This window comes from Streptosporangium sp. NPDC051022 (assembly GCF_040683035.1).
Taxonomy (GTDB): domain Bacteria; phylum Actinomycetota; class Actinomycetes; order Streptosporangiales; family Streptosporangiaceae; genus Streptosporangium.
Genome location: NZ_JBFBCF010000015.1, coordinates 1 through 42,156, shown reverse-complemented (window position 1 = coordinate 42,156; position 42,156 = coordinate 1). Strand labels below are relative to the sequence as shown.

The window sequence follows — 42,156 nt, the reverse complement described above, 5'->3', positions numbered from 1 at the left end:
GGGAGCCGTTGAGCGGAAACGCCCAGGGCACGGGGCGGCTCGGGACGACTCCCTGGGCTGTCCGAGGGACGGGGCGGGAGCCGTTGAGCGGAGATGTCCGGGGTGCGGGCCGCCAGGGCGGGGAAGCCTGGGCCGGTGGTCACGTGGCCGTCCGGGGAGAAGGTGAGGGCGGGTTCGGCCTCGACCAGGCCTGAGGGGCGACGGGTCATCATGCAGATCTCGGCCACCCGGCGGCGTCCGTCGCCGTGATCGCGGACGAGGTGGATGACGACGTCGAGCGCGGCTGCGATCTGGCTGTGGACCGCCTCCCGGCTGAGACCCGCGGCACAGGCCAGGGCCTCCAGGCGAGGCGGAACATCGGCCGCGGTGTTGGCGTGCAGGGTGCCACAGCCGCCCTCGTGGCCGGTGTTGAGTGCGGCCAGGAGGTCCACGACCTCGGAGCCCCTGACCTCGCCGACGGCGAGACGGTCGGGACGCATGCGCAGAGCCTGGCGCACGAGGTCGCGCAGGCAGACGCCACCGGCTCCTTCGAGATTGGCGGGACGGGCCTCCAGCCGCACCACGTGCGGGTGCAGCGGTCTCAGCTCGGCCGAGTCCTCGACGAGCAGCAGCCGGTCGCCGGGATCGGCCAGGGACAGCAGGGCCGACAACAGGGTGGTCTTACCTGTGCCCGTGCCGCCGGTGACGAGGAAGGCGAGTCTTGACCGGACCACCGCGGTGAGCACGGGGACGGTGTCGGCCCTGATCGTGCCCGCCTGGACAAGGTCGGGGAGGGTGAAGGTGCGGCGCGGCGGGAGCCGTAGGGACAGGCAGGTGCCACCGGAGGCGACGGGCGGCAGGATGGCGTGAAGGCGCACGCCTCCCGCGAGACGGGCGTCGACGTAGGGACACGCGTCGTCGAGGCGCCTGCCGGCGGCCGCGGCCAGGCGCTGGGCGAGCCGCCGGACCACGTCCTCCCCGGGAAAGACGATCGGGGTGCGGCGCAGACCACGGCCGTCGTCGACCCACACCTCGCCGGGGCCGTTCACGAGCACGTCGGTGACCTCGGCCTCGGCCAGTAGCGGCTCCAGCGGTCCGGCGCCGATCAGATCCGCACACAGCGCACGGGCCACCGCCAGGATCTCCGCGTCGCCGAGCACCGCGCGCTCCGCCCTGAGCGCGACCGCGACATGGGCGGCGCTGGGCTCGACCCCGGCTCGGGCCAGACGTATCCGGACCGCTTCCACCAACTCGGGTGAGACCGCCGTGGCGGCGGAGGAGGACTGCTTCACGTCTCGGCTCCGGCGAGTGAGTGCAGGAACGACACGCAGAAACGGCCGAGAGAGGTCCGTCCGCTGAGCGGAGGGACATCTCCGCGGTTGAGGGCGGCGGCGAGCCTGGGCTGGTCAGGGAGGCTGCCCGCGTACGGCACGCGGAGCGAGGCCGTGACGACATCGTCGTCCAGAACGCCTCCACGCACGACGGCCTGCACCTCACCGGTGTGCTCGCGTAACCGGGCGAGCACCTGGGCCGCCGCGAGCACCCCTCGGACATCGGCGGTGACCACCAGCAGGGTGGTCGTGGCCCTGCCGAGCGCCTCCACGGCGGCCTGGTCGCAGTGCCGGGGCAGGTCGACGACCACCAGGTCGAAGCCGCGCCTGCCGGCTTCGAGGACCGAGCGCATCGCCTCCGCGGGAATGGCCTCGACCTCGCCCCTGTGGAAGGAGAGCAGCGTGAGCTCCGCGAAGGTCGGGAGAGCGGCCTGTAGGGCCGAGAAACTTTCCTAGGAGTACCTTCGAGGCATGACAACGACGCTCCCTCTCACCGAAAAGCTCCTGCTCACCGGCCGTGAGTACCTCCGAGTGTCCAAGGACCGGTCCGGCCGGATGAAGTCGGTTGCCCAGCAGCACGACGACAACGCCCGGTCGGCCGACCGGCACGGCATCACGCTCTTGGAGCCGTACGCCGAAGCTGAGGCCGTGTCCGCGTCCCGCTACGCGCGCAAGGCGCGAGACGAGTTCGCCGTCCTCATGGCTGATCTGGGGGCCGGTCGTTTCGGCGCCGATGTGCTCGTTCTGTGGGAGTCCTCTCGTGGCTCGCGCCGCGTCGGAGAGTGGGCAACCATGCTCGACCTCTTGGAGGACCATGGAAAGCTGGTCCATGTGACCTCGCATGGCCGGACCTACGATCCCGCCAACCCCCGCGATCGGCGGTCCTTGATCGACGATGCAAACGATGCGGAGTACGAATCCGGGAAGTCTGCGCTTCGTGTCCGGCGCGACATGGCCGCGAACGCGGCCGAAGGCCGCCCGCATGGGATATGCCCGTACGGCCTTCGCCCGATGCACGACACACGTACTGGCCGCCTGATCACTTGGGAGGCCGACCCTGAGAAAGCGCCCGTGATCGTCGAACTGTTCACCCGGCTTCGTCAGGGGCACAGCTTCAGGGCATTGGCGAGGGATTTCGAGGCGCGTGGAATCGTCCGTCGCGACGGGCGCCCGTTCCCTGCGGTACAGCTCCGTGACATGGCGACGAAGGCTGTCTACGCCGGGTATCGCCTGTACAAGGGCGAGCTGATCGAAGGCATCTGGGAACCGATCGTTGACCGCGCGCTGTACTGGGACGTGCAGCGGATCCTGTCGGGACCCAACCACCAGGCTCGCGCACAGCGGCCGGGGAGCGTGCGTTACGAGTACACGACGACCATCCGGTGTGATGTGTGCGGGGGGCCGATCACCGTAAGCCACAAACTGAAGGGAGGCCAGTATCTATGCGAGAACAAGGGGTGCGTCAAGATCGTCAAGCCCAAGGTCGACGAGATCCTCGAAGGCGTCATTCTCGGCTATCTGGCACGCCCCGACGTCTACGAAGAACTCGTCAGTCGCAATGACTCGGCAGAGGTCGCCGAGGTCATGGCTGAACTGGCGAAGCTTCGGACGGAGTTGCAAAACGCGGAGGGACGGAACCCGACGACCGTCGCCGAAGCTCTGATGTTCGCCCGACTGATCGAAGACCTGACGCCTAAGGTCGCTGACGCCGAGGCGCGCCTTCGTGGGTTGACCACGCCCGGGGACCTGGTCGCGCTCATGGAGCCGGGGGCCGACGTCGTCGAGCGCTGGAAGTCTGCGCCGGTCTCGGCTCGCCGGAAGGTCGCCGCGATCCTGCTCACGCCTGAGCGTCTGGGTGAGGTCCGGATCGCTCGCACGCTGGCGCGCGGTCCTCGCGTTCCTGTTGCCGAACGGCTGGTGTGGCGACGCGCCGAATGATCGTTTGGTGAGTGCGAAGGGTCACGCCGACGACGGAAGGCGTGACCCTTTCTGCTGTCTGAACCATGCGGAGGTAGGGGAAACGACCGAAGATCACCAGAAGATGGCAAAGGATTTCGGCCTACGCAGCATGGCTATCCCGACTTAGCCATAATCGATCTACGGCCTTCCGGTCCCGTGGTTCGCGCGGAGGCGAAGGCAACAACGGTGTCCACCGTTTCACGGCTCCCCCGCCGTTGACAGAGGTGGCCTGCCCTGAGGGACACAGGGAGCGGGCCACAACCGGCGGCCGCCATCTCTCGGGAGGAGAGACCCGGGTCGCCGTCCGGAGAGTTCCGGGGGGACTCTGTGGAATCCGCACCGTCATGGACCAATGCCCGTGCCCGACTGGCCCGCGCTACACAACTCGGCGATCAAGAGGCCGAAGAGCGCGCCCGCTGTGACCTGAAGGCCGCACGTGCCGAGGACTACATCCGGCGCTTGGTGGAGACCGCGCCGCCGCTCCGGCCGGAGGACATCGAACGACTCCGCGCGCTTCTCTTCTCACCCGGGGCGAGTCAGGACCACGAGGACGCGCCCGATGCCGCCTGACGGAGAGAAAGGCCGCCCCCGGGCAGAGGCGGCCTTCCAAGTCGAGAGCGGCGACTTCGACACCACCACGCTACGGTACGGCCCTGACGTGCGGGAGCAGCTCACCCGGCGCCGGGCCGCGTCGCGGAGGTTGCCTCCGCTGGCCGACGGGCGCCGTGATCCGCTCGACCCGCCGGACCGCCCCGGGCCGTGCTCGTTCGGTCTGTCCCGCGCCGAGCTGGTCGCCGAGGTGCGCCGTTGCCGGTCGCGGGGATGGGGCGATTGGGAGTTGCGGACGGTGTTCGTCAACCCGTCGGAGATGGCCGCATGAGCCGGGGGCCGTGGCTGTTCGTCACGGTGGATGAGGCTCACGGCCTGGCGCTCGTGCGGGGCGAGGAAGCGGGGCGGGTCGCGCTGCTGGTCTCGCCGGACACGCCCCGCTGGTCGCGCCGTGGCCGGGGATGGGTGATCGCTGCGTCTCGCATGGCCGACGTGCTCGCCTACGCCCAGACGCGCCATGAGTTCGTGGTGATCTCGCACCGCGACCGGCGGGGCGATGCGGCATGAGCTGGACGCGCTATGACGACCTGTTCACCGAGCGTCCCGACTGGGACGGGGTGTCCTACCCGGCGCGCTGGCACTACCTGGCGATGGTTCAGGCGTGCTCACGTCAGCGCAGATGGGACGGCCGGATGCCGCTCACCCGGGCGCGCCGGGCTTCCGACGTAGACGACCCTGACGGATGCCTGGCCGAACTCACCGGGGCGGGATGGGTGCGCCCAGAGGGTGACGTTGTGATCTTGCCGTTGATCGCCGAGCACATCCCCGCCCCATCTATCCGGGACAACGCCGAGAAGTCCAAGATCCGGATGCAACGGATGCGAGCGCACCGCAACGGCGATCACTCCCTGTGCGATCCCGACCGATGCGCCCAAGCCGCGAGTCTGCGCACCGTTACGCCCCCTGTTACGCGTAACACCGGGACGGGACGGGACGGGACAGGACAGGACCTCAGCGAGGCGAGAGCGAATAGCACTCCAGCCGACGACGTCACCGACGACCCATGGCCGCCGGTCGCCCAGATCAAGCCATGAGCAGACAGCACCGAGAGGAACGAACGATGACCACCACCGCACCGGCCGTCATCTCGCCCGGCATCGCGGCGATCCTGGACGCCCTGACCGACGACACCGGCCGTCTGGTCGGCCAGGCCCGCGCGCTCGCCGACCGGCTCGCCGACGACCTCGCCGACCTTCACGAGGACCAGGCCAACGTCGAGGGAGACAGCCCGCTGTCGGATGCCGCCGATACGGCCACCGAACTGGCGAGCGTGCTCGACGACCTCGCCGAGCGTCTGCATAGGCCGTCTCTGCGCCAGGCCGAGACGTTGCTGTGAGGGGGGCCGATCGTTTCCTGTCTGTGGTCGGCGGGGGACCCTCACGCCCAGTCTCCCTTTCTCTCTCCCCGGGGACCCCGTACCCGGGGCAACGCATCCGCCACCTGGCCGACGGGACGGGGGTTCAAAGGTCGCCGAGATCTTCTGAACCCGTACGGAAGAGAAACCACGGGGGCGCGGGTCAGGAGTCGGGCCGTCCCGGTACGTGCCGGGGCCGCCCCCCCTGCCCGTCCGAAGGGGAGCACACCGATCGTGATCAGTCTGGCTATCCTGGTAGTGACGCCCGATGCGGCTCGACCGCCCGGCCACCGACGCGCCCCGTCACCGGCCCGGCATTCGCGCCGCTGGCGTTCGGACGCTTGCCGGAGCGCAGATACGCGCCACCACAGGTCGCCGTCATCCGTGACGACCTCTGCTGTTGGTGGCTGCTGTGAATGATCATCTGATTCGCGCGTTCCGCGCGGCTGATCTGTCCATCGCCGGAGACGGCCGGACCGTGACCGGTGTTGCCGTGCCGTTCGGTGTCGCGACCGTGGTGGACGACGGCGCCGGGCCGTACCGGGAGGAGTTCCGGCGGGGCGCGTTCACTCGCACGATCGCCGAGCGCGGTCCGGCCAGGGTGAAGGTACTTGCCCAGCACGATCACCGAGCGTTTCCGATCGGCCGGGCGACCCTGCTGAGGGAGGATCCGGCCGGGCTGTACGCCGAGCTGAGGATCTCGGCTACGCGCGCCGGGGATGAAGCGCTGGAACTGATCCGGGACGGCGCCTTGGATGGCCTGTCGGTGGGGTTCCGGGGGATCGGGCACGACCGCGCCCAGGACGGCACCGTGCTCCGGACCGAGGTCCGGCTGAACGAGATCAGCCTTGTTGCCTTCCCCGCTTATGAGGGCGCCGTGATCACCGGGGTTCGCGGCCAGCTCACCGGCGAGTTCGTCACGCCGTATCTGTCGGTGGCCCGCGCCCGCCTGGCGCTGTTGGAGGCCGCCACGCCTAGAAAGGGTGACCCGCGATGAGTCGCGAACTCATTTTTCCCGCGCTGGAAGACCAGCACCGCAAGATTGCCGACCTGACCGCCGAGCGTGAGCGCACGCTGACCAGCGCCCGCGCCATGCTGGACGCGGTCGAGCAGGAACGGCGCGACCTGACCGAGACCGAGCGGACCGAGCATGGCGACCTGCTCACCCGCATCGAAGCACAGGGCGCCGAGATCGACCGGGAGACCGCCCGGCTCGGCGAGCTCGAACGATTGATGACCCTCGTTCGTAGTGGGCGCGTGTCGTATGAGCGTGGCACCGGGTACGGCGAGCCCGTCGTCCACGGCCGGTTGCCGGGTGCGTCCCGGCGTGACCCGGGTGAGCCGGTGTGGATCCGCACCGACGACCGGCGCCCGGCCGCGCTGGCGAGTGGCGAGCGTTTCGCCGATCACGACGTCGTCCGGGAGCAGATCCAGCGCCAAGAGGGCAGCGAGCGGGCCGTGATCGAAACTCACGGCGATCTCGGCAACCTGGTCAGGGCGATCACCACGAGTTCGGGGAGCGCCGTGGTGCCGACCGTGTGGGCAGGGAACATCATTGACCGGGCGCGCAACCTGGCCGCCGTGCTCCAGGCCGGGGCAACGATCGTGCCGATGCCCGCCCGGCAGGTTCAGGTGGGCCGGTTGACCGGCGACCCGGCCGCAGCGTTCCGCACCGAGGGTTCCACGATCACCGCATCCGACCCGACGTTCGACAACGTCACGCTCGATTCCAAGACCATGAGCGCGCTCGTGGTCGGCAGCATGGAGTGGTTCCAGGACGCCAACAACGTGGACGACGTGGTGACTCAGGCCATCGCCTCTGCCGTCGCGCTCCAGCTCGACCTCGTGGCGCTGTATGGGTCGATCACCAGCGGCGCCGGATCCATCAGCCTGGCGACCCCACCGAACCCGCGCGGCGTGCTCGGCACGCTCAACGCCGTGGCGTCCACGAGCGTGCTCGGTGGCCAGACCAACGGCACCGCCCAGACGGCCGGGGCGTACTGGAACGAGGTCATCGACACGATCTTCACCGCGCGCGACTTCAACGAGGAACCGACCGGGCTCATCTGGAACAGCAAGGCCGCCCGGCAGTACGCCCGCGCCTACGACTCCAACGGTCAGCCGCTGGCGGTGCCGTCGGCCGTGGCCGAGGTGCCGCGCTACGTCTCCAACCAGATCCCGTCTTACACACAGGGCACCATGGCCGGCCGGGCGACCGACCTGTTCGCCGGCGACTGGCGGCAGCTTCTCATCGGCCAGCGGCTGAACTTCACGATCCAGACCCTGACCGAGCGCTACGCCGAGAACGGCCAGATCGGCATCGTCGCTCACTGGCGAGGGGATGTGCAGGTGGCCCGGCCGCGAGCCTTCGCCGTCTACCGTGCCCTTCAGGGAGCGTGACGCCATGGCGCACCTGGACGACCCGGACGCGGCGGCAGCACAGGCCAGCGTGGACCGCGTCGCGTTCGAGCGAGCCGCGCCCGCGCCCGTCCGATCCGCTGAGCTGGCGACCGGCTACATCCGGGCCGAACGGCCGGAGGACGGAACACCGGTCACCTTCGTGCCTGGCGAGCGGCTTCCCGCGTGGGTCGCCGAGCGGCTGCGCACCGGCCAGGCCACCTACGACCCGGACAGTGGAGCGTGGACCCTGATCACGCCACCGGCTGAGCCGTCCGAACGACCCGAACGGCGTAAGCGAACAGGAACATCACGTGCTCAGGAAGTATGAGGTCAACGGGATCACCGTGCTTGGCTACGGCGTGGACTGTCAGGCGCTGGCCCGTGGTGAAGACCCGTTCGAGTCAGAGGCCGAACACTATGAGCTCGACGGACAACCACCCGTGGCCAAGCCCGGCAACTGGCACGCGCCTTACACCGGGACCTGATCCCGGGCGAAGGGGGGCGCCCCGGCCACGTGATCACGACAGGGATCACCTGACCCGTGCCCCCCTGATTTTTTTCCGAGGTACCACCGCCCCGGCTTTGCCCCGGGCCGGGGCGAGGGGGCGCCCCCGGCACGCCGGAGCGAGCAGGGATCCTGACCCGCGCCCCCTCGATTTCACGCGACCGCGAAACTCCGAAATCCGCATCTCGCCCGGCGGCCGGATCCCGACTTTCGACGGCGTGCGAGATTGAGGGGGCGCGGGTCAGGGGTTCGGGGGTGTTCCGGCGTGTCGAGGGCGCCCCCGGGGCGTCCCGGCGGGTGACGGTGATTTGCGGGAAATCACAGTGGGCAGCTTCTGCCCAGACGCAGCGTGCTCCCGCTGCTCAGAAGCTGAGCAGCGGGAGCGTTAGAAACTAAAGCCGGTCGCGTCGGTGAGTGGGGACCACTCGAACGGCGAGCGGTCCCGGGGCTGGCCGGTCAGGATCTAACCGCCGTTGAGCAGTGCGCGGATCTCACCTTCCTTGAATCGTCGATGCCCGCCCAAGGTGCGGATGCTGGCGAGCCTGCCCTCCTTCGCCCACCGGGTGACGGTCTTGGGATCGACTCGGAACAGGCGCGCGACTTCGCTGGGAGTCAGCAGCGGTTCCGGGGCGGGAACGATGGTCGCGGTGCCGTCGGGAACAGTGATCGTGGTGCCTTCCACAAGGGATCTCCTGCTGTCAGAGGTGAGGAAAGATCCGGACGACTCGCGGAGCATGGTCGGCACGAGTCGTCCGGGGTCTACTGCTGGCGGACGCGGTCGAGGATCTCGACGTGTCGGCCGATTGCGGCGGCCAGACGTTCCGGGGTGGTGCGGCCGATGGAGTTGCGCGCCCCGGCCGCGTGCTGGGCAGCAGTGATCGGCCGGTAGCGGTGTGCCCACCACCGAGCCACGCCCGGGGCATCGGCCACCTGGTAGCGCCAGTTGGGATACATGCCGCCCAGTAGGGCGATCACCTCAAGGTCGTGTTCGGTCAAGGTCGGCTCTCATGCCAGGTAGTGAACGTGGAAGGTGCCCGGCCGGGGCGAGATCCGGCCGGGCACCGGGCGCCAGTTGCGGGAGACCGGCGCGCGAGCGGTTCCCCTTCCCCGATCTACGGGAACCGCGTGGGTGTGCGACCCGAGCCCCCTCCTCCCGGGCCGCACGAAGGAGGCGCGACGGCGGGGACGGCACTCGCCCGCCGTCGCGCCGGTCTATGCCGCGTCCCGGTAAGGACGGCGGGAGGGGAGCGGCGCGACGGCGGACGCCTGGGAGTGGACACCGTCGCGCCTGTCCGGGGGCGGGGACGCGGGAAACGCCCGCCATGCGATGTCCGCCTCTGTCTGGAGCATCCGCTCTTGCAGCCCTTCGGCCGTGTCATCGGAGATGATCAGCGGTTCGGAGACCGACCACTCGGCGATGGCGTAGAACCGGCGCTCGCCGAGGCTGTAGAGCACGCTCCACCCCTGCCACGTCCGGTCGAGGTGTTCCGCTTCGGAACGCGCCGGGCCGTCCCACAGTCGCCGGTACACGTTCGTGGGCGCCTGGCCGTTGCGGTGCCGTCCCATCCGGGATCGACGGCGCCCGATCACGGGGCCACCTGTCCGGCTACCCTCTCCTGGCGCTCGACCTCGCCCGCCAACTCGTCAAGGGTGTCGGCATCGACTGTGCGCGTCGCACCGACGCCCATCTCGGGCTCGGTGAACGGGACGATCCGCGAGGCCCACAGACGGCCCTTGTCACTGAGGATCACTCGCCAGCCCGGAATGGTCGGTGTGGGCACGGTGGCCCTAGCATCTTCCATGGATCGCACCTCCATGCGATCAAGGAACCCCGTATGGCCTGTCCGCCTGCGGGGTTCCGCTTTACGTGACGCTTACTGGTGCCATAGTTGAAGCCACGTGTTGCGCAGGACAAGACACGACGTGTTACAGACAGAGCGTGTAAGCCGTGTAACAGGCCAGGGCGAGGGCGATGGGCGCAGAATCGCAGGAGTGGCAGGAGTTCAGCCGCGCGATAAGAAAATGGCGAGAACAGCGGCAGATGACACAACGGCAGCTCGGTGAGCTGATCAGTTGGGCCTACTCAATGGTGAGCCGATGGGAGTCCGGCGGCCAACGCCCGCCGGTCGAGGCGATTGAGGCGATGGATGCCGCTCTCGGCGCCGAAGGAAAGCTGATCTCCCTGGGATTCCACGCCGCCATGGCCGATAGCAACCGGCTAAGAAAGGGTACCGTCGAGGCAAAAGCCTCAAAGCGGGATGAGGACGAAGACATGGAGCGCAGACGACTCATGCGAGACGCCGCAACCGTCGCTTTCGGCGGTGCGGTGGCGCCCGTGCTGGCCACCCTGACTGACGCCTGGCAGACCTACGGCCCGCGCATCTCCGGGGCGAGCGTCTCACAGGAGATGATCGACGACTGGGAGGACGCCGCCGACGCACACAACGAACGGTCTTACTATGACCCGCCCGCCGTCGTGCTTGCGGCTCTCGCCGTGGACTACGCCGATCTTGCTCCCCACCTTAATCGCGCCCAGCCGGAAGCCGTTGAGCGGGATCTTGCCCATGCCGCCGCACGCTACAGCGCCTTGATCGCCGGAGCATGGTACGACCTGGGCAACAAGCGGGAAGCGTGGCGGTGGTGGAAGCGCACTCGCACTCTGGCCGATGCTTCTCAGGACATCGCGCAAGCGTCCGTGCTGCGAAGCTGGGAAGCGGCAATTCGGCGCTATGACGGCGATGACGTTCTGCCACTGCTTCAGGAAGCCCGCCGTCTGGCAGGTGAGCGACCAAGCCTGACGCTGTTCTCTGCGCTCCGTGTGGAAGCCCAGGTGCTCGCGATGAAAGGCCGTCTCAGCGAAGCGATCATCGCTCTCAACCAGGCTGAGAGCGTGCTGGAGCGCCTGCCTGCGCAGACCCCAGGCGTCATCCGGCCTGATTGGTACAGCCGTAGCCTGGTCTACACCCTCGCAGGCGACGATAGGCAAGCTGGTGAGGCACAAGATGCCGCCAGAGCGGCATACGACTCCGGACACATCATGTCGGCCGTGGTCGAGCTACACCGCGCGGCCACGCAAGCGCGCACAGATCCGGAGCAAGGCGTTCAGTATGCCCTACGGACCCTTGGCGGGCTTTCTGCCGAACGGCGAGATAGTCATAGCTTGTCAGCCGCTCGGCTCACGCTGGCCACACTTCCAGAGAAGGCCCACGCCTTACCCGCCGTCCGGGAGTTGCGCGCTCTGACGGCCAACCGGTCGGCCTGAGCTGACACGGCGACGCCCCGCCGGTCACTGACCGACGGGGCGGGCCGAACAGGTGGGCCACCTGTTCGCTCTATAACCGATTCGCCACAGCCTTGTATCGAAAGGGTCTATCTAAGAAAGTTTCTCGGCGGTGAAGCTGATCCTTCCCTCACGGGCGACCAGGTCGGCCCAGCGGGCTCCCCCCGCCTCCTCCTGCCCGAGAAGCACGTCTAGGCCTCCACCGAGCGGGTCGGCGTCGACCAGGAGGGTGCGCAGGCGCCGCCGGGAGGCGCTCAGCGCCAGTGAGGCGGCCAGGACGCTGGCTCCGGCTCCGCCGCGGCCGCCCGCGACACACACCACGGCCCCCGCCCTCGACACCGGCTCCACGACGTCGGCGAACTCGTCGACCAGTTGCCGCTCGGCGGAGGGCAGTTCCAGAACGGCCTGAGCGCCGACCGCCACGCACTTGCGCCACGTGTCGGGGTCGCCGGGCGTGCGGGTGACCAGGATGACGCGGTGTCTGGGTGGTGGGCCCGTGGCGGCCAGGGCGTCGGCCATGTCGCCGCCGACCACGACCAGCGGGGCCCGGTTCCAGTGGGGCCGGGCATGTGCCGGCGCATGGGCGACGTCGAGCTCGGCTCCTGCGGCGGCGGCGACGCGGAGGAGATCGTCGAGCAGATCAAGATCCTCGGTGATGACCAGAGGGCGGTCCATGGGTGCCTCCCTGAAGTGCGGGAGACCCACTTTCGGAGAGAAGCCACCTCCTCGGAGCCCTCGAACACCGTGCTGTGGACAACCAGGGCACGTTCGGCACAGCCTGTGGACAACTCAGCCCCGCGGAACGGCTGGAGCTTCGGGGAGACACACCGGGGACGGCCAGCGCTGTGACCGGGAACGTTCACCGGGACGGACACCGCTCATTGGCGCCGATCCGCTCCGCTCCACCACTCGCCATACCGGCGCCGGCGGACGGTCACGAACACGGTGACTCGGACGGTCACGGACACGGTGGAGGTCACGAACACGGTGGAGGTAGGCGGTCGCCGCACTAGCGGCCACAAGGGAAACAGCCGACACCACGGGGGGAACGGCTGATGCCACGAGAGACGACTGGCGCCTCGGGGAGACACGCCGGGGACAGCTAACGCCATCGGGGACGGCCGACGCTGTGACCGGGAACGTTCACCGGGACGGACACCGCTCATTGGCGCCGATCCGCTCCGCTCCACCGCTCGCCGTACCGGCGCCGGACGGTCACGAACACGGTGGAGGTCACGAACACGGCGGCTCGGACGGTCACGGGCACGGTGGAGGTCACGGACACGGTGGAGGTAGGCGGTCGCCGCACTAGCGGCCACAAGGGGGCAGCCGGCACCGCGGGGAGACGACTGGAGCTTCGGGGGGACAGTTGGTGCCGCGAGAGGCAGTCGGCGCCGCGAGAGACGACTGATGCTTCGGGGGGACGACTGGTCTTCGGGGACGGGTGGGCGCTTCGGGGGGCGGGTGTTCCGGGGAGGCGTGCGGTTCCGAGAAAGGCCGGGAGAAAAGTGGCGACCCCCGCCGGGGGGGAGAGCGGGGGTCGCCAACCGGTCCGGCTCTGGGGGGGTAGAGCCGGTCCCGTTTCAGAAAAAAGCCTTCAACGGTTGATCAGGGCATGGCAAGGGGATTGCCTGGTTGCCCCGTGCGCAGTCACTCCCGTTTGAGGAGATACCACCTCATGCTGCCCGATCCACTTGAGTTTCGTCGAGGAGCAATCTCGAGTTTCCGCTAGTTTTTTTCAAGGTAACGATTGTGTATCCACAGATCTGCCAATCAGGCACGTCCCTAATAGGCCCGTTTTTGATCACTCAGAGTGACCATGATCGGCGTCCCGATACGAGAAGTTGATCACCCATGCAGAGATATGGGGTGCATGGGCGTTTTGTCCACGAATGTCCATCGATCTGTAAAGGACTTGGCGTCAGGGGTTCCCATCAGCCTGGATCCGTCGTACAAAGGGTGAACGGACCACTTGTCCGGGCACGACCGCCGGGTACCCACGTGCCGCCGAGCCGCGGGAGGCATGTTCGGGATGGGCTTTGATCCATCTCGACGATTATCAGGTGCACGCTTGGTAACCCGGTGGCGCCGTGCTGGCGACGGCGCCCCATCCCAGGGGCGCCGTCCGCTGTGTCAAGGACATGTCCGTAATCAGCCGTCCCTCATGGGACCACCCGAGGTCTCGCGATCCGACGCGGCACCCGCGTGGTCACGGTACGCCTCTCGGCCGCTCACCGAGCGTTTCACGCGCGACCGCCGTACGAACTCCGCCCGAATCCTCGGCCCCGTGTCGGTGAACATCCGTCAGGTCGCACACCGGCCGTCGGCGCCGATCAGGACCGCGATCCCCGCTCACCGCACCGGCCCCCGGAGCGCCCCTCCACGGCCGCGCACGGCGGAAACGGAACATGGCGCGAGCGTGTGCCTCCCGCCTGGCGACCACGCGCCCCGCACTCCCACACGAGCGCCGTGACCAGGACGTTCGTCGCCCTTCAAGCCGGTCGTCGGCGCCGGGTCAGGAGCATGACTGCACGCGCCGCACCGGCGTCCCGTGCTCTCCCGGACGGGCGGAAGCCGCGAAATGCCGCCGGCGCAAGCCAACGCGGCCACGGTGAACATCCCGAACATGGCCGTGGAGGTCTCGAACACGATGGAAGGCGGTGACGATGTGTGACCCTGTCTTGGCCTGAAGCAACCTCGTATTACACCACATGTTCCGTGTGACATCACACGGCTCGGGAGTCTCAGATCGGTCGCGCGATCCCGCGCCGCCCCACGCCGTTCCGCCACCCGCTCGCCCGGTGCCCCCCTCACGCCTTTCGCCCCGCACCGGATCACCCCCACATCACCCGCTCTCACGCCGTTCGCCCGCACGCCGCCCACCTCACGAGGGCCCGGGATCCCGCCGGCGCGGGCTTCGCGCTCAGCCGCGTTGCATGGCCTCGCAGATCGCCGTGGCCTCCCGTACGCCGAGGACGACCGCCGAGGTGCAGTGCCGCACCCACGTCGTCACCCCGTCGGGAGTGCCGCTCAGGTAGGCCTTCAGGCTCTCCGCGTAGGCGGGACCGAGTTCGAGGTGGCCGAGCTCCACGGCCGCGAGGGACTTCGGGTCCAGGCCGAACTCGACCAGCGTCAGCCGTTCCGCCGCCCTCGCGACCACTCCGTCCGCCGTCCCGAACGGCCGCAGCACGGCCAGTTCGGCGTGCACGATGGCGGCCAGCACCAGCGTGGGCGCCTTCGACGGCTTCGTGACGAGGTCGACCAGCCCGTCGACCCTGGCCACGGTCTCCTCGGGGCCGGGGGCCTCGCCCAGGCCGAGAGGGTCGGGAGCGGTCGCCGAGGTCCTGGGACGGCCGAGGTCGTCGGTCTGCCCGGCGGCGGCGAGGGTGTGCAGCCTGGCCAGCACCTGACGCGGGGCGGTACGCCAGGTCGGGCCGAGCCGTCCCAGCTCCGCCGAGACGCGCAGCGCTCCCTGGACGACGGGGTCGGTGGCCTCGGGAATGGCCTCGAGCGGGACGTCCACGCCCTCCAGTGCGGCGGACGCGCGGGCTCCGCGCAGGGCCGACCTGGCCGACACCTCCGGGCTCTTGCGCCGTAGCACACGGTGCCTGTAGAGCCGGTCCACGGCTTCACGGGCTTCGGCTACGGCCTCCGGCACTCCGGGCATTTCAGCGATGACAGCCAATGGGTCGCTCACGCTCCCCGACCATACCGGCCGGTAGAAGGGACCTCGCGGGCACCTCGGCCCCATGTGGCGTCACAGCAGGAGCGCGGCCGGTTCGTCCAGCAGGACCGTCACACGGCGCGCCTGGGACGGGTCCGCGACGGCACGGTCGATGACGTCGTCGACACGGCGGCCGCCGCGGCGGGTGATCGCCCGCAGGGCGTGCTCGGTGACCCGCACGCGGGTGCGCCGTCCGTCACCCGGGTCGGCGACGGTCTCGACCAGTCCGCGCTCCCTGAGCCGGGACACCGAGGCGGACACGTGGCTCTGGGCGAACCCCGTGCGCCGCTGGATGTCCGTGACGGAGCCGTCAGGGTGCTTGATCGCGTCTTCGAGCACCGCCGTCTCCCCCGGTGTCAGGACCAGGTCACCCGCCTCGCCGGTCGCCGCCGCGGACAGCTCGATCAGGTGCTTCCCGAGCCGGTGCATCGGAGCCGAGTCCGGAGCCGGTGGCCGGATCACGATCAGGGCCGGGGGCCGGGCCGAAGACTGGGGCGGGGCCGGCACCGGCGCCTCGGGAGCGCCCGCGTCACCCGGCGCCGTACCGCGCTGCGAGCGCACGCCCCTGCCCGTCGTCCTGCGCGGAGACTGGGCGGGCGGTCCTGCGCGGAGACTGGGCGGGCGAGCCGCTCGAGGCCGGATTCGACCGCACGCCGCCTACGGCACCTGCGACGCCTACGGCATCGGCGGCGTCCTCGTCGTCAGCGCTGCGTGACCACGCCCCACCCGCGCCGGGGGCCCAAAACGATCGTCGATTTCCGGCCCGAGGGGGCGCGCGCCGCGCTCGGGACGTCCGCCGAAGACATATCGCCACCCGGGTCTGCCACCCCACCAAAGCACCCGGAATAGCATCGTCTACATTCTTATGATGACAAAAGAGCAACGTTTCCGCGCCGGATGTTATCCGGCGTTAAGACGATTGTGAAGCATATGGCCCGCTATCACCGATTGGTACAGACCAGTCTAGACCTCTTGTCGCAGGCGCCTCTGGCCTGGTGAAGTGGGAGCCGACGAGTCAGACCAGTAGTTACATAAGGAGTGTGTAGTGGCCCCGGAGACCCCTGGTTCCGAGTCGCGTGAGACCCAGGAGACGCTGTCGAACCTGTTGCACGAGACCCGGCGGTTCGCCCCTCCTGCGGACCTGGCCGCGGCCGCGAACGTGACCGCCGACGCCTACGCCGAGGCCCAGCAGGACCGTCTGGCGTTCTGGGAGAAGCAGGCCGACCGGCTGACCTGGTCCAAGCGCTGGGACACCACCCTTGAGTGGAACCCGCCCTTCGCCAAGTGGTTCGTCGGCGGAGAGCTGAACATCGCCTACAACTGTGTCGACCGCCACGTCGAAGCCGGTCGTGGCGACAAGGTCGCCTACCACTGGGAGGGCGAGCCCGAGGGCGACAGCCGTACCATCACCTACGCCGACCTGCAGCGCGAGGTCTCCAAGGCGGCCAACGCCCTGCAGGAGCTGGGTGTCGGCAAGGGTGACCGGGTCGCCGTCTACCTGCCGATGATCCCCGAGCTGCCGATCACGATGCTCGCCTGCGCCCGCATCGGCGCGATCCACTCCGTGGTGTTCGGCGGGTTCTCCGCCAGCGCCCTCAGCGGCAGGATCAAGGACGCGGACGCCAAGGTCGTGGTCACCGCCGACGGCGGTTACCGCCGCGGCGCGCCCAGCGCGCTCAAGCCGACCGTGGACGAGGCCGTCGAGGAGTGCCCCGGCATCGAGCACGTCCTGGTCGTCAGGAGGACCGGCCAGGAGGTCGCCCAGACGGACAAGGACATCTGGTGGCACGACCTCGTCGACCGGCAGTCCGAGACCCACGAGGCGCAGCCGCACGACGCCGAGCACCCGCTGTACATCCTTTACACCAGCGGCACGACCGGCAGGCCCAAGGGCATCCTGCACACCACGGGCGGTTACCTGACCCAGGCCGCCTACACCCACCACGCGGTGTTCGACCTGAAGCCGGAGACCGACGTCTACTGGTGCACCGCCGACATCGGCTGGGTGACCGGTCACTCCTACATCGTGTACGGCCCGCTCGCCAACGGCGCCACCAGCGTCATCTACGAGGGCACCCCGGACACCCCGCACCGCGGCCGGTTCTGGGAGGTCGTGCAGAAGTACGGTGTCACGATCCTCTACACCGCGCCGACGGCGATCCGCACCTTCATGAAGTGGGGCGACGACATCCCCGCCAAGTACGACATGTCGTCCCTGCGCGTCCTGGGCAGCGTCGGTGAGCCGATCAACCCCGAGGCGTACGTCTGGTACCGCGAGCACATCGGCGGCAACCGCACCCCGGTCGTGGACACCTGGTGGCAGACGGAGACCGGCGCCATCATGATCAGCCCGCTGCCCGGCGTGACGAGCGCCAAGCCGGGCGCGGCCATGCGTCCCCTGCCCGGCATCACCGCCGACGTGGTCGACGACCAGGGCAACAGCGTCGGCAACGGCGGAGGCGGCTACCTCGCGATCCGCGACCCGTGGCCCTCCATGCTCCGCACGATCTGGGGCGACGACCAGCGTTACATCGACACCTACTGGTCCCGCTTCGAGGGCATGTACTTCGCGGGCGACGGCGCCAAGAGGGACGACGACGGCGACATCTGGCTGCTCGGCCGGGTGGACGACGTCATGCTCGTCTCCGGCCACAACATCTCCACCACCGAGGTCGAGTCGGCCCTGGTCTCGCACCCGAAGGTCGCCGAGGCCGCCGTCGTCGGCGCGACCGACCCGGTCACCGGCCAGGCGATCGTCTCGTTCGTGATCCTGCGCGGCAACGCGGAGGAGAGCGACGACATCGCGGCCGAGCTGCGCAACCACGTGGCCAAGACGCTGGGCCCGATCGCCAAGCCCCGCCAGATCCTGGTCGTCCCCGAGCTGCCGAAGACCCGCTCCGGCAAGATCATGCGGCGTCTGCTGCGTGACGTGGCGGAGAACCGCAGCGTCGGCGACGTCACCACGCTGGCCGACAGCACGGTGATGAACCTCATCTCCGAGAAGCTGCCCAGCGCCAAGAACGAGGACTAGGCCTGACCCCAGGCTCGGGGCGGACGGCCCACAAGGCACGAGCCCGCGGAAACACAGACCTTCGAGCCCGGCCCGGCCCACCAGAGCCCGGCCGGCCGGGGCAAGGCCATGATCAAGACTCGGCACGGCACGACCGCCCACCGGCGGGAGAGGCGCGGATCCCCACGGAGATCCGCGCCTTTTCGTGATGAAGGGTACTGTAAATCCCTTTTGCGGGCCTATGTAGGCTGGTGATCAGGTGTGCCGGGAAGTCTGGTCGGCCAGGGAGGGAACCGGCCTTCTCTGTAATCCCGGAGGTCGCATGCGCCGCGTCGTCGAGATCTGGCCCTTCAGGCCCACTGTCCGCTACTCCCGCGAGCTCGCGGAGGCCCTCAGGACCGAGACTGTCGGCGGCGTCATCATGCTGCTCGCCACGGTCGTCGCGCTGGTCTGGGCCAACGTCTCCGGCGGCTCCTACGAGGCGCTGCGCAACGCGACGTTCGGTCCCGCCTTCCTCCACCTGGACTTCGAGCTCTACAAATGGGTCCAGAACGGCCTGCTCACGATCTTCTTCTTCGTGGCGGGGATCGAGGTCAAGGAGGAGTTCGTCCACGGCGAGCTGTCCAACCTCCGCAAGGCCGCGCTGCCCATCATCGCCGCGATCGCCGGAATGATCGTTCCGGCGCTGATCTATCTGGCGGTGAGCTGGGGAGCGCCGGGCGCCAGACAGGGCTGGGCCATCCCCACCGCGACCGACATCGCCTTCGCGCTGGCGGTGCTGGCCGTCACAGCCAGCGCGATGCCCGCCGCGCTCCGCGCCTTCCTGCTGACCAGCGCCGTGGTCGACGACCTCGGCGCGATCAGCGTCATCGCCGTCTTCTTCACCCGGCACCTGAACGTCCTGGCCCTCGTGGCCGGGATCGCGGTCATCGCCCTGTACGGCCTGCTGCAGGCCAGGCGGGTCCGCGGCCTGTGGACATACCTGCCGCTCGCCCTCCTCGCCTGGTATCTCATCGAGATCAGCGGCGTCCACGCGACCGTCGCGGGCGTGGCGCTCGGCCTGATGACCCGCGTGCACAGCGACCCCGGCGAGGACAGGTCCCCCGCCGAACTGGCCGACCACTACCTGCGGCCCCTGTCCGCGGGCTTCGCGGTGCCCGTGTTCGCGTTCATGTCCGCCGGGGTCACGCTCAGCTCCGAGAGCCTGGGCGCGATCTTCACCGACCGGGTGGTGCTCGGCGTGGTCGTCGGCCTGGTGGTCGGCAAGTTCCTCGGGGTCTTCGGCGGGGCATGGCTGGCCGTACGGCTCGGCTTGGCGAAACTGTCGGAGGAGTTGCACTGGCGAGACATGGCGGCCGTCTCGATACTGGCCGGAATCGGGTTCACCGTGTCCCTGCTCATCGCCGGCCTGGCCTACAGCGACGATCCGGGACGGGTGAACGCGGTGACCACCGGCGTGCTCGCGGCGAGCGTCGTGTCCTCGCTACTGGCCGCGATCCTGCTCCGGGTGCGCGTGCGTAACCGCGTCAACGCACAGGATGATGTTTGAGACCTGCGCTCGATAGGAGATCGTCATGACACACAATCCGTCCGCGGAACCGCTGGCCGCGGAACCGCAGGAAGAGTCGCTGGGCGCGCTGGTCGCCAACGCGACCGACCACATCTCCACCCTGGTGCGCGCCGAGATCGAGCTGGCCAAGGCCGAGCTCAGGTTCGACGCCAAACGCGTGGGCACGGCCGCCGGGCTCTTCGGCGCCGCCGCGTTCATCGCCCACCTGTGCCTGATCCTGGCGTCGTTCGCCATCGCCTACGGGCTGGTCGCGCTGGGGGTGTGGACGTGGCTGGCCTTCGCGGTCGTCACGGCGTTCTACCTGGTCGTGGCCGCCCTGCTGGTCCTGCTCGGAGTCCGGCGGCTCAAGGGCCTGGCCGGGATGAAGCGGACCGTGCGCTCGCTCAAGAACCTCAAGAGCGGGGAGACCGAGGTCACCGGCACGACCGCCGCGGTCGCCCCGCCGACCGCGGGCCAGGTCGGCACCCATCGCGAACCGGTGAGACCGGCCCGGTGAGCGATCCCGACGAGTCCCTGGTCAGGCTTGAGGGCCCGTGGACCCACCGTTCCGTCCACGCGGGCGGCACCAGGTTCCACGTGGTCGAGGCCGGTGAGGGCCCGCTCGTGCTGTTGCTGCACGGCTTTCCCCAGTTCTGGTGGACCTGGCGTCACCAGCTCGTCTCGCTTCCCGCCGCGGGCTACCGCGCCGTCGCCGTCGACCTGCGGGGGTACGGCGCCAGCGACAAGCCACCGCGCGGCTACGACCTGCCGACGCTGGCGGGCGACGCGGCCGGGCTGGTCCGGGCGCTGGGCGAGAGCGTCGCGACCGTCGTCGGCCACGACTGGGGAGGGCTGCTGGCCTGGACCATGGCCGTGCGGGACCCGAAGGCGGTCCTGCGGCTGGTCCCGGTGTCGGCCCCGCACCCGCTCAGGCTCCGCTCCTCGCTGCTGTCCGACCCGTTCGGCCAGCTCAGGGCGAGCGCGTACGCCCTGGGCTTCCAGCTGCCCTTTCTGCCCGAGTGGCGCCTGACCACCAAGGAGGGCGCGCTGGTCGGGCGGATACTCGACGAGTGGTCCGGCCCCGGCTGGCCGGAGGAGGACGTCGCGAAGACCTACCGCGACGTGTTCCGCATTCCCACCGTCGCCCACTGCGCGCTGGAGTATCACCGCTGGTTCGCCCGCTCCCAGCTCCGCCCGGACGGGCTCCGTTACGCCAGGATGATGCGGAGCGGGATCGGCTCGCCCACGCTGCAGATCCACGGCGCGCTCGACGGGCACGCGCTGCCCCGCACCGCCCAGGGCTCCGGCCGCTACGTGACCGCCCCCTACCGGTGGCGGCTGATCGAGGGCGCGGGCCACTTCCCGCACGAGGAGCGGCCCGAGGAGTTCGACGCCGAGCTCATCTCCTGGCTGGGCGATCCGGAGCCCGACCGGTGACCCCGCCGGGCACCCGGCCGGCGGTGCGGAACGACGCCGGGCCGGCGGTACGGCACCGCACCCGGCCCGCGGCGCGGAGGCACGCGACGGACACGGCGGACGCGACGGACGCGACGGACGCGACGGACGCGACGGACGCGACGGACAGGGCGGACGCGACGGGAGACGGCCGATGATCTCGCGAGACCGCGACCCGGAGGGCAGACCCCGCAGCGGGCGGCCCCGCGACGCCCTCGGGCGCCCGCTGCCCCGCGGAGCCCAGGGGGTCGAGCGCGTCCCCGACGACTACGCGCCCAGCGCGCGGGAGGCGCTCTCCGAGGCGTACAGGCTGCTCGGCGAGGAGCGTCCCTTCCACGCCCACGAGGTCCTTGAGGGCCGGTGGAAGAACTCTCCCGAGCGGGAGCGCGAGCTGTGGCAGGGGCTGGCGCAGATCTGTGTCGGGCTCACCCATCTCCAGCGGGGGAACCGGCGCGGGGCCTCGGCGCTGTTCGCGCGGGGCGCGGACAGGATCTCCTCGTACGGCACGCCGTACGAGGAGATCGCCCGGACGGCGCGTGAACTGGGGGCCATGGACGACCCGGAGCCCGGAGCGGCCATCGCCAGGATCAGGGACCTGCTCCGCTGACGCCCGGACGGACCCCGGCGAGGGCCCGCGGCCACCGCGTCAGCCGTTCTGGTCGCACTCCTGGGTGCTCACCCGGTTGAACAGCTTGGAGCCGTCCTCGGCGTCCGGTGAGACCTCGGCCGCGGTCAGCACGAAACCGGTCTCCCGCTGGTCGAGGGCCGCGGCGAAGACCACCCCGTAGACCCGGCCGTCCGTGGTCAGCAGGGGCCCGCCCGAGTTGCCCTGCCTGACCAGGCCGCGGATGGCGTACACGTCGCGGACGACGGTCTTGCGCTCGTAGATGTCGGGGCCCTTGGCCCGCTGCTGCACCCGGATGCGGGCCTCGTTCGTGGTGAAGCCCTGGCCGTGCGGGAAGCCCGCGATGATCGCGTTGTCGCCCTTCTTGGCCGTGCCGTCGAAGCGCAGGACCGGCATGTTCAGGCCGGGGACGTAGAGGATCGCGATGTCCCTGTCGGGGTTGTAGAGGACGACCTTGGCCTGGTGGGAGTTGTTGAGGTAGTCGGTGACCTGGAGATCCCGATCGACTCCCGCGACCACGTGGGCGTTCGTCATGATCTTGTTCTGCGCGTAGACGAAGCCGGTGCCCTCGATGTGCCTGCGGCAGCTCGTGGCGACGCCCTGGACCTTGACGATGCCCCTGCGGGCCCGCGCGAGCTGCGGGCCCTTCAGCACGCTCCGGTCGGGGGGCGCCACGTCGACGAGCTGGCTGCCGCCGATGGCGTCGAACACCTTGGGGAAGCCCGAGGTGTCGATGAAGTCCTTGAACGGTTTCTGGAACTCCTTGGCCGCGCTCGGCAGCGCCTGGTCGACGGTGCTGATCAGCAGTGACTTGTTGACCTGCTCGCTCAGCAGCGTGAACTGCGACGAGGCGATCAGCGAACCGATCAGCCAGGCGATGACCAGCACGGAGAACGCGCTGGCGAAGGTGCCGCCGACCGCGTCGACCACCGCGGCGGGCTCCCAGGTGACGTGGCTGCGGACCACGGCGCCGATCGTCGAGGAGGCGAACTGCCCGATCGTGGCGGTGAGGAAGACGATGACGATGGCGAGCAGCGCCCGCTCGGTGTCGCCCTCCACCACGGCCTCGGCGATCGGGGGGGCGATGAAGATGCCCAGCAGCGCGCCGCCGATGAATCCGACGAAGCTCAGGGCACCGATGATGAACCCCTGGCGGTACCCCGACACCGCGAAGGCCACCATCAGGGCGATCAGGATGAGGTCGAGGAGATCACCGCTCACCCCTTTACGGTATCCAGCGACCGGCCCGCGCGTGCACCCCTTGTCGGAGGTCCCTACGGTTATCGTGGCCGTATGGCAACGATCGGGGGGTCGCCGGCCGTGGAAGCTCTCATCGAGACGGCACTGCGTGACCGGGACCAGGACGGCACGACCCGCTGGAACGCGATCGCCATGCTGCACGAACGCGGCGATCTGGAGACCTTCACCGCGGCCAGGCGGCTGTGCGCGGGAGAGACGGCCGCCGAGCGGATGCTCGGGGTGGACATCATCGGCAGGCTTCCGTTCGTCGACCGGAGCCTGCCCGTGCTGCGGTTCCTGGCGGCCAGCGAGGACGACTGCATGGTGCTCTACTCGGTGCTGATCGCCTTCGGCCACCTCAGGGACCGCCGCGCGCTGCCCTCGGTGATCGCCCTGGGCGAGCACCTCGACCCCAGGATCAGGTACGGCGCCGCCTACGCCCTGCCGAACATCATCGGCAACCCGCCCGACCCGGCGGGGCTGGTCGCGCTGGAGCGGCTGACCGAGGACACCGACGACGACGTGGCCGAGTGGGCCCGTCTCGGCCTGGCCCTGGCGACGGGCCGCAGGGTCGAGGACATCGGCTAGCGCCTTGCCCGTGCCGGGCTCGCCCTCCCGGCGGGGACGAGGCCGACGTCTCTCAGACGTCTCTCAGTGGGATGTCTCTCAGTGGGACGTCTCTCAGCGGGAGGCGAGGTTGACGACGTCCGGGGGCAGGTCCTCGACCCGCGACGGGTCCCAGGGGAGCGCGAAGCCCGAGTGCGTGAGCAGGCCGTCGAGCACTCCCGCGGTGAAACCCCACACCAGCAGCCCGCGCACCCGGAATGCGGGCCCGGTCAGGCCGCTGGGGTGGCGCAGGCTGAGGCGGTTGACCGGGTCGGCGAGCTCGGAGATCGGAACGCGCTCGACCGACTCGACCTCGTCCGGTGAGGCGGCGTGCACGACGGAGGGCGTGTGCCACCAGCCCAGGACCGGGGTGACCCGGTTGTCGCTGCGCCAGATGTACAGCTCGGGCATGGTGCCGACCACGTGGACGCCCGCCGGGTCGACGCCGGTCTCCTCCCGCGCCTCGCGCAGCGCGGCGGCGACCGGGCCGCCGTCCTCCGGGTCGACGCCGCCGCCGGGGAAGGCGGGCTGCCCGGCGTGCCTGCGCCCCCGGGAGCTGCGCTGGATCAGGAGCACGTCCGGGCCGTGCGGCCCCTCACCGAACAACATGAGCACCGCCGCCGGGCGGCCTCCGGCCTCGGGCGGGCGCAACGCCAGGGGCACCTGTGCCCGCGCGCCCTTCTCGGCCAGCGTCTCCAACCATTCGGGCACTTCCACGGGCACACCTCCGGTCTCTGCAACACGACACCCCCGGCTCGTGCTTCCCAGGCACGGAGGTCTTCTCGGACACGGCCGGCGCCCCGGACGGGACGGGCCCGCCGGTACGGCCGGGCGGGCGCGCGGGTCACCGCGCCGGTACCGCGAAGCCGCCGGTCGAGGGGCTCCCCGTCCGCGGGAGACCCCGGTCACGTCACGAGAAGGGGCCGGGACGCACCAGCTTGGCGGCCTGGGCGGGGTCGGTGGGACCGGTGCCGAAGGCGGGACAGAGCGCGGCGAGGGGACACGCGCCGCAGGCGGGTTTGCGGGCGTGGCAGATGCGGCGGCCGTGCCAGATCAGCCGGTGGGAGGCCATCGTCCAGTCACGCTTGGCGATCAGTACGGCGACGATGTGCTCGATCTTGACCGGGTCGGTCTCCGTGGTCCAGCCGAACCGGTTGACGAGACGCTGGAAGTGGGTGTCCACGGTGATGCCCGGCACGCCGAAGGCGTTGCCCAGCACCACGTTGGCGGTCTTGCGGCCGACGCCGGGGAGCTTGACCAGGTCTTCGAGCCTGCCGGGGACCTCCCCGCCGTAGCGCTCGCACAGGACCTGCGCCATGCCGATGATGCTGTTGGCCTTCGCCCGGTAGAAGCCGGTCGACCGGATGATCTCCTCCAGCTCCGCGCGGTCGGCCCCGGCGTAGTCCTCCGCCGTTGGATATTTCGCGAAAAGTGAGGGGGTGACCATGTTGACCCGCTTGTCCGTGCACTGCGCGGACAGGATCGTGGCGACCAGCAGCTCAAGAGGGTCGGTGAAGTCGAGTTCGCAGTGCGCGTCGGGGTAGGTCTCGGTGAGGATCCGGTCCATCTGCCGCGCCCGCCGTACGAGTCCCAGCTGGGTCTCCGGCTTCCTCCGACGTCGCGGCTGCGGCGTCGCGGTGTTCGTGCTCGCCATGCCGCAAGCGTAGGGCCTCGGCGGGCCTCGTGAGCGATGTCCGGCGCCTCTCCGGCCCACCGTGCACACCCACAGCGCACACCCACCGTGCACGCCCACAGTGCACGCCCGCCGCGCACACCCCCGTGGCGTCCGGCACGGACGGGCACGAGGACGGGCACGGGCACGAGGGCGGGCACGAGGGCGGGCGCGGAGGCGGACTCGGTGGACGGGCGCGGCGGGGCCGTACGGTCACCCCCTCAGGAGCGTCCGAGCAGGTCGAGGAGCCGGGAGACGGGCAGGCCCGGGGAGCGGCGGCCGCCACGGCCGATCATGGTGTCGGCGGCGCAGAGGGCGTTGAGCACGGCCTCCTCAACGGCCTGGACGACGGCCTCGAAGAAGTCGTCCATCCTGCTCCAGGGAACGAAGCGCAACTGTTCGTAGCCGGGCTCGCCGTCGGGGAAGTCGGCGGTCAGCGCCCCGGGGTTGCCGGTCGAGAAGGCCAGGAAGATGTCGCCGGAGAAGTGCGATCCGGTGGTGCCGGTACGGGCGAGGCCGAGCGGCACCCGGCGGGCCAGCGCGGTGCACTGCAGCGGCAGCAGCGGCGCGTCGGTGGCGATGACGGCGATGACCGACCCCGACCCCGCCGGTGTCCTCCGGCCGTCCTCCATGGGGTTGTCGTCGGCGAGCGCCTGGCCGACGGGCACGCCGCAGACGGTGAGCTCCTTGCGGGAGCCGAAGTTGGCCTGGACGAACGCCCCGACCGTGTAGGTGTCGGGCCCGTACTCGACCAGCCGCGAGGAGGTGCCGCTGCCGCCCTTGAAGGCGTAGCAGTTCATTCCGGTGCCGCCGCCGACCGAACCCTCGGCGACCGGTCCCGGGCGGGCGGCGTCGATGGCCGCCATGGCGTGCTCGGGCCGGACGTGGGGTCCGTTGATGTCGTTGAGGTAGCCGTCCCAGGTCTCGGCGACCACCGGGAGCAGCCACTGGTCGGCGACCGCGGGCTTCTCCCGGGCGACCCAGTCGATCACCCCGCGGTGGCAGGTGCCCACGGCGTGGGTGTTGGTGATGAGCACGGGAAGCCGGAGGGAGCCGGTCTCGCTGAGCCAGGACGTGCCCGTCATCTCGCCGTTGCCGTTGAGGGAGAACCATCCGGCCGCGCACGGCACGTCGAAGTCCCCGCGCCCTCGCGGCAGGATCGCGGTGACGCCGGTGCGGACCGCCTCGCCCTCGACGAGGGTGGTGTAGCCGACCTCCACCCCCGGCACGTCGGTGATGGCGTTGTCGGGCCCGGTACGGCCCGGCAGCGGCAGGCCGAGTTCGCGGGCGCGTGCGCGTGTCATCGTTCGTCAGGTCCTTCCAGGTTCTCCAGGTCGCAGCCGGTCACGTCGGCCGCGTACGCCAGCAGGAGGTGCTCGGCCTGCCGGGTGTCGAGGGTGGGCACCGCCTGGGTGACGTGGAGGCCCAGGCCGTCCTCGAGCATGACGAGGTTGCGTGCGAGGGTGATGGCGTCGCGGGTCAGCGTGAACACCCCGCTCGCCGCTCCCGCCTCGAGGATGGCCGCGTACAGGGCGACCTGCCGCTCGCACAGGCGGATGTGCTGGGCCGAGTAGGCGGGGTCCCTGCGGGCGTAGGTGCCGAGTTCGTAGAGCAGGACGCACAGTTCGTCGTCGCTGCCGGCGGGCAGGCCCGCGCGGATCATCCCGAGCAGCCGGCGCCTGGGGTCGGGCTCCTCCCGGGCGGCCTTCTCCCGGTCGACGCAGAAGCGCTCGACCGCCTCCCGCTGCACCTCGCGCAGCAGGTCGGTCAGCGTGGGGAAGTAGTAGAGGACCGACCCCGTCGACATGTTCGCCTGCTCGGCCACGTCCCGCAGGCGCAGGTCGATGACGCCGCGCCGCAGGAGCGCCTCGCGGGCCGCGGTGACGAGCTCGGCGCGTCTCACATGGGCCTGGCTAGGTCGTGCCATGCCGGTGATTCTCTAGACATCGGTCAGGAAACGCAACCCATCACCCCGAAACACATCCTTTACCGGCAGGTCTATTGACTTGGATCCAGCACAGTTCTTTGATGCAACATCAAAGAACCATGCCTGAGGAGTCCCTGTGGCCGCTCCTGACACGACCCCCTCCGAGTCCGTTCCGGCGGCGAACGCCGCCCATCCCCACCTGCACCGAGGGCTGAAGCTCCTCGGCACCCTGTTCATCACCCTGTCGGCGATCTCACCCGCCTCGTCGGTCTTCATCATCGCGCCGGGCGTCATCGGCCAGGCCGGCACCGGCGCATTCCTGGCCTTCCTGCTCGCGGGCGTGGTGGGCGTCTTCATGGCGTTCGTCTACGCCGAACTCGGCTCGGCCTACCCGCTCAGCGGCGGCGAGTACGCGATCGTGGCCCGCACCTTCGGCCGCCTGCCCGGCTTCGTCGTCCTCGGCCTGTTCATGATCACCCAGCTGCTCATCGTCGCGGTGATCGCGCTCGGCGTCGGCACCTATCTGGCGGTGCTCTTCCCCGGCCTCCACGTCCCGACCGTCGCGGCCGTGACGACCGTCGTCGCGACCGTGATGGCCGTCTTCGACATCAAGCTCAACGCCTGGGTGACCGGCGTCTTCCTGGCCATCGAGATGATCGCCCTGGTCGTGGTGAGCGCGCTGGGCTTCCTGCGTCCCGAGCGCTCCCTCGCCGACCTCGTGCTGCACCCGGTGGCGGCCGGGCAGAACGGCACGGTCGTCGCGGCCTCCGTCGGGGTGATCGGGGCCGCGACCGCCGTCGCGATCTTCTCCTACAACGGGTACGGCGCCGCGGTGTATCTCGGCGAGGAGACCCAGGACGCCCACCGCGGCATCGCCAAGACCATCCTCTGGGCCCTGGGCATCACCGTCGCCTCCGAGCTGATCCCGGTCACCGCGGTGCTCATGGGATCGCCCTCGCTCCCCGACCTCTTCGGCGCGGGCAACATGATGGAGTACTTCATCACCGCCCGCGCCGGATCGACGCTGAACGACGTCGTCAGCCTCATCATCGCGGTGGCCATCCTCAACGCCGTCCTCGCCATCATCCTCGTCACCGCCCGCATGATCTTCAGCACCGGCCGCGACGCCACCTGGCCGGAACCGGTCAGCCGGGCCCTCGCCTCGATCCACCCCCGCTACGGCAGCCCGTGGATCGCCACCATCGGCGTCGGGCTCATCGGCGCCGGGTTCTGCTACGCCGACGAGCAGTTCCTGCTGGTCGTCACCGCCACCACGATCATCGCCGTCTACGCCGCCCTCTGCGTCTCGGCCATCGCCGGCCGCCGCAACGGCTCGACCGCGCACGCCGCCTACCGCATGCCGTGGTTCCCCGTCGCGCCGATCCTGGCCCTGGCCGCCATCGGCTACGTCGTCTACCGCAACTTCCTCGATCCCGCGGTGGGACGGCCCAGCCTCTACATCACCGCCGGCATCGCCGTCGTCTTCGCCGCCTACTACCTGCTTGTCCTGCGCCGCCGGGGCGTCTGGGAACTCCGCGGCGCGGCCGACGAGTGACGGTCCCGGCCGGGGCACGCGCGGGGCCGGGGCCCGCGCCCGCGCCCCGGCCGGGCCGTGCGCGCCTAGGGCGCCGCCCCGCCGGACCCGCGGTGTATGTCCGGCCAGGTTTCGGCAAGAATGCAATTAATCCCCCATAGCGGAGGATCACCACAACATGCGACTCACCAGCTGGATCGACGGTACGGAGCGCCCCGGAGGGCCACGCGTGCGGCCCCCCTGAGAGCGGCTCGGTGGGATGGGTCACAATAACTGCGTGAGCCGTGAAACAGGAGGCACTGTGAACACCGACGACGTGCTGGGCAAGGCGCCTCTGTTCTCGGCGCTCGACCGCGAGGGCGCCGCCGCGCTACGCACGAGTGTCTCGGAGGTCGAGCTGTCCAAGGGACAGACGCTGTTCAGCGAGAACGAGACCGGAGACCGCCTCTACGTAGTGCTCGAAGGCAAGATCAAGCTGTCCAGGACCGCTCCCGACGGCCGGGAGAACCTCCTCAGCGTTCTCGGTCCCGGCGAGATGTTCGGCGAGCTCTCGCTGTTCGACCCCCGCCCGCGTACGGCCTCCGCCACCGCGCTGACCGACGTCCGCCTGGCCGGACTCGGCCACGACGACCTCCGGCCCTGGCTGACCGGCCGCCCCGAGGTCGCCCTGCACCTGCTGCGCGCCCTGGCCCAGCGGCTGCGCCGTACCAACGACGTGCTGGCCGACCTGGTCTTCACCGACGTCCCCGGCCGGGTCGCCAAGGCCCTGCTCGACCTGGCCGAGCGCTTCGGCCAGCGGATCGACGACGGCGTCCGGGTCCACCACGACCTCACCCAGGAGGAGCTGGCCCAGCTGGTCGGCGCCTCGCGGGAGACCGTCAACAAGGCTCTGGCCGACTTCGCCCAGCGCGGCTGGCTGCGCATCGAGGCCAAGGCCGTGGTCATCATGGACCTGGAGCGGCTGCACAACCGCTCCCGCTGACATCGGCACCGCCCGGCGGCGTCGCGGAGCTCGGGCGCTCCGGGCCGCGACGCCCTCAGGTGTCGCCGAGATAGGACAGCTGGGCTCGGACCGACATCTCCGCGGCGGGCCAGAGCGATCTGTCCACGTCGGCGTAGACGATCTCGACGATCTCCCGCACCGTCGCCGCCCCCTGCCCGCGCGCCCGCCTGATCTGGTCGAGCCGCTGCCTGCGGTGCGCGATGTAGCCGTCGAGCGCGCCGATCGGGTCGGGCAGCACCGGGCCGTGCCCGGGGAGCAGCGCCCGCGCGCCCACCCGCTCGACCGTCGCCCGCAGGCGGTCGAGGGAGCGCAGATAGTCGCCCAGGTCCCCGTCGGGGGCGATCACGGTGGTGCCCCGGCCGAGCACGGTGTCGCCGGTGAGAACGGCCCCGTCCTCGGGCAGCCAGAAACAGAGCGAGTCGAACGAGTGACCCGGCGTGCCGACGACGTGCACCTCCAGGCCGCCCACGGTGAGCACGTCGCCGTCGCCCAGGCCCTCGTCGCCGAGCCGCTGCCGGGGGTCCAGGGCCCTGACGGGGGCGCCGACCAGCTCGGCGAACCCGCCCGCGCCGGCGCTGTGGTCGGGGTGCCCGTGGGTCAGCAGGATCGCCGTCACCCTGCGCCCGGCGAGGTGGCCGGCCACCCTGCGCAGGTGGCTCTCGTCGTCCGGCCCCGGATCGACGACCAGCACTTCCTCCCCCAGGCCGATCACCCACGTGTTGGTGCCGTCCAGGGTCATGGAGGACGGGTTCGGGGCGAGAAGGTTGAACGCGTGGTCGGTCCCCGAGCCGTCGGGACCGTCGAGGGGGATCCGCAGCCCGCTCATGCGGCGCCGGACCCGTGGTCGTCGTCGAGCACGATGCGCATCTCTCCGTCCACCTCCACGACACCGGGCATGAAGGTGACGATCTCACGTTCGGCCGCGAGGACGTCGGCCACGGTCCGGTGAGCGGAGATCTCCCTGAGCGTGCGGCGGGTCGGGGACATCAGCAGGATCCGGCCCCGCCGGGAGTCCTCGAGCGCGTCGGCCGGCCGTACCCACGCCACCTGGTCGGCCTCGCCGCCGACGTCGCGGGGACGCTGGCCGGGCGGGAGCGCCGCGACGAAGAAGCGGGTGTCGAAGCGCCGGTTCTCGACCTCGGGAGTGATCCAGTGAGCCCAGGGGCGCAGCAGGTCGGAGCGGAGCACCAGGGACCGTTCGCCCAGGAAGTCGGCGAACGACAGGGTCCGGTCGATCAGCGCGAGCCGGTCGGCCTCCCAGTCGTCGCCGGTGGTGTCGGCGACCACGGACCCGCCGGACGGCCCGGCGAGCAGGACGCCCGACTCCTCGAACATCTCCCGCACCGCGGCGCAGACCAGGCCTCGCGCGGCCCGCTCCGTCGTGTGGAAGACCCGCCCCCACTCCGCGGGCGAGGGCCCCTCCCAGGAGATCGTGTGGTCGGCGTCACGGGGGTCGACCCCGCCACCGGGAAAGACGTAGGCGCCGGCCGCGAAGGCCATGCTCGCCCTGCGTCTGAGCAGATAGACCTCGGGCTCCCCGCCGTTCCCCTCGCGCAGCAGGACCACGGTCGCGGCATCCCGGGCCGGGACGGGCTCGACCCGCCCGGCCAGGATGTCACGCGCGCGCTCTACGAGCTCGCCACGGAGCGGAATCCCTCCCATTCAGCCCTCCCACCGGAACAACACTCGGTTTTCGGAACCCATGATGTGGTACGGCTCCCGCCCCGGGCGAACGTCAGCCGACCTCGGCGATCAGCTCGACCTCGACGGGCGCGCCCATCGGGAGGACCGCCACGCCGACCGCGCTGCGAGCGTGCTTGCCCGCCTCGCCCAGGACCTCGACGAGCAGCTCGCTGGCGCCGTTGATCACCTGCGGCTGGCCGGTGAAGGAGGGGTCGCTGGCCACGAAGCCGACGACCTTGACGATCCGGACGACGTTGGACAGATCCCCGGCCACCGACCGGAGCGCCGCGAGCGCGTTGAGCGCGCAGGTCCTGGCGAGCTCACGGGCCTCCTCCGCGCTCACCTCGGCGCCGACCTTGCCGGTCGTCAGGAGCTTGCCGTCCACCATCGGGAGCTGGCCCGAGGTGTAGACGTAGTCGCCCGAGCGGACGGCCGGGACGTAGGCCGCCAGCGGCGTCACCACTTCGGGAAGCGTCAGGCCGAGCTCCGCCAGCCTCTCCTCCGGAGTCACTGCTTCACCCTCTTCAGGTAGGCGACCAGCTGCTCGGGGTTCGGCCCCGGCACGACCTGGACGAGCTCCCAGCCGTCCTGACCCCAGTTGTCGAGAATCTGCTTGGTCGCGTGGACCAGCAGAGGCACCGTCGAGTACTCCCATTGCGTCATGTGGGACACATTAGCGAGAGCCGCCGGGACGGGCGGCGGCCCACCGGCTTACCGCCGATCGGGGCGCGTCCGGCCGCTCCACCGGGTCGATCACTCCCCAACGGGCTGTGAGAATCGACATAAAGGTTTCGGCATGGACGGTCCCGGCGAATCGCCAGGTGGCCGTTGGGTAGCCTTCGAAGCGTGAGAGCTCGCGACACCGATTGGGATGGCGTACGCCTCCACGTCGTCACCGGTAAGGGCGGCACTGGGAAGACCACGGTGGCCGCCGCCCTCGCCCTGGCCCTCGCCTCCGGCGGGCGCAAGGTCCTGCTGGTCGAGGTCGAGGGCCGGCAGGGAATCGCCCAGGTCTTCGACCTGCCGCCGCTGCCGTACGAGGAGCGGAAGATCGCCGTCGCCCCCGACGGCGGGGACGTGTACGCGCTGGCCATCGACCCCGAAGAGGCCATGCTCGAATACCTCGAGATGTTCTACGGCATGCGCAGGGCGGGCAAGGCCCTCACCAAGATGGGGGTCGTCGACTTCGCGACCACCATCGCCCCCGGCTTCCGCGACGTCCTGGTCACCGGCAAGACCAGTGAGGCGGTCCGGCGCAAGGACAAGACCGGCAGGCGGATCTACGACGCGGTCGTGCTGGACGCGCCGCCGACCGGCCGGGTCGCCCGTTTCCTCAACGTCACCAACGAGGTGGCCGGGCTCGCCAGGGTCGGGCCGATCAAGCACCACGCCGACCTGGTGAACGGCGTCGTGTCCTCCCCGGAGACCGCGGTGCACTTCGTCACGCTCCTGGAGGAGATGCCGGTCCAGGAGACCCTGGACGGACTCGACGAGTTACGGACGGCCGGCCTGCCGCCCGGCGGGATCTTCACGAACATGGTCAGGGAGTCGCTGCTTCCCGCCTCGATCCTGAACGCCGCCGCCAAGGGCAGGTTCGACACGGCCGAGATCGCGCTCGGGCTGAAGGCCGCCGGGCTCGCCGAGGGCGGCTCCGACGCGACCGCGGTGGCCGAGGCCCTGGCCGAGGAGATCGCCGAGCACGCCCACCGCACCCGTCTGGAACACCGCGAGAGGCGGTCGCTGGACACCTCGGGCCGCCCGCGGTACGAGCTGCCGCTGCTGGCGGACGGAGTGGACCTGGCGGGACTGTACGAACTGGCCGAATCGATCCACGCGCAGGGAGCGGCATGAGCGAGCGCAGCGAGCGGTCCGTCAGGCACCGGACCGTCCCGGTCCTCGACCTCGACGCGATCATCGACGACCCGGGCACCCGGATCGTCGTCTGCTGCGGCTCCGGCGGCGTCGGCAAGACCACCACGGCCGCGGCGCTCGGGCTGCGCGCGGCCGAGCGCGGCCGGTCGGCCGTGGTGCTCACCGTGGACCCCGCCCGGCGGCTGGCGCAGTCCATGGGGCTCACCGAGCTCGACAACACCCCGCGGCCCGTCGCGGGCGTGCGGGGCGAGGGCGTGCTGCACGCCATGATGCTCGACATGAAGCGCACCTTCGATGAGATCATCGAGGCGCACGCGGACCCCGAGCGAGCCCGCCAGATCCTGACGAACCCCTTCTACCAGTCCCTGTCGTCCAGCTTCGCCGGGACGCAGGAGTACATGGCGATGGAGAAGCTCGGCCAGCTCCGCCGCTCCGGCGACTGGGATCTGATCATCGTCGACACCCCGCCGTCGCGTTCCGCGCTCGACTTCCTGGACGCCCCGGAACGGCTGGGCCGCTTCCTCGACGGCAGGCTCATCCGGCTGCTCATGGCCCCCGCCAAGGCGGGCGGGCGCAGCGCGTTCAAACTGCTCAACGCCGGGTTCGGCCTCGTCGCCGGGGCGCTGACCAAGCTGCTGGGCGCGCAGGTGCTCAAGGACCTGCAGACGTTCGTCTCCGCGCTGGACGCGGTCTTCGGCGGGTTCAGGGCCAGGGCGGAGCAGACCTACAAGCTCCTGCAGGCCCCGGGAACCGCCTTCGTCGTCGTGGCCGCGCCCGAACGCGACGCCATGCGCGAGGCGTCCTACTTCGTGGAGAGGCTCGCCGAGGAGCGCATGCCCCTGGCCGGGCTCGTGGTGAACCGGGTGCACCGCGCCCCGGCGGCCGTGCTGTCGGCGGCACGCAGTACCGCCGCGGCCGAGGACTTGGAGGCGCGGGGCGAGCACGAGCTCACCTCCGCCGTACTGCGCCTGCACGCCGGACGGATGCAGCTGGCCGCCCGCGAGCACCGCGAGCAGGAGCACTTCGTCTCCGCCCACCCCACGGTGCCCGTCGCCCAGGTCGCCGCCATGTCCGAGGACGTGCACGACCTGGAGGGCCTGCGCCGGGTGGGCGAACTGCTGGCCGCCCAGTGACGCGTCACCGACCGGCATCGACACCCGCACCGACGCGGCACCGCGGGCCGGTCACCGGCACACGGCATCGTGAACCGACCGACCGGCCGAGCCGGCATCGGCCGACGCCGTGGGACCCGGTAGGCCGGTACCACGGTCAACGCCGGTCAACACCGATCGGCACCGTGAACCGCCCGCCCGTGCACCGGCCGCCCGCCCGCGTGCGCGGACGGTGACCGGAGACGGACGTGCGTGTACGGCTGACGCTCGGCGCCAGCCGTACGGGATCAGCGGGAACTCAGCCGGCGATCAGCTCGTTCGTTCGCTCGTACTCTTCTTTGGCCAACTCCAGCAGGTCCCGCCAGGAGTCGACGTCCGGTCGCCGGCGCAGCAGCGCTCGACGTTCGCGCTCGGTCATCCCGCCCCACACCCCGAACTCGATGCGATTGTCCAGCGCATCGGCGAGGCATTCGGTCCGGACCGGGCATCCCCGGCAGATCAGCTTCGCTCGGTTCTGGGCAGCGCCCTGAACGAACAACGCGTCAGGATCCGCACCCTTACAGGCCGCACGGGAGGTCCAATCCGTGATCCACATTCGACCCCACTCCCCTTAGGTGGTCAGTCGTGACTTGGGGCCGACGGGCGCGGGCGTCGAGCCTCCGTATTCAGTTGCCGCAGAAGGAGAACGTACGCAATCAGACGTTCGGGCCGACAGACCCCGGCGGGACCAATTTCTCGCATGGTCATCGGCGGCCATCTGGCCGGGAATGACTAGTCACCTGCGTCCGATACACGGACAAGTCAAGGCGAAATGGGCTTCCGTTACCGTTTGGGTCATCCGTCCGACGTACCCTTGGAGTCGTGCATGCTGAAGGCAAAGCTCAGGGGTCAGTGCTCACGAGCATCGGTAACGTGGTGCGGTTGCTCGCCGCGGCCACCGTCGGAGGCGTGCTGGTCGCCGCCGTGGCGTTCCCGGCTGTCGGCGGCGCGGGTATGACCGTCAAGTCGGCCACGGAGGAGCTACATCTGCTCCCCGAGGAGCTACCGGAGCCCCCGCTTGCCGAGAAGACCACCCTGCTCGATGCGAACGGCAAGCAGTTCGCCCAGTTCTACTTCGAGAACCGCGAGTCGGTGAAGCTCGACCAGGTCGCCGACATCATGCAGACCGCGATCGTCTCGATCGAGGACTTCCGGTTCTACGAGCACGGCGCGATCGACCCCGAGGGCACGCTCCGCGCGGCGGTGAAGAACTTCGCGGGCGGCGGAGGCGTCCAGGGTGGATCCTCCATCACGCAGCAGTACGTCAAGCTCGTGCTGGTCAACGCCGCGGAGACCCCGGAGGAGAGGGCCGCCGCCGTCGAGCAGACCCTCTCCCGCAAGCTGAACGAGCTGCGCTACGCGCTCGCCATCGAGGAGAAGTACTCCAAGCCGCAGATCCTGGAGCGCTACCTCAACATCGCCTACTTCGGCGCCGGCGCCCACGGGATCCAGGCCGCCTCGAAGCGGTTCTTCGGCAAGCCCGCCTCCAAGCTGACCCTGGTCGAGGCCGCGACGCTGGCCGGGGCCGTGCAGAACCCCAGCCGGACCGACCCGAACGCCGGCAAGGAGTCCCGCGCGCGGCTCCTCGACCGGCGCAACACCGTCCTGAACCGGATGGCCGAGCTGGGCAAGATCACGCCGCAGGAGGCCGAGGAGGCCAAGGCCAAGAAGCTCGGCTACAAGGACATCTCGGTCCCCGGCGGCTGCGACGAGAGCCCGTACCCCTACTTCTGCCTCTACGCCCAGAACGAGATCCTCAACAACGAGATCTTCGGCAAGACCCCCGAGCAGCGCCAGAGGCTGCTCCAGCGCGGCGGCCTGACGATCAAGACGACGCTCGACACGAAGGCGCAGGCCGCCTCGGAGAAGGCCATCAAGAAGTTCGTGAAGTCCAGCGACAAGCCGGTCGCCGCGCAGGCGATGGTCGTGCCCGGCACCGGCGCCATCAAGGCGATGGCCGCCAGCCGGGACTTCGGGCGGGACAAGAAGAAGAACCAGATGAGCTACAACCTCGCCAGCGACGTCCAGCACGGCGGTGGCACGGGCTTCCAGGCGGGGTCGACGTTCAAGGTCTTCACCCTGCTCACCGCCCTGGGCAAGGGGTTCAAGCTCGACGACGGCTTCAGCACCGGTGCCGCCTACACCGCCTCGAGCTACGGCGCGTTCCGCGACTGCAAGGGCAACGCGGTCGGCGACCCCAGCCACGACATCCACAACTCCAGCGAGGGCGGCGGCGGCTTCAAGACCCTGACCACCGGCACCCTGGGCTCGGTCAACACCTTCTTCATGCGCCTGGAGCAGGAGGTCGGCCTCTGCGAGGTGGTCAAGACCGCCAAGAGCCTCGGCATCAAGCGGGCCGACGGCAACAAGCTCGGCGAGTACGAGACCTTCACGCTCGGCATCAACGAGATGGACCCGGTGACGGTCGCCGCCGCCTACGCGACGATCGCCTCGCGCGGCGCCTACTGCAAGCCGATGGCCATCACCGAGATCCGCGACCGCAACAACAAGGCCACCCAGTACAAGCCCAAGTGCGAGCAGGTCCTGGACGAGGAGGTCACCGACGCGGCCGCCCACATCATGTCCGGGGTGTTCACCAAGGGCACGATGAGCGAGTACGGCGGCATCGGCCGTCCCGCGGCGGGCAAGACCGGCACCACCGACGGCTACACCGCCGCCTGGTTCGCCGGCTTCACCCCCGACCTCGCCTCCGCGGTCAGCCTCGGCGACCCGCGCGGCGCCTTCAAGCACGACCTGACGGGCGTGACCATCGGCGGGACGTACTACCCCTACGTGTACGGCGCCACGATCTCGGGGCGGATCTGGAAGTACTCCATGATCGACGCGCTGAAGGGCGTCGCGCCGACCGCCTTCACCCCGGTGAACACCGAACGCTTCGGCGGCTGCTCCGGCGGCCGGTGCGCGCCCAAGGCGCCCCCGAAGCGCGACCCGCGCGAGGGCGGCGACGGCCAGCAGGACGAGACCACCGACGTCACCAACGACCCTGCCGCCAACGGCGACTGGTTCGGCGGCGGCGACCGCGGCAACAACGACACCGGATTCGGCCGCCGGGTCAACCGGTAGGGTCCCCGGCCTTTCCCCGGCTCCTTCTCCCCTGGGAGGCGGGCCGCGGGAAAGGCCGTTCCCTTTTCCGGGGAACGTCCTTCCGAGGCGTTCCTCCCAAGACGCTCTTCCCGGGGTGCTCTTCCGGGGACGCCAGGGCGTGCCGGAGCCGCCGGAGCCCTTCCAGACGGGAGCCCTTCCGAACGGGAATCCTTCCGGGCCGGACTCCTTCCGGGAGGGAGGCACGGGAAGAGGCCGCCCGGGACGGGGCCGCGCCCCTGAAGCCGCCAGAGCCCTCCCAGGTCTCGGGGAGGGCCCTGCCTACGGGCGGCCGCGAGATCGGCCCTCAGCCCGCCAGACGGCTGCGTACAGCCTGTGCCACGCGGCTGCCCTCGGCGCGCCCGGCGACCTTCGGGTTCACGATCTTCATGACCTGTCCCATGGCCTGCGGCCCGGTGGCCCCGCTCTCGGCGATGGCCTCGTCCACGATCTCGGCGATCTCCTCGTCGGACAGCTGGGCCGGGAGGTACTCCTCCAGCACGGCCTGCTCGTCCACCTCGGCCTGCGCCTGCTCGGCGCGTCCCGCGCCGCTGAAGGCCTCGGCCGCCTCGCGGCGCTTCTTGGCCTCCTTGGCCAGCACCTTGATGATCTCCTCGTCGGAGAGCTCCCGGGCCGCCTTTCCCGAGACCTCCTCGACGTTCACCGCCGCGAGGGCCATCCGGATCGTCCGGGTGCGGACCTCGTCTCTGCTCTTCATGGAGGCCGTGAGATCGGCCTTCAGTTTGTCTTTCAATGCGCTCATGCGGTCCATCTTGCCGCCTCACCAGCCTCGCTGTATCCCGGGTTTCCTTTGGCGGGCCCGATGTCGGGCATGATGAGAAGGTGAGGAAAGCAGCCGCGGTGCCCCTGTCCCTGCTCGGTTTCGGCCTGGCCGGTCTCGCCTACGCCTCGATCGTCGAGCGCAACGCCTTCCGCCTGCGGCGCTTCGACGTTCCCGTGCTGGAGCCCGGCCAACGCCCGGTGCGGATCCTGCACCTGTCCGACCTGCACCTCACCCCGGGCCGGCGCATGCTCATCAACTGGGTCCGCTCGCTGCGCGACCTCAATCCCGACCTGGTGGTCAACACCGGCGATTCCATCGCGCACCCGGACGCCGTCCCCCCGCTCATGCACGCCCTCGAACCTCTGCTGTCGCGCCCCGGCCTGTTCGTCTACGGCTCCAACGACCTGTACGCCCCGCGCCCCAAGAACCCCGTGCGTTACCTGTGGCGCACCTCCAAGGGGGAGCACGCCCAGAAGATCCCTTCCCTTCCCTGGGAGGAGCTGGGCACCGCCATGTCCACCGAGGGCTGGCTGAACATGAACAACACCACCGCCCGTCTCAAGGTCGGCGACCTCGACGTGGCCGTCGGCGGCATCAACGACTCCCACATCAACCTCGACCGCTACGACATCATCGCCGGTCCGGCCCCGGCCGAGGCCGACCTCCGCCTGGGCGTGATGCACTCCCCCGAGCCCCGCAACATGACCCGTTTCGCCGCCGACGGCTACCAGTTGCTGCTCGCGGGCCACACCCACGGCGGCCAGCTCTGCATCCCGTTCTACGGCGCCCTGGTGACCAACTGCGGCATCGACCGAGCCAGGGTGAAGGGCCTGAGCAGCCACGACTCCGCCTACCTCCACGTCTCCGCCGGCCTCGGCACCAGCCCCTACTCCCCCGTCCGCTTCGCCTGCTTCCCCGAGGCCAGTCTCCTCACACTGGTACCCCGGCACAGGAGTGACGCAAGCACCCGCGAAGTCCGCTAGACTTTCCCAAGCACGAGCAAGACGGCGTGCACCGGGGTGTAGCGCAGCTTGGTAGCGCGCTTCGTTCGGGACGAAGAGGTCGCAGGTTCAAATCCTGTCACCCCGACGCTTGATTCCCGAGGCCAGAGGCCACTTACGAAGATCGTAAGTGGCCTTTAGTCATTCCTGAGTGTCTAACTGCGTTACTAACGCTCCCGAGTCGCTTCCGCGACTCTCCTGCCTTCCTTGAACCGCAAACTGTGCGATGCCTCTCGGCCCCTCCAGGCTTGAAGGGGCCGAGAGGCTAGGTCACTTCATGATCCTGTGAAGCAGGCCAATAGTCACGATGCCTGCAGGAACTCCCACGGCGGGGGTGACCCCCACGCTGAGAACTCCCCCGACCGCGCCCGAGACGGCAAAGATGACCACCCATCGCTGCGGAAGTGGCTCAGGCTCCTGAGGCTCCTCATCCAACCTCTGATTGCCGCGTCCCAGTATCCTCATGTCGTACGTCCTTCCTGTGGCCTGAATCCTCTGGGCAGGGCGTCCGAACGGCTTCCTGTGCCTGCAGGAAGCCGTTCTTCGTCTAGGCGAGGCTCACGCACAGGAGCCCGAGCCGGCCAGTTCTGGCGCTCATCAGCTCCTCACATAACGCAACCCGCCGTCCACGGACCCGTTCAACCGTGGTTCCCGCATGGGGTCGATACCATGCTGTTGACAGAGATCCACGATCTAGCAGAGGACCCTACTGCAACTACGGGATCCCGATCAACGCCACCAGCGTCCCCGCAGTTCGCTATCACGCATCTGCGGGGTTGCCTACAGATCGCCAGCGTGATGACTGCATACCTTCGCCGTGTCCGGTGTTGTCGACGGTGCTGGTCAGCGAGCGATGGAGCGGGGGGCCAGCCCTGGTGACAGCGGCCGCCCCGGTGAACGTTTCCGGCCACTGCACTAGACACCTATCCTGACAACGGCCCACGCTGGCGTTTCCTTGCCAGCCCGCGCCCTTAGAGAGGAAGGCCATGACCACGCCGCTCTACGACGGTATTCCGATCAAGCTCTTGCAGTTCCGCGATTGCGCTGCAGTGGGAGTAACCAGCTGGGGCACTCTCCTCACCCTTGTCCCAGATCCACTGAAGTGGGAGAGAACCAACCCTCGGCTGATGGACCGTCGTCTCAGCGAGCAGGCAGAGCTACGCAACGCGGTGCAACGCGTCCTCAAAGGCACACAAAAGGGAAAAAACGTTAGATCATATGCGAACTATATCGCCGCCGCGCTACGCGGAGATTTGGGGCGCGCATACTCAACTCCCCCCATTTGCCTATGGTCACCACGCCCAATTCAAATGATTAATGATGGTCTTGCTTCAATCCCTCTCGGAAGCCCAGTGATCGCCGTTGACGGCGAGACGCAACTCGCCGCCATGCATGCGATCATGAATTCCCCACATGAATTTGGTCTCGACATCGAAGAAATCCCAACCCTGTCCGTTCCATTTGAGATTTATTGGGATGTCACGGTCAGTGATGCACGACAGATATTTCATGACCGTAATCTTTTTGGCGTACCAGTAGCCAAGACATTGGCACTGTCCATGGATCAGCGCGATTTCGGAACCACAATTGCACAACAAGTGATTGATACAACCAAGGTTGAGATCGACGGAAAGCCCGAATCCATTGCCAAGTATGTGAACACACGAAAGCGCCAACTTGGCAAAATGGATCCAGAGTGGATTACCCTATCTAGCCTGCGTTCACTCGCCGTTACAACATTGCTAGGTAAGGCTGGGATCGAAGCCACGTCCAAGACTATCGACCCGCAAGAAATTTCTTCTGGGATACCAGAAGAACTAGTCCTCTCCGAGATCTCCGAGATCTTGTCCGATACGATCTCAAGACTAGCTCACAAATTTGCTGAACGTTCCGCAATCACTGCACCGGCAGTCCTGGCGGGCGTAGGGGCAGCAGCTCATCGAACGACTTCCCTGGCGAAGGAACAACCAAGGCTTACAAGAGAGCAATTTGCCACGCTACTCAGCGAAGTCCGCTGGGAGCGGGAAGCTAGATACTGGGAAGGCGTGGCAGCAAAGCGAACTTCTTCGGGAGGGCTATCCTTTGCCGGCGGAGCAAAAGACTCAGGGCACCGCGTCTGCGATGCGATCCTGAATCCCGATTCCGAGCTCGGCATGCGGATCCGCGGTCGCAGTAGTCTCTAGCCGTCTGCATAAAGGAAGGGCCGCCTCCATCTTTCGGAAGCGACCCTAGTAGTTTGTCGACTAATCCTCCCGGAAAATTCGATCCATGGCTATTGCGCCACCTTGAAGAACTGGGCGAATTTGCTTTCGATAGACTAACTCCATCACAGCCGTACTACTATGACCAACCAATCGGGAGATCTCTTCCAGGGGGGTGTCATTATCGGAGAGCAACGAGACGAAGCTGTGCCGTAATTCTCGAGGCGTCCACTGGGCCGAGTCCAAGTCGGTGTCTTTGATGGCCAACCGGAAAGCGCGGCGTATATTCGCTGCGTCCAACTCGGTACCCACTGCCGAGGGGAACACTAGGTCATTGTCCTCCCAGCGTGTCTGTTTCTCGGCGGACCTTCGCTCTCTCTGCTGTTCCTCCCAATGAGCCTTGAGCGCGTCCACACAGCGTTTGGGCAAGGCCAGGGTTCGTCTCGACTTACGCGTCTTGGTGTCCCCTCCTGCCCGTACGGACCGCCACACGGCCACATGTGCAGCTGAGCTTGAAAGGCTGGTGTTACGACGGGGGCGCCGGGTGATGGCTTACGGCAATCGGTTATCCCGGAGGTATGAGGTATGCCGAGGGTGGCGG

General features: G+C 69.3%; 44 protein-coding genes and 1 tRNA gene. 24 read left to right on the top strand and 21 right to left on the bottom strand.

Translation table 11 applies throughout. From position 1 onward, the window contains the following. A partial coding sequence (locus AB0N02_RS23780) for a TadA family conjugal transfer-associated ATPase (protein WP_363950312.1) occupies positions 1 to 1,271 on the bottom strand: 1,271 nt, incomplete at its 3' end. After that, positions 1,268 to 1,663, bottom strand: coding sequence for a hypothetical protein (locus tag AB0N02_RS23775; protein WP_363950310.1), 396 nt, complete (start codon positions 1,661 to 1,663; stop codon positions 1,268 to 1,270). The genes AB0N02_RS23780 and AB0N02_RS23775, both read right to left, overlap by 4 nt. 118 nt (positions 1,664 to 1,781) lie before the next feature. On the opposite strand from AB0N02_RS23775, the gene AB0N02_RS23770 reads away from it, so the two are divergent. The 9 genes from AB0N02_RS23770 (at position 1,782) to AB0N02_RS23730 (ending at position 8,117) form a co-directional block, all read left to right on the top strand. Further along, the gene (locus tag AB0N02_RS23770; RefSeq protein WP_363950308.1) at positions 1,782 to 3,248 is read left to right on the top strand and encodes a recombinase family protein; all 1,467 of its coding nucleotides are present in this window, start codon (positions 1,782 to 1,784) and stop codon (positions 3,246 to 3,248) included. A 580-nt stretch (positions 3,249 to 3,828) separates the two neighbouring features. Next, on the top strand, positions 3,829 to 4,149 hold the full coding sequence (locus AB0N02_RS23765; protein ID WP_363950306.1) for a hypothetical protein: 321 nt from the start codon (positions 3,829 to 3,831) through the stop codon (positions 4,147 to 4,149). A gap of 26 nt (positions 4,150 to 4,175) precedes the next feature. Further along, positions 4,176 to 4,385, top strand: a complete 210-nt coding sequence (locus AB0N02_RS23760) for a hypothetical protein (protein WP_363950304.1) — start codon at positions 4,176 to 4,178, stop codon at positions 4,383 to 4,385. Continuing rightward, positions 4,382 to 4,912, top strand: a complete 531-nt coding sequence (locus AB0N02_RS23755; RefSeq protein WP_363950302.1) for a hypothetical protein — start codon at positions 4,382 to 4,384, stop codon at positions 4,910 to 4,912. Before AB0N02_RS23760 ends, AB0N02_RS23755 begins: the two co-directional genes overlap by 4 nt. Before the next feature lie 26 nt (positions 4,913 to 4,938). Then, positions 4,939 to 5,214: a hypothetical protein gene (locus AB0N02_RS23750; RefSeq protein ID WP_363950300.1), complete on the top strand. Its 276-nt coding sequence runs from the start codon at positions 4,939 to 4,941 to the stop codon at positions 5,212 to 5,214. 430 nt (positions 5,215 to 5,644) lie between these two features. Next, positions 5,645 to 6,229: an HK97 family phage prohead protease gene (locus AB0N02_RS23745; RefSeq protein ID WP_363950298.1), complete on the top strand. Its 585-nt coding sequence runs from the start codon at positions 5,645 to 5,647 to the stop codon at positions 6,227 to 6,229. Then, a complete protein-coding gene (locus tag AB0N02_RS23740; RefSeq protein WP_363950296.1) occupies positions 6,226 to 7,632 on the top strand; it encodes a phage major capsid protein in 1,407 nt (468 codons plus the stop codon). Before AB0N02_RS23745 ends, AB0N02_RS23740 begins: the two co-directional genes overlap by 4 nt. 4 nt (positions 7,633 to 7,636) lie before the next feature. Further along, a complete protein-coding gene (locus AB0N02_RS23735; protein ID WP_363950294.1) occupies positions 7,637 to 7,960 on the top strand; it encodes a hypothetical protein in 324 nt (107 codons plus the stop codon). Further along, the gene (locus tag AB0N02_RS23730; protein ID WP_363950292.1) at positions 7,944 to 8,117 is read left to right on the top strand and encodes a hypothetical protein; all 174 of its coding nucleotides are present in this window, start codon (positions 7,944 to 7,946) and stop codon (positions 8,115 to 8,117) included. Before AB0N02_RS23735 ends, AB0N02_RS23730 begins: the two co-directional genes overlap by 17 nt. Positions 8,118 to 8,600: 483 nt before the next feature. On the opposite strand, the gene AB0N02_RS23725 is transcribed toward AB0N02_RS23730, so the two are convergent. From AB0N02_RS23725 to AB0N02_RS23710, 4 genes are all read right to left on the bottom strand, one after another. Beyond that, complete coding sequence (locus AB0N02_RS23725) at positions 8,601 to 8,777, bottom strand: BldC family transcriptional regulator (RefSeq protein WP_363950752.1); 177 nt, start codon at positions 8,775 to 8,777, stop codon at positions 8,601 to 8,603. A gap of 119 nt (positions 8,778 to 8,896) precedes the next feature. Next, positions 8,897 to 9,133, bottom strand: coding sequence for a hypothetical protein (locus AB0N02_RS23720; RefSeq protein WP_363950290.1), 237 nt, complete (start codon positions 9,131 to 9,133; stop codon positions 8,897 to 8,899). Positions 9,134 to 9,349: 216 nt separating this feature from the next. Further along, positions 9,350 to 9,727 (bottom strand): hypothetical protein, encoded by a 378-nt coding sequence (locus AB0N02_RS23715; protein ID WP_363950288.1) that lies wholly within the window; start codon positions 9,725 to 9,727, stop codon positions 9,350 to 9,352. Next, the gene (locus tag AB0N02_RS23710) at positions 9,724 to 9,939 is read right to left on the bottom strand and encodes a hypothetical protein (protein WP_363950286.1); all 216 of its coding nucleotides are present in this window, start codon (positions 9,937 to 9,939) and stop codon (positions 9,724 to 9,726) included. Before AB0N02_RS23710 ends, AB0N02_RS23715 begins: the two co-directional genes overlap by 4 nt. A gap of 170 nt (positions 9,940 to 10,109) precedes the next feature. On the opposite strand from AB0N02_RS23710, the gene AB0N02_RS23705 reads away from it, so the two are divergent. Then, positions 10,110 to 11,399, top strand: a complete 1,290-nt coding sequence (locus AB0N02_RS23705; RefSeq protein WP_363950283.1) for a helix-turn-helix transcriptional regulator — start codon at positions 10,110 to 10,112, stop codon at positions 11,397 to 11,399. A 111-nt stretch (positions 11,400 to 11,510) separates the two neighbouring features. On the opposite strand, the gene ssd is transcribed toward AB0N02_RS23705, so the two are convergent. The 3 genes from ssd to AB0N02_RS23690 all read right to left on the bottom strand — a co-directional run bounded on the left by ssd (position 11,511) and on the right by AB0N02_RS23690 (position 15,702). Beyond that, complete coding sequence (ssd, locus tag AB0N02_RS23700; protein WP_363950281.1) at positions 11,511 to 12,092, bottom strand: septum site-determining protein Ssd; 582 nt, start codon at positions 12,090 to 12,092, stop codon at positions 11,511 to 11,513. Between the two features lie 2,248 nt (positions 12,093 to 14,340). Beyond that, a complete protein-coding gene (locus AB0N02_RS23695; RefSeq protein WP_363950278.1) occupies positions 14,341 to 15,114 on the bottom strand; it encodes an oxidoreductase in 774 nt (257 codons plus the stop codon). Between the two features lie 60 nt (positions 15,115 to 15,174). Further along, positions 15,175 to 15,702, bottom strand: a complete 528-nt coding sequence (locus tag AB0N02_RS23690; RefSeq protein WP_363950276.1) for a MarR family transcriptional regulator — start codon at positions 15,700 to 15,702, stop codon at positions 15,175 to 15,177. A gap of 484 nt (positions 15,703 to 16,186) precedes the next feature. On the opposite strand from AB0N02_RS23690, the gene acs reads away from it, so the two are divergent. The 5 genes from acs to AB0N02_RS23665 all read left to right on the top strand — a co-directional run bounded on the left by acs (position 16,187) and on the right by AB0N02_RS23665 (position 21,762). Then, complete coding sequence (gene acs, locus AB0N02_RS23685) at positions 16,187 to 18,172, top strand: acetate--CoA ligase (protein WP_363950273.1); 1,986 nt, start codon at positions 16,187 to 16,189, stop codon at positions 18,170 to 18,172. Positions 18,173 to 18,473: 301 nt separating this feature from the next. Further along, positions 18,474 to 19,700, top strand: coding sequence for a Na+/H+ antiporter NhaA (gene nhaA, locus AB0N02_RS23680; protein ID WP_363950271.1), 1,227 nt, complete (start codon positions 18,474 to 18,476; stop codon positions 19,698 to 19,700). Between the two features lie 25 nt (positions 19,701 to 19,725). Next, positions 19,726 to 20,217: a phage holin family protein gene (locus tag AB0N02_RS23675; protein ID WP_363950268.1), complete on the top strand. Its 492-nt coding sequence runs from the start codon at positions 19,726 to 19,728 to the stop codon at positions 20,215 to 20,217. Then, a complete protein-coding gene (locus tag AB0N02_RS23670; protein WP_363950266.1) occupies positions 20,214 to 21,137 on the top strand; it encodes an alpha/beta hydrolase in 924 nt (307 codons plus the stop codon). The genes AB0N02_RS23675 and AB0N02_RS23670 overlap by 4 nt, the downstream gene beginning before the upstream one ends. A gap of 172 nt (positions 21,138 to 21,309) precedes the next feature. Next, positions 21,310 to 21,762 (top strand): DUF309 domain-containing protein, encoded by a 453-nt coding sequence (locus AB0N02_RS23665; RefSeq protein WP_363950264.1) that lies wholly within the window; start codon positions 21,310 to 21,312, stop codon positions 21,760 to 21,762. 39 nt (positions 21,763 to 21,801) lie between these two features. Here AB0N02_RS23665 and AB0N02_RS23660 read toward each other — a convergent pair whose 3' ends face one another. Beyond that, positions 21,802 to 23,001, bottom strand: a complete 1,200-nt coding sequence (locus AB0N02_RS23660; protein ID WP_363950262.1) for a MarP family serine protease — start codon at positions 22,999 to 23,001, stop codon at positions 21,802 to 21,804. A gap of 72 nt (positions 23,002 to 23,073) precedes the next feature. On the opposite strand from AB0N02_RS23660, the gene AB0N02_RS23655 reads away from it, so the two are divergent. Next, on the top strand, positions 23,074 to 23,607 hold the full coding sequence (locus AB0N02_RS23655; RefSeq protein ID WP_363950260.1) for a HEAT repeat domain-containing protein: 534 nt from the start codon (positions 23,074 to 23,076) through the stop codon (positions 23,605 to 23,607). Between the two features lie 93 nt (positions 23,608 to 23,700). Here the strand turns inward: AB0N02_RS23655 and AB0N02_RS23650 are convergent, their stop codons facing one another. From AB0N02_RS23650 to AB0N02_RS23635, 4 genes are all read right to left on the bottom strand, one after another. Beyond that, positions 23,701 to 24,342, bottom strand: a complete 642-nt coding sequence (locus AB0N02_RS23650) for a CoA pyrophosphatase (protein ID WP_363950258.1) — start codon at positions 24,340 to 24,342, stop codon at positions 23,701 to 23,703. A gap of 193 nt (positions 24,343 to 24,535) precedes the next feature. Further along, positions 24,536 to 25,279 (bottom strand): endonuclease III, encoded by a 744-nt coding sequence (gene nth, locus AB0N02_RS23645; protein ID WP_363950256.1) that lies wholly within the window; start codon positions 25,277 to 25,279, stop codon positions 24,536 to 24,538. A 239-nt stretch (positions 25,280 to 25,518) separates the two neighbouring features. After that, positions 25,519 to 26,601 carry a P1 family peptidase gene (locus AB0N02_RS23640; RefSeq protein ID WP_363950254.1) on the bottom strand — a complete coding sequence of 361 codons (1,083 nt, stop codon included), beginning with the start codon at positions 26,599 to 26,601 and terminating at the stop codon, positions 25,519 to 25,521. Beyond that, entirely contained in the window at positions 26,598 to 27,224 is a 627-nt protein-coding gene (locus AB0N02_RS23635; protein ID WP_363950252.1) for a TetR family transcriptional regulator C-terminal domain-containing protein, read from the bottom strand. The genes AB0N02_RS23640 and AB0N02_RS23635 overlap by 4 nt, the downstream gene beginning before the upstream one ends. Positions 27,225 to 27,360: 136 nt before the next feature. On the opposite strand from AB0N02_RS23635, the gene AB0N02_RS23630 reads away from it, so the two are divergent. Together AB0N02_RS23630 and AB0N02_RS23625 are read left to right on the top strand one after the other, a co-directional pair. Further along, entirely contained in the window at positions 27,361 to 28,779 is a 1,419-nt protein-coding gene (locus AB0N02_RS23630; protein ID WP_363950250.1) for an APC family permease, read from the top strand. 313 nt (positions 28,780 to 29,092) lie between these two features. Then, the gene (locus AB0N02_RS23625) at positions 29,093 to 29,740 is read left to right on the top strand and encodes a Crp/Fnr family transcriptional regulator (protein ID WP_231510002.1); all 648 of its coding nucleotides are present in this window, start codon (positions 29,093 to 29,095) and stop codon (positions 29,738 to 29,740) included. 55 nt (positions 29,741 to 29,795) lie between these two features. Here AB0N02_RS23625 and AB0N02_RS23620 read toward each other — a convergent pair whose 3' ends face one another. The 4 genes from AB0N02_RS23620 to AB0N02_RS23605 all read right to left on the bottom strand — a co-directional run bounded on the left by AB0N02_RS23620 (position 29,796) and on the right by AB0N02_RS23605 (position 32,107). Beyond that, positions 29,796 to 30,587: an MBL fold metallo-hydrolase gene (locus tag AB0N02_RS23620; RefSeq protein WP_363950248.1), complete on the bottom strand. Its 792-nt coding sequence runs from the start codon at positions 30,585 to 30,587 to the stop codon at positions 29,796 to 29,798. Then, positions 30,584 to 31,423 (bottom strand): NUDIX hydrolase, encoded by an 840-nt coding sequence (locus AB0N02_RS23615; protein WP_363950246.1) that lies wholly within the window; start codon positions 31,421 to 31,423, stop codon positions 30,584 to 30,586. Before AB0N02_RS23615 ends, AB0N02_RS23620 begins: the two co-directional genes overlap by 4 nt. Positions 31,424 to 31,496: 73 nt before the next feature. Further along, positions 31,497 to 31,955 carry a RidA family protein gene (locus AB0N02_RS23610; RefSeq protein WP_363950244.1) on the bottom strand — a complete coding sequence of 153 codons (459 nt, stop codon included), beginning with the start codon at positions 31,953 to 31,955 and terminating at the stop codon, positions 31,497 to 31,499. After that, a complete protein-coding gene (locus AB0N02_RS23605) occupies positions 31,952 to 32,107 on the bottom strand; it encodes a DUF4177 domain-containing protein (RefSeq protein ID WP_363950242.1) in 156 nt (51 codons plus the stop codon). The genes AB0N02_RS23610 and AB0N02_RS23605 overlap by 4 nt, the downstream gene beginning before the upstream one ends. Before the next feature lie 183 nt (positions 32,108 to 32,290). On the opposite strand from AB0N02_RS23605, the gene AB0N02_RS23600 reads away from it, so the two are divergent. Together AB0N02_RS23600 and AB0N02_RS23595 are read left to right on the top strand one after the other, a co-directional pair. Next, on the top strand, positions 32,291 to 33,295 hold the full coding sequence (locus AB0N02_RS23600) for an ArsA-related P-loop ATPase (RefSeq protein WP_363950239.1): 1,005 nt from the start codon (positions 32,291 to 32,293) through the stop codon (positions 33,293 to 33,295). After that, a complete protein-coding gene (locus tag AB0N02_RS23595) occupies positions 33,292 to 34,449 on the top strand; it encodes an ArsA family ATPase (RefSeq protein ID WP_363950237.1) in 1,158 nt (385 codons plus the stop codon). Before AB0N02_RS23600 ends, AB0N02_RS23595 begins: the two co-directional genes overlap by 4 nt. A 277-nt stretch (positions 34,450 to 34,726) precedes the next feature. Here the strand turns inward: AB0N02_RS23595 and AB0N02_RS23590 are convergent, their stop codons facing one another. After that, a complete protein-coding gene (locus AB0N02_RS23590; RefSeq protein ID WP_012887233.1) occupies positions 34,727 to 35,023 on the bottom strand; it encodes a WhiB family transcriptional regulator in 297 nt (98 codons plus the stop codon). Between the two features lie 266 nt (positions 35,024 to 35,289). Here AB0N02_RS23590 and AB0N02_RS23585 point away from each other — a divergent pair, with 266 nt between their 5' ends. Then, on the top strand, positions 35,290 to 37,551 hold the full coding sequence (locus AB0N02_RS23585; RefSeq protein WP_363950235.1) for a transglycosylase domain-containing protein: 2,262 nt from the start codon (positions 35,290 to 35,292) through the stop codon (positions 37,549 to 37,551). 325 nt (positions 37,552 to 37,876) lie between these two features. On the opposite strand, the gene AB0N02_RS23580 is transcribed toward AB0N02_RS23585, so the two are convergent. Continuing rightward, positions 37,877 to 38,332, bottom strand: coding sequence for a GatB/YqeY domain-containing protein (locus AB0N02_RS23580; RefSeq protein ID WP_363950233.1), 456 nt, complete (start codon positions 38,330 to 38,332; stop codon positions 37,877 to 37,879). A gap of 80 nt (positions 38,333 to 38,412) precedes the next feature. Between AB0N02_RS23580 and AB0N02_RS23575 the strand changes: the two genes are divergently transcribed. From AB0N02_RS23575 to AB0N02_RS23565, 3 genes are all read left to right on the top strand, one after another. Continuing rightward, positions 38,413 to 39,336: a metallophosphoesterase gene (locus tag AB0N02_RS23575; protein WP_363950231.1), complete on the top strand. Its 924-nt coding sequence runs from the start codon at positions 38,413 to 38,415 to the stop codon at positions 39,334 to 39,336. 32 nt (positions 39,337 to 39,368) lie between these two features. Next, positions 39,369 to 39,442: transfer RNA gene (locus tag AB0N02_RS23570), tRNA-Pro, on the top strand. Positions 39,443 to 40,340: 898 nt separating this feature from the next. Continuing rightward, positions 40,341 to 41,537 (top strand): DNA sulfur modification protein DndB, encoded by a 1,197-nt coding sequence (locus AB0N02_RS23565; protein WP_363950229.1) that lies wholly within the window; start codon positions 40,341 to 40,343, stop codon positions 41,535 to 41,537. Between the two features lie 60 nt (positions 41,538 to 41,597). On the opposite strand, the gene AB0N02_RS23560 is transcribed toward AB0N02_RS23565, so the two are convergent. Further along, a complete protein-coding gene (locus tag AB0N02_RS23560) occupies positions 41,598 to 42,047 on the bottom strand; it encodes a tyrosine-type recombinase/integrase (protein ID WP_363950748.1) in 450 nt (149 codons plus the stop codon). Between the last annotated feature and the right edge of the window lie 109 nt (positions 42,048 to 42,156).

Bases quoted from the DNA above. Each gene is read 5' to 3' on its own strand.
- AB0N02_RS23655 (WP_363950260.1), top strand. From the start codon at position 23,074: ATGGCAACGATCGGGGGGTCGCCGGCCGTGGAAGCTCTCATCGAGACG.
- AB0N02_RS23775 (WP_363950310.1), bottom strand. From the start codon at position 1,663: ATGCGCTCGGTCCTCGAAGCCGGCAGGCGCGGCTTCGACCTGGTGGTC.
- AB0N02_RS23735 (WP_363950294.1), top strand. From the start codon at position 7,637: ATGGCGCACCTGGACGACCCGGACGCGGCGGCAGCACAGGCCAGCGTG.
- AB0N02_RS23770 (WP_363950308.1), top strand. From the start codon at position 1,782: ATGACAACGACGCTCCCTCTCACCGAAAAGCTCCTGCTCACCGGCCGT.
- nhaA (WP_363950271.1), top strand. From the start codon at position 18,474: ATGCGCCGCGTCGTCGAGATCTGGCCCTTCAGGCCCACTGTCCGCTAC.
- AB0N02_RS23665 (WP_363950264.1), top strand. From the start codon at position 21,310: ATGATCTCGCGAGACCGCGACCCGGAGGGCAGACCCCGCAGCGGGCGG.
- nth (WP_363950256.1), bottom strand. From the start codon at position 25,279: ATGGCGAGCACGAACACCGCGACGCCGCAGCCGCGACGTCGGAGGAAG.
- AB0N02_RS23765 (WP_363950306.1), top strand. From the start codon at position 3,829: ATGCCGCCTGACGGAGAGAAAGGCCGCCCCCGGGCAGAGGCGGCCTTC.
- ssd (WP_363950281.1), bottom strand. From the start codon at position 12,092: ATGGACCGCCCTCTGGTCATCACCGAGGATCTTGATCTGCTCGACGAT.
- AB0N02_RS23740 (WP_363950296.1), top strand. From the start codon at position 6,226: ATGAGTCGCGAACTCATTTTTCCCGCGCTGGAAGACCAGCACCGCAAG.
- AB0N02_RS23620 (WP_363950248.1), bottom strand. From the start codon at position 30,587: ATGAGCGGGCTGCGGATCCCCCTCGACGGTCCCGACGGCTCGGGGACC.
- AB0N02_RS23635 (WP_363950252.1), bottom strand. From the start codon at position 27,224: ATGGCACGACCTAGCCAGGCCCATGTGAGACGCGCCGAGCTCGTCACC.
- AB0N02_RS23615 (WP_363950246.1), bottom strand. From the start codon at position 31,423: ATGGGAGGGATTCCGCTCCGTGGCGAGCTCGTAGAGCGCGCGCGTGAC.
- AB0N02_RS23710 (WP_363950286.1), bottom strand. From the start codon at position 9,939: ATGGAAGATGCTAGGGCCACCGTGCCCACACCGACCATTCCGGGCTGG.
- AB0N02_RS23750 (WP_363950300.1), top strand. From the start codon at position 4,939: ATGACCACCACCGCACCGGCCGTCATCTCGCCCGGCATCGCGGCGATC.
- AB0N02_RS23675 (WP_363950268.1), top strand. From the start codon at position 19,726: ATGACACACAATCCGTCCGCGGAACCGCTGGCCGCGGAACCGCAGGAA.
- AB0N02_RS23580 (WP_363950233.1), bottom strand. From the start codon at position 38,332: ATGAGCGCATTGAAAGACAAACTGAAGGCCGATCTCACGGCCTCCATG.
- AB0N02_RS23705 (WP_363950283.1), top strand. From the start codon at position 10,110: ATGGGCGCAGAATCGCAGGAGTGGCAGGAGTTCAGCCGCGCGATAAGA.
- AB0N02_RS23640 (WP_363950254.1), bottom strand. From the start codon at position 26,601: ATGACACGCGCACGCGCCCGCGAACTCGGCCTGCCGCTGCCGGGCCGT.
- AB0N02_RS23565 (WP_363950229.1), top strand. From the start codon at position 40,341: ATGACCACGCCGCTCTACGACGGTATTCCGATCAAGCTCTTGCAGTTC.
- AB0N02_RS23755 (WP_363950302.1), top strand. From the start codon at position 4,382: ATGAGCTGGACGCGCTATGACGACCTGTTCACCGAGCGTCCCGACTGG.
- AB0N02_RS23605 (WP_363950242.1), bottom strand. From the start codon at position 32,107: ATGACGCAATGGGAGTACTCGACGGTGCCTCTGCTGGTCCACGCGACC.
- AB0N02_RS23590 (WP_012887233.1), bottom strand. From the start codon at position 35,023: ATGTGGATCACGGATTGGACCTCCCGTGCGGCCTGTAAGGGTGCGGAT.
- AB0N02_RS23595 (WP_363950237.1), top strand. From the start codon at position 33,292: ATGAGCGAGCGCAGCGAGCGGTCCGTCAGGCACCGGACCGTCCCGGTC.